Below are 56,466 nucleotides of genomic sequence, written 5' to 3' on the forward strand. Positions count from 1 at the left end.
CGCGAGCCCCAGGCGCGCCACCTCCCGCTGCGGCAGGCCGGCGATGTCGTGCTCCAGAAAGCGCACCTGCCCGGCCGTCATCGGCAGCGTGCAGGTCAGCAGATTGAACATGGTCGACTTGCCCGCGCCGTTGGGCCCGATCAGCCCGACGATCTCGCCCGCCTTCACGTCGAAGCTCACGTCGTTGACCGCCACCAGGCCGCCGAAGCGCTTGACCGCGCCGTTGACCGTCAGCACCTGCGCGCCGCGCTCGGGCAGCTGGCGGTGCGCGAGCGGCTCGACCGTTGGCGCGTCGTAGCGCGCCGGCTCGCGTGTGCTTGACCACCGGCGCGACCAGCCCCGCAGCAGCCCCATGAGACCGCCGCGCGCGAAGTGCAACAGCAGGATGAACAGCGTCGCAAAGGCCACCGCCTCGAGCTGGCCGGCGCGCTGGGTCAGCATCGGCAGCACGTCCTGCAGGCCGTTCTTGAGCACCAGCACCAGCGCCGCGCCCACCAATGCGCCCGACAGCTGGCCCAACCCACCCGCGACCGCCATCAGCAGGTATTCGATGCTGGCGCGCACGTCGAACGGCGACGGGCTGACGAAGCGGTTCATGTGCGCATAGAGCCATCCCGCCAGACCCGCCAGCAGCGCCGCCGTCACGAACAGCGTCAGGCGCACGCGGTAGGCGTCGGCACCCACGCTGGAGAGCAGCGTGGCGCCGCCGCGCAAGCCCCGGATGGCGCGCCCCGGCCGCGACTGGAGCAGGTTGTGGCTGAACAGGCAGGCCAGTCCCACCAGGGCCCAGATCAGGTAGTACATGGCGCGCGGATCGGCCAGCGACCAGCCTGCGATGTGCAGCGGCGGAATGTTGGAAAGCCCGGTGTGCCGCCCGAGCGCCTCGACGTTGCCGAACAGCATGGCGATCGACAGCCCCCAGGCAATCGTGCTGAGCGGCAGGAAGTGGCCGCCCAGACGCAGCGTCAGCATGCCGATGGCCAGCGCCGAGAGGCCGGTCAGCAGCAGCGCGAACAAAAGCCCGATCCACGGCGAGTAGCCCTGCGCCGTGGTGAGCCAGGCAGTCGCGTAGGCCGCGATGCCGACGAAGGCCGCCTGCCCGAAGGAAGTGGCCCCGCCTACGCCCGTGAGCAGCACCAGCCCGAGGGCCACCAGTGCCCCGATGCCAATGTCGTTGAGCAGCGAGACGGTGAAGTTGCCGGCCAGCGCCGGCACCAGGGCCAGCACCAGGACGACGGCGCCGGTCAGCAGCATGCGGTTGCGGCCGCGCTTGTGGGCGGGGTTCATTGGTCCACCTCTTCTTCTTCCTCTTCGACGTGCTTGACCAGAAACGATCTCAGCATCAGCACCGGGATCAGCAGACTGAAGACGATCACGTCCTTCAACGCACCGCTCCAGAAGGAGGCAAAGCTCTCGACCACGCCCACGGCGAGCGCGCCGACGGCCGTCAGCGGGTAGCTCACAAGCCCGCCGATGATCGCGGCCACGAAGGCCTTGAGGCCGATGATGAAACCGGAGTCGTAGTACATGGTGGTCACGGGTGCGATCAGCACGCCGATCAGTCCTGCCAGCAAGGATGCGCAGCCGTAGGCCAGCAGCGCCGTGCGCACCGGGCGGATGCCCACCAGGCGGGCGCCCACGCGGTTGACCGCCGTGGCGCGCAGCGCCTTGCCGGCCACGGTGCGCTCGAACACCAGGAAGAAGAGTCCGCTCAGGACGATGGCCGCACTCACCATGAGCACCACCTGCCCGCTCACCGTGAATCCGTCACCCAGCGCAAACGCGCTGTTGGTGAGCGCGGTGGTGCGCGAGCCCTCCGGCCCGAAGAACAGCAGGCCCAGCCCCGAGAGCAGGAAGTGCAGCGCGAGCGAAACGATCAACAGCACCAGCACCGACGCATCGGCGATCGGCTGGAACACCACGCGCGCAAGCAGCGGCGCAATCGGCACCACCAGCAGCACCGCCATGGCGATCTGCACCGCCACCGGCATGCCCGGGCGCGCCACCAGCCAGGCCAGTGCGCAGGGAATGGCCGGCAGCACGCCCCAGGTCAGCACGGCACGGGGGATGCGCCGTGCGTCGCCCCGGCGCAGCAGGCTGCCGATTTCGGTCAGCATCGCCAGCACCGCCAGCACCGCCACCAGGCCGATGGTGGGCGGCACGCGGCCGGTTTCGAACGCGGCGAGCGTGAGCGCGGCAAACGCCGCAATGTCGCCGAACGGCACGAACACCACGCGCGTGACGGAGAAGATCAGCACCAGGCCGAGCCCGGCCAGCAGGTACACGGCACCGTTGGCCAGCCCGTCGGTGAAAAGGATGAGTGCGACGTCCCAAGTCATCGGGCGTTCCTCCAGCCCACGGGAGCATTCGGGAGGTTCACGGGGCGAGCTTCCATTGGCCGTTGTCGAGCTTCACGATGACGCGCGCACGTTCATCCACGCCGTACAGGTTGCCGGGCTTGAAGCTGTAGACACCGTGCGTGCCGACCACCTCGGTGGTGCTGAAGATGGCATCGCGCAGCGCCACGCGAAACTCCGGCGTGCCGGGTTCGGCCTTCTTCATCGCGCGCGAAGCCGCGTCGGCGAACACCAGCCAGCCGTCGAAGGAATAGGCCGAGAAGGCATCGTTGGTGGGGGCGTTGTTCACGCGCTGGAATACGGCGCGAAAGTCCATGCCGATCTTCTTGGCGGGATGGTCGGCCGGCAATTGCTCGGCCACGATGACGGGTCCGGTGGGCATCAGCGCGCCCTGCGCAGAGGCGCCCGCCACGCGCACAAAATCGGGGTTGATGAGCCCGTGCTGGCCATACACGCCACCGCGGAAACCCCGCTCCGCCAGCGCCAGGAACGGCAGTGCGCCGGGCGTTCCGGCGCCGCCGGTCATGACCGCATCGGGCCGCAGCGCCACGATCTTCAGCACCTGCCCCGTCACCGATGCGTCGGCGCGCGCATAGCGCTCGTTGCTGACCACCTTGATGCCGGCCGCGGGCGCGGCCTTCATGAGCGCGTTATAGACCAGGTCGCCCCAGGCATCGGTGAAACCGATGTAGCCGACCGTCTTGACGCCATCGCGCTTCATGCGGTCGACCACCGCATCGATCATCAGTTGCGGTGGCTGGGCCACGGTCACCACCCAGGGGTTCTCGGCCGGATCGATCGAGAGGGGCGTGAGGCCGATCATCGGCGTCTTCGCGTCGCGTCCGACCTGCGCCATCGCGATCGCCGAGGGCGCGCCCGAGGTGCCCATGATCACGTCGACCTTGTCTTCCTCGATCAGCTTGCGCGCGTTGCGGCCTGCCGTGGTGGGGTCGGAGCCGTCGTCCAGCACGATGAGCTGGATCTTGCGCCCGTTGATCTCGGGCCGGTAGGCCAGCGCGGCCTGCATGCCCTTGGCATACGGAACGCCCAACGACGAATTCGGTCCCGATAGCGAAACACTCAGGCCGACCTTCAGGTCGGCCGCGAGTGAACCCGCGGCGCCGCCGACGATCAGGGCGGCAGCAGCCGCGTTGCGGGTCAGGGTCTGCATCAAGCTCTTCATGTCTTAGCTCCTGGTAGGTGGAAGGGTGGAAAACGCTCAGATAAACAACTGGATGGCCGGCAGCGCGCGTCCGGCCTGGAGAAGGTCGACGCGCTTTTGCCGGATTGCCCAGCCCGTCGGCGTGTGCGCGAGCAGATGGCGGCAGGTGCCGGTGAGCAGCACCTGCGCGTCGCCGCGTGCCTCCACATAGAAAAACGGCGTGCGCAGCGCGACCGTGTCGCCGGCAGCACCGTCGCTTTCCAGAACAGGCTGCTGCAGCACGTGCTGACAGTGGCTCGCCGGGTGCTGCGAATGGGCGCGCGGGTTCTTGAGACGCTCCACGCGCAGCGTCAGCAGCAGTCGGTCTTCATAGGCGATGGAGTTGTGCGAATGCGGGTCGGCCTGCGCCGCCCCGAGCAGCGGCACCCAGTAGTGGCCGTCTTCGGCGAACAGCGCCAGCCATTCGTCGAAACGGCCCGCGTCGAGCAATGCCGCCTCGGCGACGACGAATTCGCGCGGATCGGCGGTCATGCGGCCGCCTCCATGCCCAGCGCCATGAACCGGGCCCAGGCCCGGAACTGGTTGCGCATCAGGAGTTCGTTGGTGCCGTTGGTCGTGAGTGTGGATTGCGCCAGTTCGGCCGGGTCGAAATTCCGGTGCAGGCTGACCCAGTCGTTGCCATCGGCGCGCAGGCCCTGCTGAATGCTTTCGAACAGGTGCACGTCGTCGTGCGCCACCACCGACATGGGCGAGAACACCAGCCGGTTGTAGGTCATGGCCCTCTCGAGCAGCACATCGGGCGCACCCGCTGCGCGAAAGCTCCAGGCCTCGATCAGCGTGCGGTCGGCAGCCAGCGGCCGGATCACGCGGATGGCTTGCGGCGAGCCCTTGACCGACAGGCTCGGATAGAGAACGGAATTCTGCGGCGAGCGCTCCAGGATGTCCGCCGCACGTTCGACGCCGTGCGCGGCGCGCATCGCGGCTTCGTAGTCGGGCAGTTGGGCATAGCCGGAGTGGATGCTGAAGTTCACGCCCAGCACGCTGTGCCCGTTGGGGAAGATCCGCCCTCCCATCTTGTCGAAGAAGTCGTAGCCGGCACCGAACGGCAGGATCTGCTCCATCGCCATCGGCTTGGGGGCGTCGGGCGCATGCCCCTGCCACAGTGCTTCTGCCGCCTGCGTGGCCGATTCGTGGGTCGACATCGGGTGCACCGTGTCGTTGATGTTCTCCAGGTACATCTTCCAGTTGCAATGGACGATGTTGCGCAGCACGCCGCCGGCCACCGTGAGGCGGCCTTCGGGCGAGCGGTCGACCATGTTGTCGATGGCTGCGAGCACCTCGCCGAAATAGTCCTCGAACGCGGGGCCAGTGTCGGACAGGCGCACGAAGACGAAGTCGCGATACACCGCCACGTGCTTCACCGCCACCATGCCCTGCCCCGATTCGCACGCCTTCAGGCTCGTGCCTTCGTAGCCGCTCTTCAGCGGAATCGCGAGCGGGGCGCCGTCGAGCTTGTAGGTCCAGGCGTGGTACGGGCAGCGAAAGAACCGGCCGGTGTTGCCGCTCTCGTCGGTGACCAGCCGCGTGCCCTTGTGGGCGCAGCGGTTGTAGAGCACACGCACGGCACCGTCGGCCTGGCGCACCAGCAGCAATGGCCGCCCGGCAATGTCGAGGGAGACGAAATCGCCGGCGTTGGGCACCTGGCTGGCGTGGCCGATGTAAGTCCAGGTCGTGGGGAAAAAGTGCGCCTGCTCCAGCGCGAAGAGCTCCTCGCTCAGGTAGAGGTCGCGGTGAATCCGGTCGGCCTGAACCAGCGCCGCGACAAGATCGGGGCGGTTGCGGTAGACAGTCATGGTGCGGCCTGAGCGGGGGATGGATGGGTGGGCGTGCCCGGGCCTAGGGCACCAGCTTCCACTGGCCCTTTTCCATCCGGACCACCACGATGCCGCGCTGGTCGGAGCCGTACCGGTCGTCGGGCTTGAAGGTGTAGATGCCGTGCGTGCCGACCAGCTCCTTGGTCGACACGATCGCCTCGCGCAGTGCGGCGCGGTACTGCGGCGTGCCCGGCTCACCCTTGGTGCGCGAGGCGGCATCGGCGAGCAGCAGGTAGGCGTCGTAGGTGTAGGACGAGAAGGCATCGGTGGGCACCGCGCCATGCGTCTTCTGGTAGGCCGCGCGAAACGCCATCGACACCTTGCGGATCGGGTTGCTCTCGGGCAGCTGGTCAGCCACCAGCACCGGGCCGCTGGGCACCTGCAGGCCCTCGATCGATGCGCCGCCCACGCGCACGAAGTCGGCGTTGATGAGCCCGTGCGTGCCGTAGATCTTTCCTTTGTAGCCGCGCTCGGCCAGCGCGAGGTACGGCAGCGCGCCGGGTGTGCCCGAGTTGCCCGCGAAAACCGCGTCGGGCCGGCTGCCGATGATCTTCAGCACCTGGCCCGCCACCGACGAGTCGCTGCGCGCATAGCGCTCGTTCGCGACCACCTTGATGCCGGCGGTGGCGGCGCTTTTCATCAGCGAGTCGTAGGCGAGATCACCGAGCGCATCGGAGAAGCCGATGAAGGCGACCGTCTTCACATCGGACTTCTTCATGCGCTCGACCACCGCAGCGACCATGAGCGGGAATGGCTGCGACACCGTCACCGTCCACGCGCCGTCCGCACCCGGAATGGTGACCGGCGTAGGCGAGATGAGCGGCGTATTGAGTTCGCGCGCGACCGCCGCGATGGCCATGGCACCCGGCACGCCCGAAGTGCCGATGAGCACGTCGACCTTGTCTTCCACCACCAGCTTGCGCGCGTTGCGCCCGGCGGTGGTGGGATCGGAGGCGTCGTCCAGCACGATCAGTTCGACCTTGCGGCCACCGATCTGCGGATGCTCGGCGAGCGCGGCGCGAATGCCTTTTTCATACGGCACGCCGAGCGCGGCCACCGGGCCCGAGAGCGAGCTGATGAAGCCGACCTTCAGATCGGCCGCCATGGCCTGCGCAGCCGCCAGAGCGAGTGCCGTGGCGCCAAGAATGCGGGGAATGGTGTTCATCACTTGTCCAGCTTCCACTGGCCCTTTTCGAGCTTGACGACGACGCGCGAGCGTTCGTCGGAGCCGTAGCGGTCGGTGGGTTTGAAGTTGTAGACGCTGTGCGTGCCCACCAGCTCCTTGGTGCTGACGATGGCATCGCGCAGCGCCAGGCGGAACTGCGGCGTGCCGGGCTCGGCCTTGGTGGCCGCGGCACGCTGCGCCGCGTCGAGGAACAGCAACCAGGCGTCGAAGGTGTAGGCCGAGAACGCATCGGTCGGCGGCGCGCCGTTGGCCTTCTGGTAGGCGGCACGGAAGTCCATCGAGACCTTGCGGATCGGGTTGTCGGCCGACAGCTGCTCGGCCACGATCACCGGGCCGGTCGGCGCGAGCAGGCCTTCGACCGCGGCGCCGCCCACGCGCACGAAGTCGGGGTTGATCAATGCATGCATGCCGTAGATCTGGCCCTTGTAGCCACGCTCGGCCAGCGCCAGGTAAGGCAGCGCGCCGGGTGTTCCCGAGGTGCCGGTAATGACCGCGTCGGGCCGCAGCGCGACGATCTTGAGCACCTGCCCGGTCACCGACGTATCGGCACGCGCATAGCGCTCGTTCGACACGACCTTGATGCCGGCCGGCTCGGCGCTCTTTTGCAGGGCGTCGTACACCAAGTCGCCCCACGCATCGGAGAAGCCGATGTAGCCGACGGTCTTCACGCCCGACTTCTTCATGCGCTCGACCACCGCGCTCACCATGAGCGGTGCCGGCTGCGGCAGCGTGACCATCCAGGCGCCGTCTTCGCCGGGCAGGTTGGCGTTGGCGATGGAGATCAGCGGCGTCTTCGTTTCGCGGGCAACGGCGGCGATGGCCAGCGCGCCCGGCGAGCCGGCGGTGCCGATGATCACGTCGACCTTGTCCTCGTCGATCATCTTTCGCGCATTGCGCGCTGCCGTCGACGGGTCGGACGCATCGTCCAGCTGAACCAGCTGGATCTTGCGGCCACCCAGCTCGGACTTGTAGGCGACAGCCGCCTTCATGCCCTTTTCGTACGGGATTCCGAGCGAGGACACCGGCCCCGACAGGGAGGTGATGAAACCGACCTTGAGATCGGCAGCCCATGCGCCTGCTGCGGACAGGGCGCCAAGACCGAGGGCAATGCCCGCGGATGCACAGATTCGGATCAGGACTTTCATGGCAATGCTCCAGAAGGTTTCACAGGACGACGGATGGATGCGCAGATGGTTGGTGCAATGCGAGCTTCGTGCCAACCTTATGATTTATGAAATGTTTAGGTGTAAAGCATATTAGCCACGCATCCGGGTGATGACAATAGAAACAACGCTGAGTAATTCGCGATTTCGGCGTGCCTGGCGCGCACCGCTACAGGGCGAGACTGCCCACGCTGGTGCCACCGCACACATAGAGCACCTGCCCCGTCACGAAGCTGTTGGCGGGTTCCGCAAAGAAGCGCACCGCGCGCGCCACGTCGGCCGACTCGCCAAGGCGCCGCACCGGCACCGACGCCGCCAGCGCGCGTTCCTTGTCGCTGCCGGCTTCCACCACGTCGTAGAACATGTCGGTGCGGATCGGGCCTGGTGCGACCACGTTCACCGTGATGCCGTCGGCCGCCAGTTCGAGCGCCCAGGTACGCGCCATGCCCAGCATCCCGGACTTGGTGGCGGAATAGGCGGTGCGCGTGGGCATGCCCACTGCAGCCCGCGAAGACAGCAGCACGATCCGCCCGAACTGCTGCGCCCGCATGCAGGGCAGCGCCGCCTGGACAAGCTGCACCGCGCAGCCCAGGTGCAACTCGACCAGCGCATCGAGGTCTTCGAGCTTCACGTCGGCGAGCAGCGCGGGGCGGATCACGCCGGCGTTGTGGACCACGGTCGTGACTTCGAAGCGCCGCACCAGATCGGCCGCAGCCTCGGCCGTGGCTGCGCGGTCGGCGAGATCGACTTCGATGCTGTGCAGCCGCGGGTGATCGCCCGCCGGCTTGCGCCGGGCGAGAGAGACCACGTCGTAGCCCTGCGCCAGCAGGTCTTCGCAGATGGCCTTGCCAATGCCGGCGCTGCCGCCGGTGACCGCAGCGACGCGGCGCTGCCCTGTGGAGCCGTTCGTCATGGTCGAATCACCCAGCCACCAGCGCGAGCACGCGCAACGGGCTGCCGCTGCCCTTCTCGATCTTGAGCGGCGGGCAGATCAGCACCGCGCCGGATGGCGGCAGCAGGTCGAGGTTGCTCAGGCACTGCAGGCCATAGCGCCCGGCGCCATGCATGTAGTAGTGGCACGGGTATGGCGGGCGCAGGTGGTAGCCCTGCCCGGCATCGGTGCCGATGGCCTCGGAGCCGAAGCCCAGCACGTCGCGCTGCTCCACCAGGAAGCGCACGGCATCGGTGCCCGGGCCCGGCGTGTGCTGGCCCGTTTCGTCGAAGTTCTGGTAGGCCTCCGGATCGGTGCGCTTGGACCAGTCGGTGCGCATCAGCACCCAGGCGCCCTTGGGAATTCGGCCGTGCTTCGCTTCATAGCGCTCGATGTCGGCCACGCTCAGCAGGTAGTCGTCGTCGGTTTGCACGGCGGCCGAACAATCGATCACGCAGGCCGGCGCCACGAAGTGCTGCACCGGGATCGTGTCGACCGAGTTGTTCGGCAGGTCGCGGCCCGAGATCCAGTGGATCGGCGCGTCGAAGTGCGTGCCCGTGTGCTCGCCGCACGAGAAATTGTTCCAGTACCAGCCCGGGCCGCGCTCGTCGTACTTCGACACTTCCTCGATCCGGAACGGCCAGCACTGGCCCATCTCGGGCGGCAGCGCGATCTGCGGGAACTCGGGCGTGAGCGTCTGCGTGAGGTCGATCACGCGGATGCGGCCACTGGCCATTGCGGTCACCAGGCCGCCAAGAATTTCGGCAGCGGACATCAGTTCGGTTGTCGTCGTCATTTCATTCTCCGATCTCTGTTCCAGGAACACCGCGGAACCGGCTTTGCCGGGCCGCTGGTGTTGCCCCCTGCAAGGGGGAAGGCGCGCGCGACACGAAGTGCGCGAAGCCTGGGGGTGTGCTTCATGTCCCGGCGGCCAATTCGCGCTCCAGCACCTTGGGGTTGTCGCGCCAGCGCTCCAGCCATTCCTGCGCCACGTCGCCCGGGTAGATGTCTTCCACGCCATCGCGCAGCGCCTTGACGATGGCGCTGGCCAGCGTGGCCGGCGCCAGCTTGGGCGGCGGCATGTGCTGGTTCCACTCGTCGTCGATCGGCCCGGGGAACACGTTGATCACCCGGATGCCGGCCGGCCGCATCTCGGCACGCAGGCACTGCGCGAGCGAATGCGCCGCCGCCTTCGATGCGCTGAAAGTGCCGTGCGGCGGAAAGTTGCTGAGCGCGTAGATCGACAGCAGGTTGACCCAGGCCGTGGCACCGGTCGCACCGTCGGCGGAGCGGCCCTTGAGCGCCGGCCCGAACTCCTGCGCCAGGCGCAGCAGGCCGAAGTAGTTGATGTCCATCTCGGCCTTGGCCACATCGGTGCCGCGCCGGGCGCCGATGCCGAAGGTGCGGTGCACCTCGGCGTTGTTGACGACGATGTCGACCTTGCCGCCGATCTCGCCAGCCAGCTCGACGACCGAGCGCCCGTTGGTCAGGTCGAGCGGCACCAGCGTGACCTGCGGCAGCGCCGAAATGTCGTCGAGCCCGTCACCCATCTTCTTCCAGGGCTCGGCATGGCCGACCCAGACGATGTCGGCACCGGCCTTGACCAGCGCGCGCACGATGGCCTGCCCGGTTTCGGTCTTGCCGTCGGTCACCAGCGCCTTGCGGAACTTGGGGTCGCTGGTCATTTCACGCAGCATCTTGTCGTCGGCCATATGGGCACTCCCTTCATTCGGAAAACCAATGAGAACGGCCTGTCCCGCGCGATCCAGCCGGGCACCGACACGGACGCGCGGAAGCGCGTCCCCATCGGAATTCCCGCGTTGCGGCGCGTCCTCCACTTCGCCGTGCAGGTGCACCATGAGCGTCGGGCCGGCGTCGAGGTGCACCAGGCCCAGCCGCCAGGGCAGCCGCTCGCGAAAGAACAGGTCGTTGCTGTGATGCAGCGTGGTGCTGGCGAGCAACACGCCCTCGCCGCCTTGCGCCCGCCAGTGCAGGTGCGGCGAAAGACACTTGTGGCAGGCCTCGCGCGGCGGGTATTGCACCGTGCCGCAGTCTTCGCAGGTCTGCAGCTCGAAGCGTCCTTCGGCCGCGGCGGCCGTGATGCCCAGCGCAACGCGTCCGCGCGCCCACGGCGGCAGATTCATCTGCCGGGTGCGCAGCACCGGGTTCTTGCGCGGGGGGCGCATCATGGGCATGGTCATGCGGATCTCCCGAGGATGACAGCGCCTGTGCACAGGCAGCGGTCGTAGGTCACCATGCCGAAGCCCGCAACCAGGCCCAGCTGCGCATCAGGCACCGTGCGCGGCCCGGCCTGACCGGTCAACTGGCGAACCGCCTCGACCATGCCGAGAAAGCCACCCGCTGCGCCGGCCTGCCCGGCCGACAGTTGCCCACCGCTGGTGTTGTTCGGAAAGCTGCCGTCGAAAGTCATGGTGTGCGACTGCACGAAAGCCGGGCCTTCACCCTTCTCGCAGAAACCGAGGTCTTCGAACTGCATCATCGCGATCACCGGGTAGTCGTCGTAGGTTTGCACGAAGTCGAGCGCTGCCGGCTGCACGCCGGCCTGTGCGTAGAGGTCGTCGCGATCCACGCGCCAGCCGCCCTGCACCATCACCGGGTCGTCGGCAAACGCGTTGTGCCGTTCGATGGCGCCGCGGATCACCACATGCGCCAGCCCCAGGTCGCGCGCGCGTTCCTCGCTCATGACGAGGAAGGCCTCGGCACCGGCGCAGGGCATGACGCAGTCGAACAGGTGAATGGGGTCGGAGATGGGCCGCGCCGCCATGTACTCGTCGAGCGTCAGCGGTTTCTTGAACATCGCATGGGGGTTGCCCAGCGCGTTGGTGCGCTGGTCGACTGCGATGCGGCCGAAATCCTCCCGCCGCGCGCCATAGGTGCGCATGTAGTTCGCGGTGATGAACGCGAAAATCGAGTTCGGTCCGCCGGAACCGTAGGGGTAGCTCGCGTCCCGCGCGAAATTGCTGAAGCTGCCAAGCGTCTGCCGGAAGGAGTCGACGTGGTTGGTGTCGGCGCCGACGCAGGCCACGAAGTCCGCGTCGCCTGCCTGCACGGCGCGCGCGGCACGGCGCAGGCACATCACGCCCGACGCGCCGCCGGTAGGCACATGGTCGAGCCAGCGCGGCGAGAGGCCCACGTGCTGAGTCACGCCCACGGCAGTGTCGGGCGCCAGCGAGAAGCTGCTGAGGCACAGCCCGTCGATCTGCGCCTTCGGCACGCCGCTGGCCTGCACCAGCGCCTCGAGCGCCTGCCCGATGAACCAGTGCGCCGTGCGCGTCGAGTAGCGCACGTAAGGCACGGTGACTGGCACGGCCACCGCCACGCCTTCGTAGGAAAGCCGCCGCTTTGTCATGTCTGCCTCTTTTTCATGGCGCGTGTGTCGATGCAGTGCGCCTGCCCGGGCAGTGCGTGCGCCAGTTCGCGCAGTTGGCCGCGCTGGATCTTCTGCGATGCGGTGAGCGGCAGCGCGTCGACGAAGGCGACGTAGCCCGGCGCCTTGTAGTAGGCGAGCTGCGCCAGCGCATGCGCGACGATGCTGGCCGCGACCTGCTCGCGCTGCGATGCGTCCGCATCCTCGCGCATCACGATGCAGGCCAGCACCTCGTCGCCGCGCACCGCGTCGGGCGTTGCGGCCACGGCCGAGGTCTTCACGGCCGGGTGCTGGTTGAGCACGCTTTCGACCTCGACCGCCGAAATGTTCTCGCCGCTGCGACGGATCACGTTCTTCTTGCGGTCGACGAAGAAGAAGTTGCCTTGCGCATCGCGCCGCACCAGGTCGCCGGTGTGGAACCAGCCGTCGGCCCAAGCCTCGCGCGTCGCCGCTTCGTCTTTCAGGTAACCCGAGAAGAAGTAGCGCTTGGGGTCGCTGCCGGCGGAGCGCACCAGCAGCTCGCCCGGCGCGTCGACGGCGACGTCGTTGCCGTCCTCGCCCACGAGGCGGATCTCGACGAAGTCTTCCTGCCGCCCGAAGCAACTGGTGCCGACGAGGCGCGGCTCCCGGTTGGCCATCACGCAGGCGGCAGCACCGGTCTCGGTCATGGCCCAGGCCTCGACCAGCGGAAAGTCGAAGCGCGCTTCGAAGGATGCATGGTGCTTGCGATCCACACCGGCGCCGAAGCCCCAGCGAATGGCATGCTCGCGATCGGCCGCCGATGCCGGCGCGGACAGCAACATGGCCGGCATCACGCCGAGGTAGTGCACGATGGTGGCGCGACTCTCGCGTGCGCTGGCCAGCCAGGTTTTCGGATGAAAGCGGTCGAGCTGCACCAGGCAGCCGCCCGCCACCAGCACCACCATCGTGGAGAACGCCATCGCGTTCATGTGGTTGAGCGGCAGCGGCGTGATGACGCGCTCGGTGTCGCGCCGGATGCCGCACACGCCGTCGAGCGTGGCATACCACTCGCCGGCGCGCAGGAAATAGGCATTGCCGAGGATGCAGCCCTTGGGCCGTCCGGTGGTGCCCGAGGTGTAGAGCAGGCTGCACTCGGTATCGAGGCCGATGGCCTCGCCGGCGCGCGGTGCCGCTGTCGCGGCATAGGGCACCTCGTCATCCGGCCCCATCGTTTCGAAAGCGACGCCGGCCTGCACTGCCGCGGCGCGCAGGTCGTCGGCGCGCCCGCGCAGCGTCACGGCCAGGCCGATCTCGCTGTGGCCGATCAGGTAGACCAGCTCGGCCGAACGCATCTCGGAATTGATCGGCACCACGCTCACGCCCAGTGCGTTGAGCGCGAACCAGTGGAACAGGAAAGCCGGCCGGTTCTCCAGCAACAGGCCGACGCGGTGGCCGTGCCCGTAGCCCGCCTGCGCATAGGCCGCGCGCAGGCGCTCGACCTGCGCCGCCGCCTCGCCCCATGGGATGGCGCCGGCAGCGATGCCATACGCCGCCGCCGTCACCGACTCGGTGAACAGGAACTCGGCCTCCGGCGTGCGCGCCGCGGTGGCCTTGAAAACGTCGTGGACGGTGGCGTGCTGCATCGCGTCCCTAGATGAAGAGTTGCACCGCTGGCAGCGCAGCGTCGCAGTTGAGGAGGTTGACGCGCTTGAGCGTCATGCGCAACGCACCCTCCTGCACCGAAAGGTGATGGAAGAAGGTGCCGACATAGAACTGAAGCTCATCGCCCTGCGACTCGGTGTAATGGAACCCCGTGCGCACCACATAGCGGTTGGCGGCCTCGTCGAAGGCTTCGACCACCGGCACCTGCAGCAGGTGGTGGCAGCGACTCGGCGGCTGCTGCGAAAAGGCGCGCGGGCTCTTGAGGCGCTCGATGCGCAGCTCGCGCAGCAGCTTGTCTTCATAGAGGTGCGAGGTGTGATTGAGGCCGTCTTCCTGGTCTGGCACCAATGGCACCCAGTAGAAGGCGTCGTCGGTGAAGAGCGCGTTCCATTCCTCGTAGCGGCGGGTGTCGAGCAGATGTGCTTCGTTCACGACAAAGTCGATCAAATCCTGGCGAACAATCTCGGTCATTCAGACGCCTCCTTCCAGGAACACCGCGGAACCGGCTCCGCCGGTCCGCCGGTGTTGCCCCCTGCAAGGGGGTTGGCGAAGCGACACGAAGTGCGCGAAGACTGGGGGTTCATCTCATGGTCTCTGTCATGCGTTCGGCCCAGCTGCGGTACTGGTTGCGCATGGGCAGCTCGCTGGTTCCGCCCGTCGTGATCTCGCCGCCCTTCAGCTCCGAAGGCTCGTAGTTGCGGTGCAGGCCGACCCACTCGTTGCCACTGGCATGCAGGCCGGCCTGCATGCCACGGTAGGCCTGCAGGTCGTCATGGCCCACCACTGAAAAAGGCGAGTTGATGAGCCGGTTGTACATGGCGGTGCGTTGCAGCAGTTCAGGCGGTGCCCCCTTGAGCCGGAACGTCCAGCTCTCGACCAGCGTCTTGTCGGCCGCTATCGGTTTCACCACGCGGATCGCCTGGATCGCACCCTTGATGGTGAGGTTGGGGTAGTACACCGTGTTGTGGCGCGCCATGCCGAGGATCTGCGCGGTGCGCTCCTCGCCGTAGCGTGCCTTCATCGCGTCGTCGTATTCGGGGATCGCCTTGTACTTGCTGTGGATGCTGAAGTGCACCCCGGTGAAGCTGTGGCCGTTGTCATACGTGCGGATGCCCATGTCCTCGAAGAATTTGTAGTCCGACATGAAGGGCACGAACTGCTCGACCGCCATCGGCTTGGGTTCGTCGGCCGGCTTGTCGGCCCACATGCGCTTGGCTGTGCCGGCGGAAGACTCGTGCGCCACCATCGGGTGCATGGTGTCGTTGAGGTTCTCGACGAACATCTTCCAGTTGCACTGGTGCACGAAGCGCAGGCAGCCGCCTGCGATCTCGAGTTCACCTTCGGGCGAGCGGTCGGCCATGTTGTCGATCGAGCTCAGCGAATCGCCGAAGTACTCGTCGAAGTCCGGGCCTGCATCGTTGATCTTGACGAAGATGAACCCGCGGTAGCTGCGCACGTGCTTCACCGTGGTCAGCCCCTTGGCCGATTCGCACTCGTGCAGGGCGGTGTTTTCATAGCCGGTTCTGAGCGGGATGGCGAGCAGCGCGCCGTCGGTCTTGAAAGTCCACGCGTGGTACGGGCAGCGAAAGAACTTTCCGGTGTTGCCGCACGGCCCGCTCACGAGCCGGGAGCCCTTGTGGGCGCAGCGGTTCATCATGGCCCGCACCGAGCCGTCGGTGTGGCGCACGATGATCAGCGGCCGGCCCGCGATGTCGTTGCTGAACCAGTCGCCGGACTTGGGAATCTGGCTTTCGTGGCCGACATAGTTCCAGGTGTTGGCAAAGAAGTGCTCCTGCTCGACCTCGAACAGCTCCTGGCTGATGTAGAGATCGCGGTGCACGCGGTCGTTCTGAACCAGCGCACGCACGGCATCGGGGTTGTTGCGGTAGGAAGTCATTTCGTCTCGCTCCTTCAGATGTCCAGCACCAGGCGCGGGCCCTTGACGCGCGAGATGCAGATCTGCATGACATTGCCCAGCGCTTTCTCGCGCGGGGTCAGCACGTAGTCGCGGTGGTCGATGTCGCCTTCGAGCACCGGCACCGCGCAAACGCCGCACTCGCCGCGCTTGCAATCGAACATCGGGTCGCAGCCGTGCTCGATCAGGCAGTCGAGAACGCTCTGGTCGGCCGGCACAGTAAAGCGCTGGCCCGACTGGGCAAGCTCCACCTCGAAGGGCTGGTCGCCCGCTTCCGCGACGGGCTCGGTGAAGAGTTCGAAGTGCACGCGGTCGTGCTCCCATCCGCGCGCCTGGGTGCGGGCGAACACGGCGTCGAGCATGACCTTGGGGCCGCAGACGTAGAGGCGATCGCCGGCGGGGCAGGCGTCGAGCAGCGTGTCGATGCCGAGTGGCGCGCCGGCTTCCGCGTCGGCGTGAATGCGGAGATCCTCGCCCAGCAGTGCCTGCAGCTCCGGCAGAAAGGCCATGAGGTCGCGGCTGCGGCCGGCGTAGTGCATGCGAACCGGAAGGCCCTCGGCTCGGCGGCGTGCCGCCATGCTGGCCAGCGGCGTGACACCGATGCCACCGGCCACCAACACGGTGCCGCCAGGGCCGGTGTGCAGCGGAAAGTCGTTCTTCGGCAGCTCGATCGTGAGCAGGTCGCCGGGGTTCACGCGCTCATGCATGAAGCACGAGCCGCCGCGGCCTTCGGCCTCCTTGCGCACCGCGATCACGTACTCGGTGGGCGCGTTGGTGGCATTGCGCGCGGTTGCGAAGTTGATGAGCGAATAGTGGCGCCAGTCGATGGCGCCGTCGGGCAGCTTCACCTGCACGCGAATGTGCGCTCCGGCGCTGAAACCGGGCAACGCGCCGCCATCTTCGGCGGCCAGGCGCAGCATGCGGATCGCCGGATTCAGTTGGCGCGCTTCGGCAACGCGCAGGGACAGGGTGGCGGGCTGGGTGGACATCGCTATTCCTGGAGTTTCTTCTTCAGGCCAGCGCATGCCGCGCCAGCGCGGCTTGAAGCTTCTGGCCATGTTCATCGGCAAGCGCGGCATCGCGCAGCTCGCGCAGCGTGGCGGGCGCGAGCGTGGCGCCGGCGCGCTGGAAAGCGCCGATGACCGTGTCGTAGTTGCGCAGGCCCCGCTCGCGGGTGTCGCTGTAGCCCTTGACCAGCCGCTGGCATTGCGCAAGCTCCACCGCGAGATCGGGGTTGCGCAGCGCGGTTTCGGCAATGCGCGCGAGCCACGCCTCGATGTGCTGGTTTTCCTCGGCGTAGCGGATGGTGGAACGGCGCCAGCGCTTCATGGCGGCCACGGTGCGCAGCATCAGGTAGCCGCGCAGCGAGCTGGTCTGGATCACTCGGCCGTGCTGCGTGAAGCGCTCCACCGTTTTCCGCGGCAGGCCCGAGTTCATCAGCCAGCGGCCAATGCCGCCCGGCAGCGTCTCGCAGATCTCCTGGATCCGCGGATGCATGTATTCGTTGATGGCAAGGATCTGCCCTTCCTTCACGCTCGCCTCGCCGCGCACGCGCTCGAAGCGAGTGGCACGGGTCTTGAGCGCGGCGACGCGGGCCGTGTCTTCGTAGGACATCCAGAGCGCGAGGTAGCGCGCGGTCTCGCGCAGCAGGCGGCCGTCGTCGTTCGCGGGCAGCTTGGCCATCGCAGCCATGCGATCGAGGTAGAGGCCCGCGTAGTCCGTGTCCTGGTAGTCGATCAGGCGACGCACACCTTCGAGCAGGAAGTAATGCGCCGGGGCCGGAAAGTCGCGCTGCGCGCGTTCGACCAGTGCGCGCACGGCCGGGTGCTTCGGCTGCGGCGCCGGCACGGCCGTTGCGACTGGCGACTCTTCCTCGGTCGCGCCTTGTGCCCGCAGAAAAGCAGCACCGAAGGCCTTGAGGCTGGGCTTCACGCCGACGCCGCCGCGCTCGATGGTGGCTTCAAACTGGGCCCGGGCGAAAGGCAGCACGCCTGAGCCCGCCAGCGCGCCGAAGAGCACCGCGCTGATCACGCTGCCTGAGGCCTCGGCGGCCTGCTGCATGTCGAAGCGGATGAAGCGCTTGGCGGCCTTGTTCGCATGCGCGAGCAGTTCGCTGCTGTCGACACGGCCGTCGCCGAGAGCGCTTTTCTCTGCGATCGAATAGACGCGGTGGGTCGACGCGACGAGCGTGGTGCGATCCGCCGTGACCAGGCCGCGCTGCACGGCGCGGCCAGCCTCCATGAGCTCCGAGGCCAGCACCACGTCGACATCGCCCGGCAGCGGCATCAGCGCGAGCACGGGCTGGCCGCCGTCGGCCGCTGCCTGTGCAGCCGGGTAGAGCTCGACGTAGTAGATGGTGGCGCCGGTGCGCTGGGCCACGCCCGGCACCGAGGTGGTCTGGGCGACATAGGCATTGGCTTCACCCATATCGACGATCCAGTCGGCCAGGACGCCACCGCCCTCGCCGCCCATGGCGAGGATTGCGATCTTTATGGGCTGCGCGCTGCTCATGTTCAGAACGCCCAGGCTGCGCGTCGCTTCGCTTCGCCGCGCTGCAGCCAGCCGATCACGCCGCTGCGCACGCGCTCACGCACGCGATCCCAGCGGTTCGGGTTGTTGACGATCTGCGCCTTGTAGAAAGAGGGGCACAGCACGGCGGCATGCGAAACCTCGCCGCACACGCCGCAGCCGACGCAGCTGTCGAGCACCGTGGCAACCGGATCGGTGCGCAGCGGATCGGGGTTGGGCTTGATCGACAGCGACGGGCAGCCCGACAGGCGGATGCAGGAATGGTCGCCGGTGCAGGTGTCGGCATCGACACCGAACTTCTCGCGCACCACGCGCTTGCCGCTGGCGATGGCCTTGCGCACCAGCGGCTTCTCGCGGCGCTGCTTGTTGAGCATGCACTCCGATTGCGCGATCAGGACCTTGGGGCCCTTCTGCTTGGTGGTCAGCGCGTCCCTGAGCGCATCGCGCATGCCGGCCACGTCGTAGGTGCGGCGCAAGGTCTTCACCCACTCGACGCCCACGCCACGCACCGCGCGTTCGATCTCGTGGCCGGTGCTGCGCGTGGCATTGACGGCGTGCGACGAAAGAATGTCCTGCCCGCCGGTGGCCGAGGTGTAGTTGTTGTCGACCACGATGGTCAGGTTGTCGCTCTTGTTGAAGACCGCATTCGCCACGCCGCTGGTCAGCCCGTTGTGCCAGAAACCGCCGTCGCCCATCACCGAGATCGCGCGCTTGCCGGCCGGCGCATTGAGTGCAGATGCACCGGCACCGCCAAGGCCGTAGCCCATGGTCGTGTTGCCGATGCTGAACGGCGGCAGGATCGAAAACAGGTGGCAGCCGATGTCGGCGCTGACGTGGTGCGCGCCGAGTTCGCGTTCGACCAGCTTCATCGCGCTGAAGATCGGCCGCTCGGGGCAGCCGGTGCAAAAGCCGGGTGGGCGCGCATGCACGCTGTCGCCCAGCGGCAAGGCCGGCTCGGGTGCGCCGTCGACGCCGATGGCAGCCACTTCCTTGAGCGGGATCACCTTGCGCACCGCCGCGGGCACGGGCAGCGGTGCAAGGCGCTCGTAGCGTTCGCAGAAGCTGCGCGCGCCTTTCAGCAGTTCGGCCGCGGTGTATTCGCCGGCAACCGGCAGCGTGTCCTTGCCGTGCAGCGCGGTGGTCGATCCGGCCTGGCGCAGGATGGTCGCGAGGTTCTGCTCGACGAAGTTGGGCTGGCCCTCTTCCACAATCAGCACCGCGCGCTTGCCCTCGCAGAAACGGATGACCTCGCTCTCGATGACTGGATAGGCCACGTTCATCACATAGAGCGGCACCTTCGTCTCGCCGTAGACATCGGCCAGGCCCAGGCGTTCGAGCGCGCGCAGCAGCGTGTTGTAGCTGCCGCCCTGCACGATGATGCCGATGTCGTCGGCGTCTTCGGAGAAGAACTCGTTGAGCTTTCTCTCCTCGATGAAGCGCACCGCAGCGGGCCAGCGATCTCGCACCTTTTCCTGCTCGTGCACGAAGCTGGCCGGCGGCAGCACGATGCGGCTGACGTCGCGCTGCGGGTTTTCGAGCGCGTCTTTCAGCGTGAATTTGGAGCGCCGGTTGTCGCCGGCAATGAAGTGGCCGTGGACATGGCAGGCGCGGATGCGCAGCTGCAGCATCACCGGCGTGTTGCTGGCTTCGGACAGATCGAACCCCTGTTTGACGGCATCGACGATGCTCGGCAGGTTGGGCCGTGGATCGAGCAGCCAGATCTGCGACTTCATCGCGAACGCGTGGCTGCGCTCCTGCATGATCGACGAGCCTTCGCCGTAGTCCTCGCCCACGATGATCAGCGCACCGCCCGTGACGCCGCCCGACGCCAGGTTGGCCAGCGCATCGGACGCGACATTGGTGCCCACTGTGGCCTTGAACGTCACGGCGCCGCGCAGCGGGTAGTTGACCGAGGCCGCGAGCGTCGCGGCGGCGGTGGCCTCGCTGGCGCTGTTTTCGAAGCGGATGCCGTGCTCGGCGAGGATGTCCTGCGCGTCGGCGAGCACGTCCATCAGGTGCGAGATGGGCGCCCCCTGGTAGCCGGCAACATAGGAAACCCCGGACTCCAGCAGCGCCTTGGTTACAGCCAGAATCCCTTCACCGCGAAACACCTCGCCGCCGGACAACCGCAGTTTCTTGACTTCTTCTACGAATGAACGCTCAGCCATGGTGGTCTTTCATCTCTTGGGGAACGGTGCGATGGGTGTCGCACCGTGCTTTCTATAATGTTGACAACTGAATGTATTCACAATCATGAATTACCCTAGACAAGCAAGCGGCATGCCCGAATCAGCCCTGGGAGACCTTCATGGCCGCACTGCCCGCTGAATCGCATCGCTTCGTCGACGACTACCTGCCGGCCTTGCTGGCGCAGGCCAGCCAGCTCATCTCGTCGGAGTTCCACGTGGTGGCGCGCCAGCACGGCTTTTCGGTATCGGAGTGGCGCGTGATGGCCTCGCTGGCGGGCAGCGAGCCGGTCAGCATCGGCGAGCTCGCGCAGGTGACCGTGACCAAGCAGCCCACGGTGACGCGCCTGCTCGACCGCATGGAGGCACGCGGCCAGATCGAGCGGCTGCCCCATGAGAGTGATCGCCGCATCACGCTGGTGCGCATCACGCGCAAGGGCACGAAGGCGGTGGAGCACCTGATGCAACTGGCCCGCGAGCACGAGCTGCGCGTGCTCGAACCCTTCGGCCTGCGCCGCGCCGAAGAGCTCAAGAACACGCTGCGCCAGATGATCGAGTTGCACGCGCACGCGCCGGCCGACGCGGACGCCGAAGACACCCACGAAGGCTGAGCCAGCATCGGGCGCATGGCGTTCAGGACGCCGACGGTTCCAGAAACGCCAGCACCGCGCGCGCAAAGGCTTCGGGCATCTGGTCGGGCAAGGGCACCATGCCGCCCTCGATGTCGACCACGCGCGCCTGCGGCAGATGCTGCAGCAGCTCGGCGACATGCGGCGCCGCAAACGCATCGTCGGTGGCGCGAATGATCAGGACGGACTGCACGACACGGCCGATGCGGTCTTCCATCCGGTATGCGGCGACCGCGCGGTGCCCTTCTTCAAGGCGGCGCCCGACCTTCAATGCATCGAGCACGAAGGCTTCGAGCAGTTCGGGTCGACCCGGCGGGTAGAAGCCCTGGCGCTTTTGCCACAGTGCGGCGAGGTGCTGGCCATCGTCGCTGGGCTCGACCTCGTCGATCGGCGGCCGCTCGGCGCGCGCGCGGCGAAAGGCGCCGTCGGTGAAGGGCGCGGACGACAGCACCAGGCTGCGCACGCGCCGGGGAAAGGCGGCAGCCAACTCCACCGCGATGACGCCGCCGGTGTGGTGGCCGACCACGTCGGCGCAATCGATGCCCAGTGCGTCAAGCAGCTCGCACGCCACGCGCGCCCAATGTTCGATGCTGGCGGGCGCCTCGCCGGCCGCGGAATCGCCGAAGCCGGCGGTGTCCATCGCAATTGCGCGCCGGTGTGCGCCGAGCAGCGGCAGCACCTCGCGGTATTCGGCCCAGCTGCGGGGCGACTGGTGCAGCAGCAGCACGGCGGGTGCCTGCGGCGGGCCGCACGCGGCATAGTGCACCTGCCCCACCGACAGGTCGGCAAAGGCGCGATGGATCGGGCTCATTCCAAGGTCTTGGTCGCCGGCGCGCGCCACAGGCCCGCGTGCCGGAGCGCCCCCAGCGTTCTGGACAGCACGTCGCGCCGGTAGGCGGCGATGTCGCGCCCTTCGTAGCCGTAGAACCCGCTGCCGCTCTTGAGGCCGAGGCGTCCCTCTTCCACCATGCGGTCTACGATGGCGGGCGCGGTGTAGCGCCCGCGGTCGATCGACACGGCCATCTCGCGGCTGGCGTGGTGCAGGATGTCGCAGCCGCCGAAGTCGATGAACTCCACCACCCCGAGCGCGGCAAAGCGCAGGCCCAGGCCGTAGCGCGTGGCCTTGTCGATCTCTTCTGCGGTGGCGGCGCCCTCCTCGATCATGCGTGCGGCCTCGTTCATCACCAGCGCCTGCAGCCGCGGCACGATGTAGCCCGGCGATGCGCCGCACACCACGGGCAGCTTGCCGATCGCCTCCATCAGCGCCTTGGCGCGGGCCAGCACGGCGGGGTCGGTGGCCGGATGGCAACTCAGTTCGACCACCGGAATCACATAGGCCGGGTTGAGCCAGTGCATGTTGAGAAAGCGGCCGGGGTTGCGAACCAGCGCGGCCAGCTGCGTCACGAGGATGCTGCTGGTGGTTGAGGTCAGGATCGCGTCGTCGCGGCAATGGCGGTTCAGCTGCGCGAAGGCATCGCGCTTGGCATCGAGCGTTTCGGGCACGCCTTCGAACACCAGCTCGGCCGCCTGCAGTGCGGCGGGCGCCTCGGCCGCATTCACGAGGTCGACGCGCGACGCGATGGCCTGAACCTGCGCCGCATCGATGACGCCGAGCTGTGCCAGGCCGTCCAGGCTGCTCTCGATCTCGGCCCGCGCCTCGCCTGCCAGCTTGTGCCAAGCGTCGTTGCTGCGCGAACGCAGGTCGATCAAGGAGATGCGGTGGCCCGCGTAGGCAAACGCGATCGCGATGCCGCGCCCCATGCGGCCTGCGCCGACGGCCGCGAAACGCGGCAGCGCTTCATTCGCCATCGTGCAGCCTCTGCGTGAGCTGCGCCGGAGTCAACTCGGCGAGCCCGAGCGCTTCGAAGGTGCGCTCGCCAAGCCGCAGGTCGCGCCCCAGAAAGCCGCCCACGATGGCCAGCAGGCCGTGGGCAATGGGTGCATCGACGCCGGCATGGCGCGCGGCCGATGCAAGGAAGGCCAGCCCGAGTTCGGTGTCTTCGGTGATGTAGCGGTGCGCGTAGAGGTCGATGTTCTCGCGCCAGTCGCCCGACTTGACGAGCTGCTTGTGCGCATCGCCGTACATCCACCGGTCGTTGTTGTAGTGGTCGGCCAGCGGATAGTGCGGCGCGCCCTGCCCGAAGGCTTCGCGCACCGCGATGCGCTCCTGGTCGAGCCGGTCTGTCACGTCGCGCACGGCGCGCTGCGTGCCTTCGTTGTGGATGTCCCAGCGCTCGAAATGCTGTAGCGGCGCCGCGTTCATGACCATCAGCGGCGGGTGGATCACCGGCCCGGCATTCATCAGGGCGCCCGACAGCGCGTCGCCGCAGCCATGCACGCTCGGGTAGGCCTTGCGGATCACCGCGATCGCCTCGGCCGCCTTGCGGGCCGGGTAGACCCCGGTGGGGAGGCGGACGGCGCGTATCGTCAGATTCACCTCGCGCTCGCCGTGCTTGCGCGCCAGGTAGGGCAAGGTGCCCGTTTCGGCCCAGGCCACGTCGGCGTGGCTGCCCGCCTGCGCCACCGTCCGCGCCATCACGAAGCTGCCGAAGGTACCCGGCGGCAGAAAGACGACCTGCCCGTCTGCCAGGTGCGGCGCCATCTCCAGGGCGATGTCGTGCTGGGCGATGGCCGGCGTGGGAACGACGATCAGTTCGGCGCCGCGCAAGGCGGCTGCGATGTCCGGCGTGGCGAGCGCGAGCGGTACTTCGCGTGTGCCGGCGGCATCTTTCAGCGTGATCGCGCCGGCGCGAACAACCGGCTCGAGCGCCGCGGCGTCTCGGCGCCACAGGCGCACCTCGTGGCCGGCTTCGGACAGATCGGCAGCGGCCGCGTAGGCGCCGTGCCCGCCGCCGAGAATTGCAATTTTCATGGTCGAAAGCGGAAGAACGGGAATCGATGAACCGGCGCCGGGCTGCGGAGCCGGAGAAGTAATGCGCCATTACATTACTTTTCATCAATTCATGTGTCAACCACATTTTCCATAGCGTGTTCATCGAGCGCTGTCGAGCAGGACGCCGCTCGCGCCCTTCGACGCCCAGCCAGTGCATACGGCGGGCTTGCATGGCGGAACTCCTTTGCAGCCGATCTGGGGCCGGCATGGGATGGGATGCGCGGGGGTGTTCGGGTGTTCTCTTCTCGGCTCAAGCTCCCGCGAATTCGATGACCACGCGCGATGCCACTTCGCCGCGCTCGAGCCGGTCGAGGACCCCGTTGATCGACGTCAGGGGCTGCAGCTCGATGTCGGCCTTGACCTTGCCCTCGGCGGCGAAGGAGAGCGCTTCGGCCATGTCCCTGCGCGTGCCGACGAACGAACCGCGCACGGTGATGCAGTTCGCCACCACATCGAAGAGCGGGACCGGGAACTCGCCTGGCGGCAGCCCGACCAGGACGCACGTGCCAAGCTTGCGGGTCATGGCAACGCCCTGCTTGAATGCGGCCAGCGAGGGCGCCGTGATCAGGACGCCATGCGCTCCGCCGCCGGTTTCCTTCTTCACGGCGGCCGCCGCGTCGCCGTTCCGGGCATTGATCACGACGTCGGCGCCGAGTTGTTTGGCGTGAGCGAGTTTGCCCTCGTCGATGTCGACCGCACAGACATGCAGACCCATGACCTTGGCATACTGGATCGCCAGATGCCCGAGTCCGCCGACGCCGGAGACGGCGATCCATTCGCCAGGCCTAGCCGCGGTCTCCTTGATCCCCTTGTAGGTGGTGATGCCGGCGCAGATGATGGGTGCCGCATCCCGGGCCGCCAAGCCGGCGGGCACGCGGGCGACGTAGTTCGGGTCGGCCAGGATGTACTCTGCAAAGCCACCGTTCTTGGTGTAGCCGCCGAACTGCGCCTGGGCGCACACCGTCTCCCAGGCCGTCAGGCAGTACTCGCAATGACCGCAGGCCGAGTAGAGCCAGGGCACCCCGACCCGGTCGCCCTCTTTCACGCTCGTCACGCCGGCTCCGACGGCCGCCACCCGTCCGATGCCCTCATGGCCGGGAATGAACGGCAGCGTAGGCTTCACGGGCCAGTCGCCATGCGCGGCATGGAGGTCGGTGTGGCAGACGCCGCAGGCCTCGGTCTTGACCAGGATCTGGCCGGCCCCTGGCGTGGGAATGTCCCATTCCTGAAGCACCAAGGGTTTTCCGAATTGCTCGACGACTGCAGCTTGCATCTTTTGTGTCATAGGTCACTCCTGTTGATGGTGAGGTCGTGCCCGCACGTCGATCGCTCGCCGAGCCTCGATGCGCATCCTGCACGGTGCGCGCAGCAGGACGAGCCGTCTGTGCGCTGGCCCACGCCCAGCAGGTGCGCTCAGGTGCCTCTATCAGTGTCGACTCAACAGCCCGACACGCATGCGCCGGCAGCGTCAAAACCCATGGCCACACCAGAGCGCGGGATGTGCACCGGAACCTTCACTGCCTTCACAAACGCTTCCGTCTTGCTGCCTGGGCGCACCTTGCCGTTGATCGTGCCGACCTCGTTCGCATGCGATGCGATCACCGAAGCTGGCTTGACCAACTCGTTGATGACGAAGGCAGATTCGGCAGGGCCAGTGCTGAAGCCGTCGCCCATGTTCATCACCACGAGTTTCGCCTTGTAGTAGTCGCGCACCACGCGTTCCTGATCGGCCACGATGCCGGTGTCGCCGGACAGATACGCGACGAGGCCGTTGCTGAAGCGCAGCACAAAGCCCGTCGCCAGGCCGACGTCTCCGGCGATGCCGACGTCCTTCATGGCCTTGCCCAGTTCTCCACCGATGTAGTCGGGATCCAAGCCATTGCTGTGCAGCGCGCTGACAGTGGCGATGCGCACGCCGCCAAGCGTCACGCTGCCGCCGAAGCGCGCGAGAACCGAATCTGCCGGGTTGCCGCCGTTCGCCTTCAGCTTGGCGGCAAAGAAGGGAGGCATTTCGCTGCCGGTCACGATCTTCGATTTCTTCGCGAGCGCGATGTTCACCGCGTTCGAGTTGGGCATGGCAGACACCGACATGTCCGGGTTCTCGCAGCTCCCCGAATTCGGAGCCTTGTTGTGGGCGTTGCCGACGTGGTCGCCATGCATGTGGCTCACGAGAATGATGTCGATCTTTCCGAGGCGTGGGTCGCTTGCACCTGCGACGGTGCGGCCGGGGTCGTACAGGATGCGTGTCCCGTTGGGATCTTCGAAGATCAGCGCGCGATCCTGAGGACAGAACTCGCCGTCGATACCGCCCAATGGCGTGACAGTGACGTTCTGCGCCAGCGCAGGGAGCGCGAATGTAGTGGCCAGCGCCGCCGCGGCGACGAATGCATGGAAGCTCTTCATGGACATCATCCTTTCGTGGTCAGAGGGTTCGTAGCGGCGCGACCGCGGCGCCTTGGATAGCGTGCCGCTTCAGGGCTTCGGCAACGAAGCCCGAGGCCTTCATTTCCTCGATATAGCTTTTGAGCCAGGCCTGTGCCGTGGTGCGGCCCTTGGGTACGCCCATGGCCTGCTCGATGACCATGAAGCGTCCGGGCAGCAGGCGGACTCCTCCAACGCGCGAGGCGTCGGACTGGAGTTGCTGTCGCACGCCGGCGGCTACGTCGAGGTTCTGCGCGAGAAACATGTCAGTCACTGCCGGCGAAGTCGGTGCCCGCACCAGGGTGGCCGACTTGATCTCGCGCGTGAGGAAGAGGTCGTACGCGCTGCCTCGGCCGACGACCACGCGGGTGCCGGGACGATCCACCTCGTCATTGCGCTGCAACGGGGAGCCGTTCTTCACCATGTAGGCGCCTTCGATGATGACGTAGGGCGCCGTGTATTCCATATCGGCGGCGCGCACAGGGTCGATCGCGACGAATGCAAGATCGACCTGCCGCGCCTTGACCGCCTCGACCACCGCGCCGGCGGAATCAAAGGTGACGAGTTCGACGGGCAAACCGAGCCGGCGCCCCGCTTCCCGCGCCAGGTCGACCGAAACGCCGCGCGGCTCCCCGGCCGAACCGCGGCTCGCGAGGATCGGGTTGCCGAAGTTGATCGCCGCGCGCAGCTTGCCCGTGTTGCCGAGTTGCGCGACAGCGTCTGCCGGTGGTCTTGCCGTTGGGCTTGCGCAGCCTGCGAGCAGCAATGCGCCCGCGGAGCAGAATCGACGGCGGCAGGCGCTTTCAGGATGATGGTGTGGAGTCATGGGGTCGCTCCTTGTGTTCATGGACGGGCCAGCGCACAAAGAGTGCCCACGTCCGCAGCCTCAGCCAAGGACCAGCAGGACGCAAGCAGATCGGAGCTTCGCTTCTCGCCCAGCATTGCATCCGACAGGCCGTGGAACTTGCGCGCGAGGTCGTCGTCGCTCATGGGTCGTTGCAGGGAGCCGATGGCGTGCTCGACGAACACATGCTCGCGCCGACCGTCGGCGAGCACCGCTGTCACGTCGGCACTGGCTTCGTTGATGCTGTCGTCGACCGTCGCCACGACCTTGCGGCGCAGCGCGACCACGTCGACGCGGTTGACGATGTCGTCGGCGAATTCTTCTTCGGCTGCGCGGCCAAACACCAGGCCCGCGGCGCAACCGTGATACACGCTGAACTTGCCCTGCAGGCCGTCTGCCGGCTCCTTCTTGCCGGTGAGCTCGAGCACCAGCGAGTGCACCTTGAGCTCGATGCGCTCGACCTGTTCGGGCTTGACACCGCGCTCGCGCAACTGCACGCAGGCGTCGATGCTCGGGTGGATCACGATGCCGCATGCAAAGGGCTTGTAGCTGTTGAAGGAAATCTCGAAACGTTCGCCCAACTCGTCGGTGACTTCATTCCACGCGTATTTGGTCGACACCACCTGCGCCCAGCCTCGCGGCGCTTCGATCGAGCGCGGGCTGGCGGTGTAGCCGTGCTTCGCCATCAACGCCGACATCAGCCCGGCGCGTGCGGCCCCGCCCGGATGAAAGGGCTTGGTCATGGTGCCGAACTGCTCGCGCAGGCCGACGGGTTGCGACGCTGCGATGCCCAATGCCATCGCAGTCAGGTCGGCATTCAGGCCCAGCAGGCGCGCACAGCCGGCCGCCGCGCCAAACATGCCGGTGGTGCCGGTGATATGCCAGCCACGATCGTAGTGCTCGGGGTAGACCGTGTTGCCCAGGCGGCAGGCGACGTCGATGCCCAGCACCAGCGCATCGAGCACCGCGCGGCCGCTCGCGCCGGTGTGCTCGGCCAGTGCGAGCACGGCCGAGGCCACGGGGCCGGCCGGATGGATGATGGTCTTCAGGTGCGTGTCGTCGAAGTCGAAGGTGTGCGAGGTGATGCCATTGAGCAGCGCCGCGCTGGCGATATCGACCTTCTCGCTGCGGCCGAGGATCGTCGCCTGGGGCGCTGGTTGCAGCGTCTGCACCGCGGCCAAAGCGGCCTCGACCGCCTCGTGCCGCGCCGCGCCGACGGCGCAGCCCAGCCAGTTGAGGAAGGTGCGGTGGGCTTCGCGGTCCACCGCATCGCTCCAGCCCCGCGAGGGATGGTTGGCGACGTACTCGGCCAGGATGCGGGTGATGGGTGGGGCGTTGTGATCCGCGGGAACCTGGGTGTTGCGTGCCATGGTGAAAGGTCAGTGGTGAGAAAGGAAGGACGGAGGGCGGGGGCGCGGACGTCAGTTGTCGAGTTCGATCTTGCGATCGCGTGCCAACCGAGTCCAGCGTGCGAGGTCTGCGCGAAGGTAGTCGCCAAACTGCTGCGGGCTCATCGGCATAGGCTCGACCGCCTCGACCGAAAGCTTCTCGCTGAGATCCGGCGCCTTGAGCACCGCATTGAGGGTGTCGTTGAGTTGCTTCACCACGTCGGCAGGCATGCCGGCGGGGCCGACCACGCCGTACCACTGCATCGCGTCGAAGCCCTTCAGGCCGAGCTCCTCGAGCGTGGGCACGTCCTTGAGTTGCGGATGTCGTGCCTTGCCGGTCACGGCCAGCGGCCGCGCACGGCCCGACTTGATGTGCGGCATGGCTGCTGCAAGCCCCGGGAACATGGCCTGCGTCTGGCCACCCATCAGGTCGGTGAAGGCCGGTGCGATGCCACGGTAGGGAACGTGGGTCAGCTGCGTCTCCGTCTGCTGCTTGAAGAGCTCCATCGTCAGATGCGTCAGCGAGCCGGCACCGGCCGAGCCGTAGCTGATCTTCCCGGGGTTGGCCTTGATGTACGCGACGAACTGCTGGAAGTCCTTGGCCGGCACGTCGACGTTGAGGACGAGCACGTTGGGCGTGCCGCCGATCATGCCGATCGGCGTGAAGTCCTTCACCGGGTCGTAGGGAAGCTTGCGCGTCGCCGGGCTGGTGCCGTGCGTGGCGACATAGCCCTGCATCAGCGTGTAGCCGTCGGCCGCCGCGCGCGCCGTGTTCTGCGAGGCGATCACGCCCCCTCCCCCGCTCTGGTTTTCCACAACGAAGGTCTGGTTGAGCAGCTTGCCCCAGCGCTCGGTGACCGTGCGGCCGACCATGTCGCTGCCGCCCCCGGCTGAGACCGGAACGATGTAGCGAATCGGCTTGCTGGGGAAGGGTTGGGCGAGTGCATGACCGTGCAGCCCCAACAGGGCGGACGGGAGCGCGAGGGCGAAAGTTCGGCGTTGCATGGCGGCTCTCCTGGGGGTGCGAGTGGACTGTTCTTAAGCTTGCATATGCTGATTCATTGTCTTTAGAAATGGCATAAGGGTTTGCGATCAGGCAAAAAGTGTTGACACTTTAGGGCTCGAACTCAAACAATCGAGCGATCCAAAACCATCGGATCCGCCTTCCGCATGCCTCACCTTCCGGCCTCGACTGCCCTGCAACGCTTCCGCGTGATCGATCTAACCCAGGTTCGCGCCGGCCCGACGGCCTGCCGCCAGCTCGCGGATTGGGGCGCCGACGTGATCCAGGTGCAGATGCCCGAGCACATGCGTGGCGACGACACGCTCGGCGGCCAGGACGGCTCCGACTACCAGTACACCCATCGCAACAAGCGCTCGATCACGCTCAACCTGAAGGAGCCCGAAGGCATCGAGACCTTGAAGCGCCTGGTAGGCGGCGCCGACGTGGTGGTCGAGAACTTCCGGCCCGACGTGAAATTCCGCCTGGGCATCGACTACGAGTCACTCGCAGTCGACAACCCGCGCCTGGTCTACGCGAGCATCTCCGGCTTCGGCCAGACCGGCCCGCTCGCGAAGCGCCCCGGCTTCGATCAGATCGCGCAGGGCCTGGGCGGGCTGATGTCGGTGACCGGATTGCCTGGCGATGGGCCCGTGCGTGTCGGCATCCCAATTGCTGACCTGTGCGCCGGCATCTTCGCGGCGCAGGGCATCCTGGTGGCGTTGCTCGAGCGCGAGGCCTCCGGCCGAGGCCAGTGGCTGCACACCTCGCTGCTCGAGTCGATGGTCTACATGATGGATTTCCAGACCTCGCGCTACCTGATCGACGGCGAGGTCGGCACGCAGGCCGGCAACTTCCACCCCACGAGCATCCCGACGGGCGTTTACAAGGCGCGCGACGGCTATATCAACATCGCGGTCTTTGGCTCGAAGATCTGGGAGCGCTTCTGCCACATCCTCGGCGCGCCGGAATGGATCACCGACGCGCGCTACCACGACAAGCCTTCGCGCTCGGTCAACCGCGATGCGCTCAACGCCGAAATCAACATGCGCCTCGCCGGACACGACCGCAGCCACTGGATCGCCCAGTTCAACGACGGCGGCGTGGCCTGCGGCCTGATCAGCGACATGCGCGAAGTCTTCGACGAGCCGCAGATCGCACACCTGGGCATGGTGCAAGAGGTGGTGTCGGCACGGCTCGGCCCGCAGCGCCTGGTCGGCCAGCCGATGCAGCTCGAGCGCACCCCCAGCACCATAGCGCGCGCCGCGCCGCGCCGTGGCGAACACACCGAAGAGGTGTTGCGCGAGCTGGGCATTGCCGCCGAGGATCTCACCCGAATGAAGTCCACCGGAGTCTATTGACGATGTCGAACCCCGCTTACGAATCGACCACCGGGCGCGTGCAGACCTGGCTCGACGCGAGCACGCTGCACATCCGCTTCAACAACCCCGCGCGCCACAACGCGCTGTCGGTTGACATGTGGGAAGCGGTACCGCCGTTGTTGCGTATCGCAGCCGCAGACGAGCGCGTTCGCCTGGTCGTGTTCTCCGGCGCGGGCGACAAGGCCTTCGTCTCGGGCGCGGACATCACGCAGTTCGAGGACATGCGCGCTGCGCGCGAGGCCGTGACGCGTTACGAAGCGATGGCCGAAGAGGCGCTGATGAGCATCCACGACTTCGCGAAGCCGACGCTCGCCTGCATCCGCGGCTACTGCATCGGCGGCGGCGTGAACGTCGCGATCAGCTGCGACATCCGCATCGCGTCGAGCAATTCGGTCTTCGCCATCCCGGCCGCGCGATTGGGCCTGGGCTATCGCTTCACGGCCATGAAAAACCTGGTCGATCTGATCGGCCCCGGTGCAGCCAAGGATCTGTTCTTCACTGCACGACGCATCGGTACGGACGAGGCCAAGGCGCTCGGGCTGATCTCGCGCATCGCTCCGCCCGAAGGGCTCGAGGCGCTGCTGTCCGAGTACACAGGCGCCGTGGCCGAAAACGCGCCGCTCACGATCGCCGCCGCCAAGGCGATCGTGCGCGAGATCCTGAAGCCCTCGCCCGAGCTGGACAGCGCGCTGTGCACCTCGCTGATCCGGGGTTGCTTCGACAGCGCCGACTACACCGAAGGCCGCACCGCCTTCATGCAGAAGCGCAAGCCGGTGTTCACCGGGCGCTGAACCTTCCGCCACCACTCCGGGAAACACCATGCAGGCTTACTGGATGCAGATGATCGATGCCGACACCGTGCTCGAGGTGCGCGATACGCCCGTGCCGGCGCCAGGTCCGCAGCAGATGCTCGTACGCATTGCAGCCGCGTCGCTCAACCGCGGCGAGTTCATCTCAGGCCACGGCCTGGCCGGCGCGCCCGGAAGCTGGAAGGCGATCGGCGGCGAGGGCTCCGGCGAGGTGGTCGCAGTCGGCGCCGAGGTCGCGCGCTTCAAACCCGGCGACCGTGTGTTCGGCCGCTGCTCCGGCGCTTTCGCCGAGTACGCGCTGGTGGAAAGCGCCGAGGCCATCGCGATGCCCGAAGGCCTGTCGTGGGAGGAAGGCGCGAGCATTGCCCTGACCTTCCTCGTCTCGTACGACATGCTCGTGCTCCAGGGCCGGGTGCAGCCGGGCGAGTGGGTGCTGATCAATGGCGTCTCTTCGGGTGTCGGCGTCGCGTCATTGCAGCTCGCCAAGGCACTGGGCGCCAAGGTCATCGGCACCTCGGGCTCGGCCGACAAGCTCGAACGGCTCAAGCCGCTCGGGCTCGACGTTGCCCTCGCCACGCGAGCGCCCGACTTCGCTGCAGGCGTCATGCAGGCCACCGACAAGCATGGAGCCGATCTCGTCATCAACACGGTCGGTGGCACCGTTTTCCCTGAGAACATCCGCGCGATGGCCTTCGAGGGTCGGCTCGCCACTGTCGGCTACGTCGACGGCGTGGTTCATGCCGATCTCGACTTGGCGGCATTGCATTCGAAACGCCTCACGCTCTTCGGCGTGTCGAACAAGCTGCGCAGCAAGGCGCAGCGCGCCGCCGCCGTGCCGGGCTTCGTGGCCGACGTGATGCCGCATGTCGCAGCGACCCGCATCAGGCCGCTGGTCGACCAGGTCTTCGACTTCGCGCAGTTGCCCGAGGCCAAGGCCCGCATGGAGGCAGGCCGCCATGTCGGAAAGATCGTCCTCCGTCCCCCTGCAAAGGCCTGAGCCACCGTTGACCAAAAAATGAGAAGGAGACACGCGAATGAACACCCACAAGAAGATCGCCCTGGTTCTCGGCCTGTGCACCTGGGCCGCCATGCCGGTCGCGGCACAGCCGGCTGACTACCCCAGCAAGCCCATCCGTCTGGTCATCGGCTTCGCGCCGGGCGGCGCTGCCGACTACGTCGCACGCGCGATGAGCAACGCCTTTGGCAAGGCACTCGGCCAGCCGGTGGTGGTAGACAACAAGCCGGGGAACGGATCGAGCATCGCCGCAGACCTCGTGGCCAAGGCGCCGGCAGACGGCTACACGCTGCTCATCGCGAGTCCTAGCAGCATCTCGGTCAACCCGGCGCTCAATCCCAAGCTGCCCTACACCGCACGCGACCTCGCCGCCGTGACCAAGATGACGACCTCGCCGCTCGTGCTGGCGGTCAACCCCGGCACCGGCATCAACTCAGTAGCGGATCTCGTGGCGGCAGCCAAGAAGGATCCGGGCAAGCTCAATTACTCCACCTCGGGCAATGGCTCCGCGCCTCACCTGGGCGCTGCGCTGTTCAGTCAGGTCACAGGCACGGAGATGACGCACATCCCTTTCCGCGGCGGCAGCCTGGCGATCCAGTCGGTGATGGCGGGCGACACCCAGCTGACTTTCGGCACCTCGCCTTCAGTACTGCCGATGGCCACTGGTGGCCGACTGCGCGCGCTGGCCGTGAGTACGCGCGAGCGCTCCCCGCTGGTGCCGAACTTGCCGGGCATGAAGGAGTCCGGTCTTCCCGAATACCACCTCGAGTTCTGGTACGGCATGTTCGCGCCAGCGAACACGCCGCCTGCGGTGCTGAAGAAGATCTACGATGCGACCCTCGCCGCGATGCAGCAGCCCTCGGTCAAGACATCGCTCGCGCGTGACGGCACCGAAGTGTCGGTATCGCAGTCACCCGAGCAGTTCAACACGTTCCTGGCAGAAGACGGCAAGTTCTGGGTCAAGCTGGTCAAGAGCGCCAACGTGAAGGTCGAGTGATGAGATCCTGGCCATTTCCGGGCAAAACGGGTTGGCACTGACGTTAGGATTTGCCCATGCCGACTCTCTCCCCCAGCCCCCGCAGCGCCGGACTCGCGCACTCGATCGCGAATGAGCTGAAGCAACTGATCTATTCGGGCGAGTTCCAACCTGGCGACCGCCTCAACGAGGCGGCGCTGGCTCTGCGCATGGGCACCAGCCGCGGGCCGATCCGCGAGGCCATCAAGGTGCTGGCAGGCTTGGGCCTCGTCACGGCCGTTATCAACCGTGGCGTCTTCGTGCGGCAACTGTCGCTGCGCGAGATGCTGGAAATTTACGAGCTCCGCGCGCTTGTCTTCGGCTACGCCGCGGATCGCGCCTGCGAGCACCTGACAGAAGACTACAGGAAGCAGCTCGAGTCGCTGCTGGCGGCCATGGACGCAGCCTGCGAAGCCGAGGATGGCACGCTCTACTACGAGCTCAATCTACAGTTCCATGCGCTGATTCTGATCATCTCCAACAATCAGCGCGCACATCAGGCCTACGACGACTACGTCAAGGAGCTCCACCTCGTGCGCCGCAAGTACTTCAACGTGCCGGGCAACATGCGCCGCTCGAACGTGGAGCACCGCGCCATCTTCGACGCCATCGTCGCGTCAAACCCCGCCCGTGCAAAGGCGGCTGCGGAACGTCATGTGCATGCAGGCCGCGCCCGGCTACTGTCGAATTTCGGGGAGGCGCTGCCAATTGAAAGCGCTCGCCGTCCGACTTGAGGGGGCGCCTTGTGGCATCACGAAGAGCGAAGCGCATACGAGTAGGATCCACCCATGGAGTCTGTTGATGCCACCACCTTCGATGAGTCGTACTACGCGCGCTACTATTTCGACAAGAAGACCAAGGTAGCCGACCGGCAGCATGTCGAACGGCTGGGTGCCTTTGTAAGTTCCTACCTAAAGTACCTGCGCGTCCCTGTGCATCGAGTGTTGGACGTCGGTTGTGGAGTAGGGCTGTGGCGCGACATCGTAGCCCGGCACTTTCCGCAGGCGAGGTATCAAGGCGTCGAAGTCAGCGAATACCTGTGCGGTCGCTACGGCTGGGAGCGTGGCTCGGTCGTGGACTACCAGGCTCAGGAGCCATTTGACTTCGTCATCTGCCAGGGCGTTCTGGCCTATTTGAGTCCAGTCGACCTGAAGCGTGCCCTACGCAACCTCGGGACCCTAAGCCATGGCGCGCTCTACGTGGAAGCAGTGACTCTCGAGGACTACGAGAATGACATCGTGGACGAAGACCTCACCGACCCTCTCCTCTTTCGGCACCGCGCAGACATGTACCGGCGAGGGCTGTCGAGGAAATTCAAGGACTTGGGCGGCGGCGTGTGGCTCAGCCGACGAGCCGATGTGCCACTCTTCTCGCTGGAATGCGCAGTGGAGTGATCAGTCGCTCGGTAGCGGCCGGCCGTCGTGGGCCAGGAATGGTCGCTCGTCGTCGCCTCGCAGCGATGCAGCTTCAACGGTGGCATGGCAAACCCATAGAGCGGCTCTAGTCGGCCAAAACAGGACTGCCGCATGGGCGAGGTTGCTCGTTCGAAACAGAGTTTCGAAATCTTTGGGTGCATGAAGTCAGCGTCGGCTGCGTAGCCGCGAACTGCCGACCATTCGCCAGAGCGACCGACCGGTTTTCTAGCCGTTCAGTACGAGGGACCCTTGCGGATATTGCTCGCACATGAATTCGACAAACGCCCGAACCTTCGGCGCAGGAAGTCGTCGCGATGTATGCAGGACCCAGAGCGCGACCTCCACGCCCGAAACCATGCCCCACTGAACCAGTTCTCCGCGCGTCAGTTGGTTCCACGCGATGGATTGCGGCATCAGGGCGGCGCCGGCGCCAGCGACTGCAGCGTCGCGAATCATCAGGAACGAGGAAAGTCTCAGCTTCGGGATCGGCTCCAGGACAAGGCGTCCGTCGTCGAGCGTCCAATTCGTGGGTTGAAAGCTTGTGGACACGATGCCGGGAACAGGGCTGACCTTGCCTGGGGTTGGCACAGGCACAGAGGGCGCGGCCACGACCACCAGCCGGTCCTTGGCGAAGCACCGGCCCACGAGGCTGCTGTCCGGGCTTGGATTGATCCGGATCGCAGCGTCGAACTGCTCCTCGACGAGGTCGACGAGGCGATCATCCGCCACCACCTCGCACGTGACCTCGGGGTAAGCCGCGCAGAACTCGGCGGAGATGCGACCCATCGCAAGCTGGGAGAACAGCACCGGGGAAGCGACGCGCAAGCGCCCGCGCGGTACCGACAAGCCCTCACGAGCGGAAGTCATGGCGTCAGCCACTTCGTGCATTGGCCCTTCGGTGCGATCCATCAGCATCTGGCCGGCTTCCGTGAGCTTGAGCCCGCGGGCGCTGCGCTCGATGAGTCGCACGCCGAGTTGCTCTTCCAGTTCCGCGATGCGCCGGGACAGTGTCGCCTTCGATCTCCCGCTCGCGCGGCTTGCCTTTCCGAGGCCTCCATTCGTTGCGACGAGCGCGAAGTCGGTCAATGCATTCAGGTCCATGTGTTCCGAATTTGAGACGAGGTGTCTTCATTTTCGCGTCTTCGTTTTGCCAATGCAACGACCTATCTTCTCCTCATCGCAACTTCGACATGAGGAAATTGAAATGACCACCACTCAACGCGCAGTCCTGATCCGAGCCTATGGCGGTGTTGCCGCCGCCGAGGTCGCCGAGATCGCGAGGCCGGCAGCCGGACAGGCCCAGGTTCTGGTTCGCGTTCGGGCGGCCGGCGTGAACGGCATCGACTGGAAAGTTCGTGAAGGCTTCGTCCAGAAGGCTTTCCCGCTTCAACTGCCCGCGGTGCTGGGTATCGAGCTTGCTGGTGTCGTCGAGGCAGTCGGCCCCGGCGCCTCGCGCTTTCGCGTGGGCGATCGCGTCATGGGGCCGCTTGGCGGGCTGGGTGCCTATGCCGATTTCGTGACAGTCGACGAGACGAAGCTGGTGCGCACGCCGCACGGCCTGGACGACGTCCATGCGGCCAGCGTCCCCGTGGCGGCCGTGGCGGCCGTGGCGGCCTAGCATAGCTTGCACCATGCGGGTCCGATCGCCGCAGGTCAGCGAATCCTGATCCACGGCGCAGCGGGAGGGCTGGGCGGCTATGCCGTGCAGTACGCCAAGCGGGCAGGCGCCGAAGTCTTCGCAACGGCGTCGACCGCGCACGTCGAGTACGTTCGCAGCCTGGGCGCGGACCACGTCATCGACTACCGGACCGAACGCTTCGAATTGGTCGCGCGGGACATCGACCTGATGCTCGATTACGTCGGAGGCGAAGTGCTCGATCACTCGTGGCAAGTGCTGACGAAGGACGGTGCGATCGTCGGCACGTCCTCGGCCGACATCCTTGCACGCACGCCCCCCGGCCGCCGCGGACTGTGGTTCGTGAACAAGCCGGACCCAGCCCTTCTGGACCAGCTGGCGACGGAAATCGCCCAAGGCACGCTGATCTCGAAGCTCGGCGAAGTCGTGGGCTTCGACGACATCCCCGCGGCCATTGAACGCAATCGCACCGGCCCTCGCGTCGGCAAGGTCGTCGCGGACTTCTCGCGCTGATCGATCCCCTACCCCCATACCCACCTAACCCGTTTCCCCTCAACCCTGGAGATTTCCATGAGCATTCTCGTCACAGGTGCCACCGGCACCATCGGTTCCCTCGTCGTGCAAGGCCTGGCCTCCGCCGGCGCACAAGTCAGCGCGTTCGTTCGCACACCCGGAAAGCAAAGCTTTCCGGCCGGCGTCAAGGAGGTAGTCGGCGACCTGACCGACGTGCCCTCATTGCGCGCGGCACTCTCGTCGGTGCGCACGCTGTTTCTCCTGAACGCCGTCACGCCCGACGAGGTGACGCAAGCCCTCGTCGCGCTGAACCTGGCGCGCGAGGCTGGCATCGAGCGCGTCGTCTACCTGTCGGTCATTCATGCGGACAAGTTCACCAATGTGCCGCACTTCACCGGCAAGCACACGGTCGAGCGAATGATCGAGAGCCTCGACATTCCAGCGACCATCCTTCGGCCGGCCTACTTCATGCAGAACGATCGTACGGCTCAGCAGGTGATCCAGGGTTACGGCGTCTACCCGATGCCGATCGGCTCGGCGGGCGTCGCGATGATCGATGCGCGAGACATCGCGGACGCCGCCGTCGCCGAACTCCTGCGCCGCGATCGCGCGCCCGCACCGTCACCGCGCACGACGCTGGAGCTGGTCGGGCCCGAGCTGATGACTGGCGAGTTGGTGGCCAAGATCTGGAGTGCTGCGCTCGGTCGCGAAGTGACCTACGGCGGGGACGACGTGGCGGCCTTCGAAGCACAGATGGCCACATTGGGGCCATCCTGGCTTGCCTACGACATGCGCCTGATGATGGCCGGGATCCAGAAGTTCGGCATGCACGGTGCGGACGGCGCAGCGGATCGCCTGCAGGCCATCCTTGGCCGCCCTCTGCGCAAGTACACCGACTTTGTCAAAGAGGCCATTGCCGCGTCGTAGGCGGCGCGCTTCGCGTACGCCAGCCGGGACCGCAGGTCACAAGCAATGCTGATTCGTGCACACGGACGGGTATCCAGGAAATCATCACTAGTTGCGCTCTCGGTACCTGATATCCGTTCCGTGGTGTAGCGGTTCCCGGCATTCAGCGGCGAAGCGCGAATGGGTACTATCGGCAATGATCGGACATTCATACACGCACCAGGAATGACATGGTCAGTTTCGAACTAGACAACGGAGAAGCGATGCATGCGGCTGCACCCGCGACGTTTTATCTTCCTCCGCTCGAAGCCAGGACTTGCTTGGTACCTGGTGACATCGTGAAGCTTGTCTTCCGAATCGAGCATGACGGCGAAGTTGACGTTGAGCGAATGTGGGTCATCGTGCAGTCCGCCGATCCATCAGGCTACGTCGGCGCGCTCGACAACCAGCCATACTGCACCGAGGAGCTTGAACTAGGGACGCTGGTTCGTTTTGGTTCGGAGCATGTGATTCAAATCCACCTGTCCAGCTGACCAACCGCAGGATGCGGCCACAAGCTGCCTTTCATTCTCTCGGCCCAATTTGAACCCGCGCGCATGAAATTTCTTACTTCCCGCTCGATGATCGCTTTGGCTGCGATCGTCATCGTTGGGGTGGCGGGCCTCATCAAAGGCTACAGCTTGGGCTGGATTGGCTCGCGGATTGAAAATCAGTGCCAAGAGTTTTGCGCGGCCCGGGGAAAGCCTGGCCAGATGTTGCCGGTCTTTCCCAAATCCGTTACTGGCGGTCGCGACGGGCCTACTGAATGTGTTTGCCGATAGGTCGTCTTGCGGGCCATAAGCAGACCATCATCCTCGACCGTCCCAAGGAGCTCTACGTGACGCAATCGGTTCCCGCCAAGTACCTGCTCATGCGCGATGGTGGGCATGGTCCAGAGGATGTTTATCGAGTCGCCTTTGCAGATGGCTTCAAGCGGTCCGAATGCTTGCTTTTGATGGGGGGCTCTATGACCTTCGACTGGATAAAGCGCGAGAGATCGCCCACAGGGTCTATCGCAGCGAGGGTCCGCAAGTTGACCTGCAATGACCGTTTTTGAGCGCGATGTACAGCCGCTTTGGGCCCCGTACCGGCTGTACAGACTTCTCCAAAGCGGCCGCTCGCATCACCGGAACCTCACGTCAGAACTTCCGCAACAGACGCGGAACCGATGTCAGCGCAGCGACGCCAAGTGCGCGGCCAACGACTCGATCTCGGCGTTGGTGAGGTCGGCAAGCAGCGGATCCGGCTTCGCGGAGGATCCGTGTGACCGCGTGCCGCTCCGCATTAACTGCAACGACCAAGTGGTGTAACGCACTTTTTGCCCTGCGAGCCGTGCCGCGCCGGACTTCGTCCCCTGCAACGCCGAACCGTGGCAGCTGGCACATCGCAAGCGATCCACCAGTGCGCGGCCGGCTGCGCTGCCGGACGATTGCGCGGCGGGAGCGGGCACCAGTGCCGCATAGTGGTCGGCGAGGTCGTCGACATCCTGCTCGCTCAACTCCGCGGCAAGGTTCGCCATCACGGGGGCAGTACGTTTTCGCTCGCGGAAGGCACGCCATTGCGCAATGAAGTAGGCCTTCGGCTGCCCTTCGAGCAGCGGCACTGAGGAGTGGATCGTTTCGGTAGACGAGTGGCAAGATGCGCAGCGTGCCGCGGAGAGCCGTGCACCGGCCGCCACGTCGCCGGCCGCCCTACCGTGCGCGACCAGCAGGCAGCCCAACAGCGAAGCGGCTGCAGCTGCGTGCCGAGCACGAGCGGCGATCATGTCGCGTGCTCCCGGGCCAAGCACCGGATGGTCGGCGTTCGCATTTCAACGAAGAATTGGATGAATGGTCAGACTGTAGCCAGTACGAGAGCCCGCGCGTGTGCCCGACCAGTTCCTGCGCCGTGCGGATGGGGCCCTCACGCATCAAACAGATAGGCCTGCACTGTCCCGCCGACTCGTCGCACGAGTTCGGGTCGTTTGAGCCCGACGACTGGCGGTAACCGCAATACATAGCGGCACAGGGCCAGGCCAAGCACCTGCGTCGCAATCAGCCCAGCGCGTGCCGCGGCCGCGGCGCGCGGTTCGCCGGTCAAACGTGCGATCAACGGCGCCATCTGCGTTGCGAATATCGCCTGCATGCGCTCGGCGGCAGACTCGTTCGTGGTTGCGGCCCGCAGCAGCGCCATCAGCGTTTCGTCCCCTTCCCAGCGGTCCAGAAAGTGCTCCACGAGCCCGGCCCCCAGCGCCGCGCGGGGCACTTGGCTCAGGTCTGGCAACCGCAAGTCGAAGTCGGCCGCAGCCGCAAACAGCCCCTCCTTGTTGCCGAAGTAGCGCATGACCATGGCCGGATCGATGTCGGCCGCTGTGGCCACGGAGCGGATGGTGGTCGCCTGATAACCCAGTGCAGCGAATTGCGCGCGTGCCGCCGCCAGGATCGTCGCCTTGGTGGCGTCGGAACGCCGCACGGGAGGGGTGGTTTCATTCATGTCAACAAGTATAGGCCAACGCATGTTGACTTCGTCGGCGGAGCCGTCTATAGTTGCCAACACTTGTTGACCAACAGATGTTGACTTTAGGAGATCATCATGTCCCAGACCCCTGCAGTTCTTTCCTCACACTTCGATGCCGACGTCCTCGTCGTCGGAGCCGGCCCGAGCGGCCTGACGCTGGCGGCAGCGTTGGCGCAGCGCGGCGTGCGCGCCATCGTGATCGATCGCCAGGCCGAAGGCGCCAACACATCGCGGGCAGCGGTCGTCCACGCCCGCACGCTCGAAATGCTGGAGTCATTGGACGTGGCGCGGCGCCTCGTGGCGCGCGGCATCCAGGCACGCCGCTTCACGGTTCGGGATCGCGACCGCGTGCTGATGCCGATCGGCTTCGAGGATCTGCCCACCCGTTATCCCTACACCCTGATGGTGTCGCAGGCGGTGACTGAGAGCATCTTGCTGGAACGCTTCACCGAACTCGGCGGTCGTGTGATGCGCCCCCGCTCGCTGGTCGACCTGCATCAGGACGCAACAGGCGCCACTGCCACGCTGGACGACGGCCAGCAACTGCGCGCGCGTTACGCCGTCGGGGCCGACGGTATGCACAGCACGGTTCGGGAACGCGCCGGCATCGGCTTCACGGGCGACGCCTACGGCGAGTCGTTCGTTCTGGCCGATGTGCGCCTGACCGGCGGCGTGCCGAGCGACGAGGTGATCCTGTACTTCTCACCGGCGGGAATGGTGGTGGTGGCGCCTCTGCCCGACGGCGTGCATCGCATCGTCGCCACCGTCGACCACGCTCCCGAGCAGCCCGACATCGCCTATGTGCAGGCGCTGCTCGACACCCGCGGCCCGAAAGCCGAACGGGCTGTCGTGCACGAAGTGGTGTGGGGCTCGCGTTTTAGGGTTCACCATCGGCTGGCGGATGCCTATCGTTCGGGGCGCGTTCTGCTTGCTGGCGATGCCGCCCATGTGCACAGCCCGGCCGGTGGGCAGGGCATGAATGCGGGCATCCTCGACGCCGTAGCCTTGGCCGACGCGCTGACGGAGGCCCTGGCGGGCAACGACTCCGCGCTCGACGCTTACGGCGCCGTGCGCCGCCCGATCGCCCAGCAGATCGTGGCGCTCGCCGACCGTCTCACCCGAATGGCGGTGGTTCGCCCGGGCTGGCGCGTTCTGCGCAATCTGCTGCTGTCGGCGCTGTCGCGCCTGCCCGCGCTGCGGCGACAACTGGCGTGGCGGCTGTCGGGGCTCGTTTATCGGGCCAGCTAGGAAGATCTTGCTTGACTGCGGTCGACGCCTGATTCCATTGACTTGCCTTTTCTTGAACGAAAAGGTGTCAACCCAATTCAGGACGGGTCAATAGAAAACAAAAAAGCCACCCGAAGGTGGCTTTTTCATTGGAGACTGCTCCAGAACTTGGCGGAGTGGACGGGACACAGCGGACACATCGCCAGCATTAGCGATCACTCACCGCCGAACACCCGTCAAACCTAAACTTCAACCCCGAAGCACGTAAACGAGACCGACCGATGTGGGAAGGCTCGAAGGAACCATTGTGGGAAGACTTTGCCAACAGCGCAAGTGGCGATCACGGGCATGGCCCTCCACCGGGCGGCTACTATTGGCCATCACCCGCCAATCAACGTGGATGCCAGAAGCAGCCGCTCGCCGCCGCTCTCGACCCACAGCCGTCATACGCCTCACCAATTTGGGCACCGGATACCTGACGTTTACATCGTCAAGTTGCGCCCAGCGCTATCCGATTCGACCGGAGGCCAAATGGCGAAGCCTCGGCGACTACTCGGTAGGATAGCCGGCCAAGGGCAGCTCCGCGCCAAAGTGCCGTTCGCGTGAAATTGAGGACAAGATGGCGGCGAACACCCTGTCTGAGCGTCCCAGTAAACTGACTTCACCACAGTCGGGCTGGCAGCTGCCCCATCGTTTTGCAACATCGGTATCCAATGAGCCTAGTCACTGATCTTTCCAAAGCAATAACTGAAGAAGATGTTAAAGACGCCTACGTCAAGGCCCTAGGTCTCAAGAGTATCAAGAAGGGCCTGATTGATATTCGAACGGAAGAGATATGGTTTGAGGCGAAGTCCACTGCCGTCGCTCCCGTTCTTATGTTCACCCAGCTTCTCTTCTATGTGCGGGACGCGAGAAAGAAGGGCGAGCACATACCGCCATTCTTGGCAGTTATTGATCGAGAAAAAGCCGCCGTCATGGAAACGGTTAAAGCTCTGCCAATAATGATGGACAAGTCCATTAAGTGGCCGAAGTCCGCGTCACAGGTGGACAAGAAGGTGGCAGCCCAAGCCGCTCCGTACATCGAAACTCACTTCGTGGTCTACAAGATCGACAGCCACGAAAAGGAGTTCATCAACACCATCAAGACCGCGATCAAGGCGGGAAAGCTGATTCGCACACCGATCACACCTGCAAACTTGCGGCAGGTGTTCGATCGCTGGGTTGAAATGATCGGCAGGGAGATCGATGGAGTCAGCGAATCCGACTACGCGCTCCTGTTCTTTGCAGACATCATGCACGACGGTGTGAAGGCTGCGATGGCGAATTTGCCTGCTCGCCTGCTGCACGAGGACGACCGTCCAGTCTTTCTGTTGAACGGAAAGACGTTCGAGCTGTCGAGCGACCGTGGCTATCGGAAGTTTTGGGCGATCTACCATCGACCGCCCGAAGAAGAGTACCGCGGCTATCTCCTCGAACGCAGAGACAGCCTGCTCCCAATCGATGAGCGAAGCTTCAAGGGAGCCTTCTACACGCCGCTGCACATCGTTGACAGTGCCTATGACTTGTTGGCTCGGACATTGGGCGCAAGCTGGCAGAAGAATTACGTCGTCTGGGACATGTGCTGCGGCGTTGGCAATCTTGAAGTTAAGCATTCGAATCATCGCAACATCTTCATGAGCACGTTGGACAAAGCTGACATCGACGTGATGACCGCAAGTCATACGTGCGCCGCGGCGGTCAAGTTCCAATACGACTACTTGAATGACGACATCACGGATGATGGTGAGATCGACTATTCGTTGTCTAAGAAGCTGCCTCCCGCCCTCAAGCAAGCGATCGAGGATGCGAATGTGAAGAAGAAGGGTGCGAAGAAGATCCTCGTCTTGATCAATCCGCCGTATGGCGAGACGGGCTCAGGCATCGGCAAGGGTGACACGAACAAGGTGGGCATCGAGCAATCCAAGATCAACATTCAGATGGACTTCGGCTATGCAAGCAAGGAGCTGTTCGTGCAGTTCTTGACGCGCATACAGAAGGAGATTCCGAACGCCACGCTGGCGATGTTCAGCACGTTGAAATACGTCCTTGCTCCCAATTTCGAGTTGTTCCGAGCGCGGTGGCAGGCCGAATTCCTTGGCGGCTTCGCCGTTCACAGCAAGGCGTTCGACGGAATCAAAGGTGATTTCCCGATCGGCTTCCTGGTTTGGGACACTTCGAAGAAAGTGGCAATCACCAGCATTGAGACGGACACTCTCACCAAGACTGGCGAGCTCCTAGGAACGAAGGTGTTCGCGAATCGCCCTGCCAATACCTACCTGAACAAATGGATCACGCCGCCGAAGGCCAACAAAGAGTTGGCATTGCCTCTCTCGAATGCGTTCACGATCTCAACGAACCCTCGGCTGAAGCGGTCGTGCGACGATATGATTGGCTACTTGTACGCAAGCAACAACGACTTGCAGCACGCAGGGCAGGAGACGCTGATCACTTCGTCGATCTACACGGGAGGGAACGGCGGTGGCCTGTACATCAACGCTCAGAACATTGCGCAGGTTGCGGTTGTGTTCACCGTACGTATTCTGATTGGCCATACTTGGCTGAATCACAACGATCAGTTCTTGCAACCCTCGTTGCCGCTGTCTAGCGAGTTCGAGTCGGACTGCCTGATCTACATGCTGTTCTCAGGCAAGAACTTGAGCGCAGGATGTAAGGGTCTTGAATGGAACGACGACACGTGGACACTCGTAAACCACTTCATCCCCTATACAGAGGTTCAAGTCGGAGCGGCAAGTCGATTCGAGTCAAGCTTTATGAGCGACTACATCGCTACGCTTACGCTTTCGAGCGAGGCGAAGGTAGTGATGGCTGAAGGACGGAAGCTTTGGAAAAAGTACCACGGCACTCGCTTCGAGAAGCGAATCCGCGACGAGTACAAGCTGAATCGGCCCGACGTTGGTTGGTATCAGATTCGAAGGGCTTTGAGAGCCAACATTGAGAACGATGGAGTGGATTTCACGCCGCTGGAAACGGCTTACCAAGCGCTGACGCTGAAGCTGAGGCCCGACGTCTACGATCTAGGATTCTTGCTTTGAAGCTCGGGCCGCCTACCCAAAAGCCGGCGCCGATGCGCGACCGCTATGACCGTTCAGTAACTTTGACGAAGGTCAGCTTCTCTTGATGCCGAAGGACCGCACCGGGCCGAGGCTGTGTGAAAACGCAATGCGGTCGACATCGTTCCGAAAGTCGACCTCTCAGATTGACCCACGTTGCCTTTTTTCTGATGTGCCAAGGGGTCAAGTACCCCTGAAAACATGACTCAACGGAGTTTTCACACAGCCTCTGCCCATAGCGGACCTCGGCACGGTGCAGAGCGAGAACCCTGACCCGTCCGACTTGCGCCGTCGATTCTTCTGGTGCCCTTAACAGGGCAAGTCTCCAGCATCCATGCGGGTTGCAGGCCGATTTTTCTACCCTGAAGTGTTAATTCTTAACAGCGACCCTCGCGGCGCCCCCTACCGACGCCCTCCCGCCCGTCCGCGAGGAGCCGTGAAGGCCGCCCCGGACAGGCCCAGAATGGGGGCATTCAGGCCGCTCAGAGAAACGCATCGTCTGGGGCTCGCTCAACAGGGATGACCTTGTAGGGCTGGCGCTTGATGATGGCGTCATGGGCCTTCTTCATTATCGTGTCCAAGCCCTTGCGTCCCGTCGCACTCTGGATGCTTCGGCTCTGGGCGACGGCTTCGGCCAGTAACGTCTGAAACCGCTCCACGTCGCGCTGCTCCTCCGAGGGAGCATCCCTAGGCTCCAACATGTCGGGCGACCACTCGCCGCCACGGTTCTTCTCTAGGGCCTTGAACAAGGTCGGATGATCTTGCTCTACCCACTTCCTGATCGTTACGTGACTGGGATCGCCGCCGAAGGCAACCGCCATCTCCCGGTACGACATCAGCTTGCCGCCGCGAGGCTTGTTCTGCTTGGTGCTGATGAACTTGCCGAACGCCCTGCGGCGCTCTGGCTTCTTGTACGACTCGCCATGCGCAAGGTTCGCCTTCGCTGCTCGCCACTCGGCCTCGCTCGCGGTCATCTTCAAGATGGTGGCCTCGAAGTGCGTCCATCCGAGTTCTGTTTGGGCCTCGCAACGATGCCAGCCGTCAACCAGATAGAGCGTGCCCTTGATGTCCGCCAGTTCGATGGGCGGCATCGTCGCACCAAGCTTGTAGACGCTGCGGTAGTGCTTCACGCGGGTGGCGTTCAAGCTCTCCCGGACTTGCCACTCGGGCTTCTTCACGATGTCCGTGCGGGCAACCTTCACGATGTCTTGCTGGGTGTCGTTCATTCCATGTCCTTCAGCGCCGCGACCAAGCGCAGCTTTTCGTTGTCCTTCTTCTTGCGGTCTCGCTCATCGAGGCCCGCGAGTTGGATGCCTGCAACCCCGAAGGCGTCCTTCAGGGGCGCCGCAAGGCGCTCCAGCGTCCCCGGCAGGATGTCCCGGTAGACCCTCTTAACCTTGCCAGTCTCGGCGTCGTAGTACGTCCCGGCGTTGGCGTCCGTCAAAGCACGAACCCGCCGCGCAAGCTGGAAGTCGAACGCCCGGTCAGATCGGAACCGCTGGGGCCGCGTCTCGCGCATCACGAACATCGCGAGGGACGTGTCGATGATGTCCTGGGGTGGCACTTGGGCTGCGAGCTTGCGGATGTGATCCGCCGCCAGCACGTCATAGCGCGACCCAGCACGTCCCGCCGCGTGGCCCCTCAAGGTCTTCTCGGCGTGCCCCCGAACGGTGTCCCAACGTTGCTCCAGAAGCTCCCATGCGGGGTTGCTGGGGTTTTTCGCTCGGCGGGCCGCAACGCGGTCGCGGTAGACCTTCAACTCGGGCACGGTGATCCCGGTCTGGTCGATGGCCCCGTGGCGGCGGAGGGCTCGCTTGTGGCGGTCACAGTAGTTGCTGAAGCCGCTGGTGTGGTCGGCGCAGTTGGATGCTGCGCATGGTTTCGTCATCGATGAAAGTTCACTTCAAGAAAGTTGTCCCCGCCCCTTGAGAGGGACAGGAAGGAAAGCATGCAGGAGGGCCGTCAGAGGCGTCCCGAGGAAGCCGCACCGTGACCCCTATCGAGGCGCAGGGCGAGCTCCTACGGGCGCGTAGAGGCGTCTGTGACGTTCGGTGCTGCCGGGTCAGGAGGTGGCCGTATCGCGGACCCGCATGATGGTCTGACGGCTGGTGGAGAACTCTCGGGCCACCGCCGCAACGGCCTCTCCCGCCGCGAGCCGCCGACGCACATCCGACGCCTGCTCGTCCGTCAGGCTGTGGGGACGACCGAGCACCTTGCCGTCGCTCTTGGCCCTTGCGAGCCCCGCTTGGGTACGCTCGATGAGGAGGTCTCGCTCGAACTCGGCAACCGCTGCGAGGACGCCCATCGTCATCTTGCCGGCCGCGCTGGTGAGGTCTACGCCACCGAGGGCGAGGCAGTGAACCCGAACGCCCAGCCCCGTGAGCGCCTCTACGGTGCCCCGCACGTCCATCGCGTTGCGCCCGAGGCGGTCCAACTTGGTGACGACGAGCACGTCGCCTTCCTCCAGCTTCTCCGTCAGCCTGCCGAAGCCGGGGCGTTCAGAAGCCGCTACGGACCCCGAGATGGTCTCCGTGATGGTGCGCTGGGGGGTGACGCTGAAGCCCGCCGTAGCGATCTCCTGCACTTGGTTGTCGGTGGTTTGCTCGGCGGTGGAGACACGGCAGTAGGCGAAGACGCGGGACACGGATCGGGGCTCCTTGGGGTGTTCGATAAGGGAGTCCGTATCTTCGGGGTGTCCGCAACCCCCGTCAAGCTAAGTTTTGGACAGGTCTGTGAACTATGTCCGCATACGGTCGAATTCGGACGCGATCAACCCGATACGATGCGGGCATGGCAACTGACCACCCGCTCTTCATCTACCGGAACATGGAGCGTGCTGCCCCGAGAGGCGACAGTCCGCGCTTCCGCATCCGCCTCAGCGCGGCATTTCCTGTCCTCGACGGACCGAGGGCTGAAGTGAGACAACGGTTGCGGTTGGAAGCTGGGATCGTGGTGCCAATCAGTCAGTGGGGTCCGCGATGGGATGAGTTCTACACGGGCGGTCCAATGGAGGAAGTACTCACCGCAATCACCATCACCTTCGATGTCTTGCGAAGACAGGTTGGTGCGCGGCCGGCCGAGATCTACCGCACGTTGGTTGAGCGTGCACTTGCGGAAGAGCACATCGGTTTTCGCATCGACCAAGGCGGCGTCATCCACTATGCAGTTGATGAGGTATTCGAGGGAACAAGGGCCGCCACCTTAGCCTCGCTGGACGACCCGGTACTCGCAGTAGCTCGGACTTGCTACGAGGCAGTGTTTCAGCACCTCGATCGTCATCCACCGGACACGAAGACAGCCGTGCGATCCATGTTCGAGGCTCTTGAGGTCGTCGCCCGACAGTTGAATCCAACGGCACGCAACCTTCACGAGAATCTGTGTCGGAATCAACTGAAAGACCAGTACCTCGCTGGCAGCGGCGGAGACGCGGTTGAGCGGCGAGTGTGGGAGGGCATGTTCGAGGGGATGGCTCGCTGGGTAAACGCCATGCAGGAGTACAGGCACGGGCAAGTGGATAACCTCGCGCCGCCAACAGAGGAGTTCGCCGTCTACGTGTTGAGTTCAGGTTCGGCCTATCTGCGGCTTCTGGCCGGACTCGCGTTACGTGTGGGTGTTCAGCCTGCGCCAGCGGTGGCCTGATGTTTGCAGAAGACTTCAATCCGGCCGCAACCCTCGCGGCAACGTCGTGCCCTCGCTGCGGGACCTTGGGGCTTGCTCCGTCAGGCCACGATGCACACCACGCGGCGCCTGAGGCGGACCGTCATCAGGCACACGTCATCATTTGTCCATCGGTCTACTGCCGATGCACGACATGTCGCCTGGAGGCCGTGTGGCCTGCTTGCGTGAGCGACTGAGGGGGTTCCCTACCGAGCGAGAAGCCAGGGGGTATAGGGGGAAACTTCCACGGGCGTTTCCTTCGAGGCTGTCTCCGATTTTTCTACTAAAAGCAAACTGAAGGTTCTTGCTGCGCACGGTGGATGGCAGTGCCGGACCTGTGGCGCTGCAGCCTTCGACCCGCAGTAAGCTGCGTGGGGCAGACAATAGGAGCACGGATGAAGTTCAAGCAGCGAAGTCTCATGCAGGTTGCGGACCTGATCTGCGGGAATCAAGAGGGACCCGCGTCGCGATTCAATTACCGCAGCAGCAGCCGCTTGACGGAGTTCTTTGCGGATAGCGACACCGACTATGTGCACGACGGCTCAACCCGAAACTACTGGGTCGCAGCAACGCTTGCAGCGATCTTGGATGAACCTCACAAGGACGCAACGACCCCACCGGAGGCCTTTGGGAGAGTCATCCGGGTACTCATGGATCAAGGGGACGCCGTCAATGAGGGTGCTGAGCGAACAGATGCCTTGGGCCTGCTTAACAAAGCCCTGAACCGTGAGGGCTTCGAGGCTTTTTATGGGCCCGACAAACAGTGCTACCTGCGTCACGTCGCGACGAACACGATCAGCGGCCTCTCCGCAAATCCTCACCGACCCTTCTCGCACGCTGAACAGGAGCGCCGTGCCGCGCTCGCGAAGTTCTTGGATCGATGTTCGGAAGACGACCTGATCGGCGACGTACTACTTCCACTGTATCGACAGTTGGGATACCACCGGATCAGTTCAGCGGGCCATCAAGACAAGGCGCTCGAATACGGAAAAGACGTCTGGATGAAGTTCACGCTGCCGACGCAGCACGTTCTGTACTTCGGGCTTCAAGCGAAAAAGGGGAAGCTGGATTCATCTGGAGTTACGAAGGGCTCCAACGCGAACGTCGCCGAAATCTACAACCAAGTCTTGATGATGCTCGGGCACGAGATTTTCGATCCCGAGATTGGAAAACGGGTCTTGGTTGACCACGCGTTTATCGTTGCGGGCGGCGACATCACGAAGGCGGCGCGGAACTGGTTGGGGAACAAGTTAGACGCGACCAAGCGCAGCCAGATTCTCTTCATGGACCGCGAGGACATCTTGAATCTCTTCGTGGTGACCAACCTTCCACTACCCGCAGCCGCGCTGCCGCGCCTACAGGACATGGATGACGACATTCCGTTTTGACGCAAAGCGGGCGAGCCTGGAGGTGTGACGCAGTAACCGCAGGTGCGCTGCAGGGACCTCAACGGCTCGCGGCGCCGTTCAAATTCAACTGCCGTGCGCCACTGCGGTTGGATACACGCGTGGCAGCGCCAGCCCCGGATAAGAGATGCGCTCGACATAGGGCCGCAAACGCTCTGCGTGGCGCCGAATCGTCGCTGCGTAGGTCTTCTCGTGGACGGTGGTGCCTTCGTGCCCCGTGATCGCGTGTCGAATGGCCTCCTCGACGCCAGCGAAGATCAACTCGGAGATCACGGTGTGACGGAAGCTATGAAACGTCTTCTGGGAGGTGTCGAACCCCTTGCCCCGCTTGTAATCGCCGAACCATTGCCCGAACTGGCCGCCTGCGCCGTTCTGGCCTTCGCGGGGTACATGAGGAAAGAGGCGCTCATGCCCAGCGACTTTCATGGCCCGCCAGTAGTCGCCAAACCCGAGGCGCATCAACTCGCTGTGCACCGGCACCGCTCGCCACGAGCCCTTGTTCTTCAGGCGCTGTCCGCGCTTCGCACTTGACCGAAATTCCACAACCAGCGAACCGTCCTGCTCCGACAAGTCGTCCACCCAGAGTTGGCACAGTTCGCCCGCCCGTGCCCCGGTGTACGCGGCCATCAGCGGCACCCAGTAGGCCGCATCGCGGCCCCCTTTGGTGGCGATAGAGTGGCCTTCGGGAAGCTCGTAGGCGCGGAACAAAGGGGAGTCAAGAAGCACGACGACCTCCTCCACCGTCCAAGGCTCACGCCCTTCACTCTCCTTGCCGCCCTGTGTCACGTCCATACGCTCGAAAGGTGCGGCATCGAGCCACTCTTTGTCGCGGGCCACGTTGGTCATCGCTCGGACGGAGGCAAGTACATTGTTCGCCGTCTCACGGGTCTTGCCTTCCTTGACGGCCCACTCCTGAACGAGGTCGCGGAAACGCAATCCATCACTGCGCGTAAGTGAAGCGAGCGGCGGGTCGCCCATCATTGTTGCGAACATTGCGGCGTGACGTGCAAAGGTCCCTGCAGTCTTCTCGGAGCGGGCGCCCGCGCCCTTCCAAGCCTCCAGAGCGTGGGACATGCGCTTGGTCTGCCCAAGAAGGACGGGGGGCGGGGTCTCGACAGGCAGGCCACGGATGCGCAGCTGGATGGCCTCCATCCCCTTGGCGTGCTCGGTGGCCCAAGCTCTGACAAGGCGGCGGCGCTCGCCGCGATCCTCGGGCACTGCAAGCCCGCCTGCCGCAAGCTCGCGCCGGAACTGTTCAATGACCTCGCTTACGTCGCCATCAGCCAGGACACGCCGAAGGCTTTGATCTGTGGCGAACATGGAGTCGGCCCACCACTCACCCCCAACGGTGTCCATCCCGCCCAGCCTGACCTCCTCATCGTCTGCAATCCGCTGACGGGCAGACGCACGGGCGATGACCCGCACATCCTCATCGATGGCGATGCGAAGCTTGTCCGCAGGCCCTGTGCCAGCCTGTAGAGGGGCATTCGGCACGTGGCCAGTCTGGTAAAGCTCTCGCTGGAACTTGTCGTCGTACTGCGCCGTGTATTTGCGGGCCAAGCTGTTGGCTTGTGAAAGCGAGACATCACCGAGCGCGATGCTCACCTCGGTCTTGCCATAGGTCACGAGCAACGGCTTCGGAACCCGCATTCGGAAGTAGAAACGACCAGCCTTGTGGACCAGATTTTGGGACTTTTTCGGCACCGAATTCACCCTTCGATTTTGCCTTCAGACCTACCTTGGAGAGGCCCGTGTGGGAGCAAATGTGGGAAGACTTCGGGGAAAAAGCCCAGAAACGACAAGGCCCCCAGAGGTTTCCCTCTGGAGGCCGAAGTTCTGGCGGAGTGGACGGGACTCGAACCCGCGACCCCCGGCGTGACAGGCCGGTATTCTAACCAACTGAACTACCACTCCTGGTAGACAACGTTCGCTCTTTTGGAGCCAAGTGCTGACGACTTGTGCCTTGTTGACCGAAGCCAATTTGGCGACCCTACGGGGATTCGAACCCCGGTAGCCACCGTGAAAGGGTGGTGTCCTAGGCCTCTAGACGATAGGGTCAAAACCTTGGAACAAACTTCCGACTCGACTCGATGGTGGAGGTAAACGGGATCGAACCGATGACCTCTTGCATGCCATGCAAGCGCTCTCCCAGCTGAGCTATACCCCCATTGCGCTGAGCCTGATTTTACCCAGTGCCCTACGCGTCGAGCCTCGAATTATAGCCCGAAATTCAGAGCGTTCTCAAGCGCGCCAATACAGTTTCGCGAGAAAACAGCGCGAGCACCGCATCGAGCGACGGCGTCTGCGGCGTGCCGAGCACCAGCACGCGCACCGGCATTGCGAGCACGGGCATCTTGATGCCCTGCGCCGCCAGCACTTCCTTGATGCCGGCGGCAATCGCGGGCTTGTCCCATGCCACATCGGCCAGCTTGTCGGCCAGTGCGGCCACGGCGGGGCGCACGGCATCGGTGAGGTGCTGCGTGCGGTCTGCCTCGCTCGCCGTGACATCGGCGTAGAAGCCTGCGGCCCAACCGGCGAGCGCGACGGTGGTGTCGCAACGATCCTTGAACAGCGCGCAGATCTCGGCCAGCCGCGCATCGGCCGCGATGCCGCGCTTTTGCAACTGAACCGCCACCAGTTCGGCCAGCGCCGAGTTGTCCATCTGCTTGATGTAGTGGGCGTTGACCCAGCTCAGCTTGGCTGCGTCCCACTGCGCCGGGCTCTTCGACAGGTGCGTGCCGTCGAACCACTGCACCAGTTGCTCGCGCGAGAACAGTTCCTCGTCGCCATGGCTCCAGCCAAGACGCGCAAGGTAGTTGAGCATGGCTTCGGGCAGGTAGCCGTTTTCCTCGTAGGCCGTGACGCTGACCGCGCCGCGGCGCTTCGACAGCTTCTGACCGTCGTCGCCCAGGATCACGGGCACATGTCCGAACGCAGGCAGCGGCGCGCCGAGCGCGCGGAAGATGTTGATCTGCCAGGGGGTGTTGTTGATGTGCTCGTCGCCACGGAAAACGTGCGTGATTGCCATGTCCCAGTCGTCGACCACCACGGCGAAGTTGTAGGTGGGCACACCGTCGGGCCGCTGGATGATCAGGTCGTCGATCTCGCGGTTGTTGATTGTGATCTCGCCCTTGACCAGATCGTCCCAGCGCACGTCGCCTTCGACCGGGTTGCAGAAGCGCACCACGGGCGGCACGCCCTCGGGCACGGGCGGCAGCGCCTTGCCGGGCTCGGGCCGCCAGCGCCGGTCGTACAGCGTTTTCTCGCCGCGCTCGCGCTGCGCTTCGCGCATCGCTTCGAGCTCGGCCGGCGTGCAGTAGCAGTGGTAGGCCGTGCCGGCCGCGAGCATCTGCGCGATAACTTCCTGGTAGCGCGCAAGGCGCTGCATCTGGTAGACCGGGCCTTCGTCGTAGTCGAGCCCGAGCCAGTGCATCGAGGCGAGGATCTGGTCGGTCGATTCCTGCGTGGAACGGGCCACGTCGGTGTCTTCGATGCGCAGCACGAACTCGCCACCGTGATGGCGCGCGTAGGCCCACGAATAGAGCGCGGTGCGGGCCGTGCCGAGGTGCAGAAAACCGGTGGGCGATGGCGCGATTCGCGTGCGTACTTTGGATGTCATGAAATAAGGGTGCTCAGGCCGCGCAGCAGGTCGGCCTGGATGTCTTGAACGTGGTCGAGCCCGACCGCGAGGCGGATCAGCCCCTGGCCGATGCCGGCGGCCTGGCGCTGGGCTTCGCTCAGGCGCCCGTGAGATGTGGTGCCCGGGTGGGTGATGATGGTCTTGGTGTCGCCGAGGTTGGTCGCGATGCTGACCACGCGCGTGCTGTTGATCACATGGAACGCGTTGGCACGTGCTTCTTCGGGCGTGTCGCCTACCACGTCGAACGACACCACGGCGCCGCCCAGGCCCGACTGCTGGCGCATCGCGAGTTCGTGCTGCGGATGCGAAGCCAAGCCCGGGTAATAGACCCGTGCAATCCCGGCCTGCGATTCGAGCCATTGCGCCACGGCCAGTGCGTTGGCGCACTGCGCCTGCATGCGGATGCCCAGCGTCTCCAGCCCCTTGAGCACGACCCACGCGTTGAAAGGCGACAAGGCCATGCCGGCGGTACGCACCACCGGCCCGAACACGTCGACGATGAGCTTCGACGGCCCGCAGATCGCGCCGGCCATCACGCGGCCCTGGCCATCCAGGTACTTGGTGCCCGAATGGATCACGAGGTCGGCGCCCCACTCCACCGGCCGCTGCAGCGCCGGCGAGCAGAAGCAGTTGTCGACAGCCAGTAGCGCGCCGGCGCCATGGGCCAGGTCGGCCAGGGCCTGGATATCGCACACCTCGGTCAACGGGTTGGTCGGCGTCTCGGCGAACAGGAGCCTGGTGTTGGGTTTGAGCGCGCCGCGCCATTCGGCGACGTCGGTCTGCGAGACGAAGGTGGTCTCGACACCGAACTTGGCAAACTCTTTTGCGAACAGGTTCAGCGTCGAGCCGAACACCGAGCGCGAGCAGATGACGTGGTCGCCGGCTTTCAGCAGGCCCATGCACATCATGAGGATCGCGCCCATGCCGGTGGAAGCACCGATGGCGGCTTCGGTGCCTTCCATTGCGGCCAGCCGCTGCTCGAAGCTGGTCACCGTGGGATTCGACGTGCGCGAGTAGGTAAAGCCTTCCTCGGTGCCGGCAAAGCGGCGCATCGAGGTTTCGGCGTCGGGCTGGACGAAACCGCTGGTGAGGTAGAGCGCCTCGGAATGCTCGCCGTGCTGGCTGCGTTCCAGCCCGGTGCGCACGGCCAGCGTGTCGCGGTGCAGACCCGCGGGCAGGGATCGATCGGTCACGGCGGCTTTCAGCGGAGGTTGGGCAGTGCCAGGCGCGAGGCGTCTTCTTCGGTTTCTTCGACGCGCGGGCGGTTGCCGTTCATGCGGTTGATCGCCTCTGTATCGATGTCGCCGGTCACGTACACGCCATCGAAGCACGAGGCCTCGAAGCCGGCGAACTTGGAGGGCGCACCGCCTGCGGGCACTGGGGCGGCCTTCATCACGGCGCGCTTCATCGCGTCCACGTCCTGGTAGATCAGCGCGTCGCAGCCGATCAGCGCGCGGATCTCTTCGATCGTGCGGTCGTGCGCCACGAGTTCGCCCTTGGTCGGCATGTCGATGCCGTAGACGTTGGGGTAGCGCACCGGCGGCGCCGCACTGGCCAGGTAAACCTTGCGCGCCCCGGCGTCGCGCGCCATCTGCACGATCTCGCGGCTGGTGGTGCCGCGCACGATCGAGTCGTCCACCAGCAGCACGTTGCGGCCCTTGAATTCGCTGGGGATCGCGTTGAGCTTCTGGCGCACCGATTTCTTGCGCTCGCCCTGCCCCGGCATGATGAAGGTGCGGCCTACATAGCGGTTCTTGACGAAGCCCTCGCGGTACGGAATGCCGAGCAGATGCGCGAGTTGCGTGGCGCTCGGCCGGCTTGATTCGGGAATCGGGATGATCACGTCGATGTCGCTCGGCGGCACCGTCGACACCACGCGCTTGGCCAGCGTCTCGCCCAGGTTCAGGCGGGCCTGGTAGACCGAGATGCCGTCCATCGTCGAATCGGGCCGGGCCAGGTAGACGAACTCGAAGATGCAGGGGTTGAGCGTGGGCGCTTCGGCGCACTGGTGCGCATGCACCTGACCCTGCAGGTCGATGAACAGCGCTTCGCCCGGTGCGATGTCGCGTTCGAACTTGAAGCCCAGGCCTTCCAGCGCGACCGATTCGCTCGCGACCATCACGGTACCTTCGGCATTGCGGCCCAGACAGAGCGGCCGGATGCCATACGGATCGCGGAAGGCCAGCAGGCCGTGGCCCGAGATCATCGACACCACGGCGTACGAGCCGCGCAGCCGCTTGTGCATGCTCTTGACGGCGGCGAACACTTCTTCGGCACGCAGCGGCACGCCGCGCGTCGAGCGCTCGAGCTCGTGCGCGAGCACGTTGAGCAGCACCTCGGAGTCGCTCTCGGTGTTGGTGTGGCGGTGGTCGGTCGAAAACAGCTCGGCGCGCAGCGCATGCGCGTTGGTGAGGTTGCCGTTGTGCACCAGCACGATGCCGAACGGCGCGTTCACGTAGAACGGCTGGGCTTCTTCTTCGCTGTAGGCATTGCCGGCGGTCGGGTAGCGCACCTGGCCAAGCCCGACGTTGCCGGGCAGCGCGCGCATGTTGCGCGTGCGAAACACGTCCTTCACCATGCCCTTGGCCTTGTGCATGAAGAACTTGCGCTCCAGCAGCGTGACGATGCCGGCCGCATCCTGGCCGCGGTGCTGCAGCAGCAGCAGCGCGTCGTAAAGCAACTGGTTGACGGGCGCGTTGCTGACAACGCCG

At 65.2% G+C, this 56,466-nt stretch carries 48 protein-coding genes, 3 tRNA genes and 1 pseudogene (2 of these 52 cut by a window edge); 14 read left to right on the forward strand and 38 right to left on the reverse strand.

What is annotated here, in order from left to right:
* The 17 genes from ACSFA8_RS24265 to ACSFA8_RS24345 all read right to left on the reverse strand — a co-directional run.
* Positions 1-1,287 carry the 5' portion of a branched-chain amino acid ABC transporter ATP-binding protein/permease gene (locus ACSFA8_RS24265; protein WP_435482032.1) on the reverse strand. The gene continues 513 nt to the left of window position 1, outside the view, so the window shows 1,287 of its 1,800 coding nt (coding positions 1-1,287); it begins with the start codon at positions 1,285-1,287; the stop codon falls past the left edge of the window.
* Entirely contained in the window at positions 1,284-2,339 is a 1,056-nt protein-coding gene (locus ACSFA8_RS24270; RefSeq protein ID WP_286542864.1) for a branched-chain amino acid ABC transporter permease, read from the reverse strand. Before ACSFA8_RS24270 ends, ACSFA8_RS24265 begins: the two co-directional genes overlap by 4 nt.
* Before the next feature lie 37 nt (positions 2,340-2,376).
* Positions 2,377-3,540, reverse strand: a complete 1,164-nt coding sequence (locus ACSFA8_RS24275) for an ABC transporter substrate-binding protein (protein WP_435482033.1) — start codon at positions 3,538-3,540, stop codon at positions 2,377-2,379.
* A 36-nt stretch (positions 3,541-3,576) separates the two neighbouring features.
* Positions 3,577-4,050: an aromatic-ring-hydroxylating dioxygenase subunit beta gene (locus ACSFA8_RS24280; protein ID WP_435482034.1), complete on the reverse strand. Its 474-nt coding sequence runs from the start codon at positions 4,048-4,050 to the stop codon at positions 3,577-3,579.
* Positions 4,047-5,372, reverse strand: a complete 1,326-nt coding sequence (locus tag ACSFA8_RS24285) for an aromatic ring-hydroxylating dioxygenase subunit alpha (protein WP_435482035.1) — start codon at positions 5,370-5,372, stop codon at positions 4,047-4,049. Before ACSFA8_RS24285 ends, ACSFA8_RS24280 begins: the two co-directional genes overlap by 4 nt.
* 43 nt (positions 5,373-5,415) lie before the next feature.
* Positions 5,416-6,558 carry an ABC transporter substrate-binding protein gene (locus tag ACSFA8_RS24290; RefSeq protein ID WP_435482036.1) on the reverse strand — a complete coding sequence of 381 codons (1,143 nt, stop codon included), beginning with the start codon at positions 6,556-6,558 and terminating at the stop codon, positions 5,416-5,418.
* A complete protein-coding gene (locus ACSFA8_RS24295) occupies positions 6,558-7,724 on the reverse strand; it encodes an ABC transporter substrate-binding protein (RefSeq protein WP_435482037.1) in 1,167 nt (388 codons plus the stop codon). Before ACSFA8_RS24295 ends, ACSFA8_RS24290 begins: the two co-directional genes overlap by 1 nt.
* A 187-nt stretch (positions 7,725-7,911) precedes the next feature.
* The gene (locus ACSFA8_RS24300) at positions 7,912-8,655 is read right to left on the reverse strand and encodes an SDR family NAD(P)-dependent oxidoreductase (RefSeq protein WP_435482038.1); all 744 of its coding nucleotides are present in this window, start codon (positions 8,653-8,655) and stop codon (positions 7,912-7,914) included.
* 7 nt (positions 8,656-8,662) lie between these two features.
* Positions 8,663-9,469 (reverse strand): cyclase family protein, encoded by an 807-nt coding sequence (locus ACSFA8_RS24305; RefSeq protein WP_435482039.1) that lies wholly within the window; start codon positions 9,467-9,469, stop codon positions 8,663-8,665.
* A gap of 121 nt (positions 9,470-9,590) precedes the next feature.
* Positions 9,591-10,874, reverse strand: coding sequence for an SDR family NAD(P)-dependent oxidoreductase (locus tag ACSFA8_RS24310; protein ID WP_435482040.1), 1,284 nt, complete (start codon positions 10,872-10,874; stop codon positions 9,591-9,593).
* Positions 10,871-12,043, reverse strand: a complete 1,173-nt coding sequence (locus ACSFA8_RS24315) for a thiolase family protein (protein ID WP_435482041.1) — start codon at positions 12,041-12,043, stop codon at positions 10,871-10,873. The genes ACSFA8_RS24310 and ACSFA8_RS24315 overlap by 4 nt, the downstream gene beginning before the upstream one ends.
* Entirely contained in the window at positions 12,040-13,665 is a 1,626-nt protein-coding gene (locus tag ACSFA8_RS24320; RefSeq protein ID WP_435482042.1) for an AMP-binding protein, read from the reverse strand. Before ACSFA8_RS24320 ends, ACSFA8_RS24315 begins: the two co-directional genes overlap by 4 nt.
* A 7-nt stretch (positions 13,666-13,672) precedes the next feature.
* On the reverse strand, positions 13,673-14,155 hold the full coding sequence (locus ACSFA8_RS24325; protein ID WP_435482043.1) for an aromatic-ring-hydroxylating dioxygenase subunit beta: 483 nt from the start codon (positions 14,153-14,155) through the stop codon (positions 13,673-13,675).
* A gap of 109 nt (positions 14,156-14,264) precedes the next feature.
* A complete protein-coding gene (locus tag ACSFA8_RS24330; RefSeq protein ID WP_435482044.1) occupies positions 14,265-15,581 on the reverse strand; it encodes an aromatic ring-hydroxylating oxygenase subunit alpha in 1,317 nt (438 codons plus the stop codon).
* 14 nt (positions 15,582-15,595) lie between these two features.
* Positions 15,596-16,588, reverse strand: a complete 993-nt coding sequence (locus tag ACSFA8_RS24335) for a PDR/VanB family oxidoreductase (protein ID WP_435482045.1) — start codon at positions 16,586-16,588, stop codon at positions 15,596-15,598.
* A 22-nt stretch (positions 16,589-16,610) separates the two neighbouring features.
* The gene (locus ACSFA8_RS24340) at positions 16,611-18,110 is read right to left on the reverse strand and encodes an indolepyruvate oxidoreductase subunit beta family protein (RefSeq protein WP_435482046.1); all 1,500 of its coding nucleotides are present in this window, start codon (positions 18,108-18,110) and stop codon (positions 16,611-16,613) included.
* Between the two features lie 2 nt (positions 18,111-18,112).
* Entirely contained in the window at positions 18,113-20,296 is a 2,184-nt protein-coding gene (locus ACSFA8_RS24345) for a thiamine pyrophosphate-dependent enzyme (RefSeq protein ID WP_435482047.1), read from the reverse strand.
* Positions 20,297-20,436: 140 nt separating this feature from the next.
* On the opposite strand from ACSFA8_RS24345, the gene ACSFA8_RS24350 reads away from it, so the two are divergent.
* Positions 20,437-20,925, forward strand: a complete 489-nt coding sequence (locus tag ACSFA8_RS24350; protein ID WP_435482048.1) for a MarR family winged helix-turn-helix transcriptional regulator — start codon at positions 20,437-20,439, stop codon at positions 20,923-20,925.
* Between the two features lie 22 nt (positions 20,926-20,947).
* Here the strand turns inward: ACSFA8_RS24350 and ACSFA8_RS24355 are convergent, their stop codons facing one another.
* The 8 genes from ACSFA8_RS24355 to ACSFA8_RS24390 form a co-directional block, all read right to left on the reverse strand.
* The gene (locus ACSFA8_RS24355) at positions 20,948-21,754 is read right to left on the reverse strand and encodes an alpha/beta fold hydrolase (RefSeq protein ID WP_435482049.1); all 807 of its coding nucleotides are present in this window, start codon (positions 21,752-21,754) and stop codon (positions 20,948-20,950) included.
* Positions 21,751-22,752: a 3-hydroxybutyryl-CoA dehydrogenase gene (locus ACSFA8_RS24360; protein ID WP_435482050.1), complete on the reverse strand. Its 1,002-nt coding sequence runs from the start codon at positions 22,750-22,752 to the stop codon at positions 21,751-21,753. Before ACSFA8_RS24360 ends, ACSFA8_RS24355 begins: the two co-directional genes overlap by 4 nt.
* A complete protein-coding gene (locus ACSFA8_RS24365; protein WP_435482051.1) occupies positions 22,742-23,815 on the reverse strand; it encodes an NAD/NADP octopine/nopaline dehydrogenase family protein in 1,074 nt (357 codons plus the stop codon). Before ACSFA8_RS24365 ends, ACSFA8_RS24360 begins: the two co-directional genes overlap by 11 nt.
* Before the next feature lie 271 nt (positions 23,816-24,086).
* Positions 24,087-25,121: an alcohol dehydrogenase AdhP gene (adhP, locus tag ACSFA8_RS24370; protein ID WP_435482052.1), complete on the reverse strand. Its 1,035-nt coding sequence runs from the start codon at positions 25,119-25,121 to the stop codon at positions 24,087-24,089.
* 152 nt (positions 25,122-25,273) lie between these two features.
* Entirely contained in the window at positions 25,274-26,239 is a 966-nt protein-coding gene (locus ACSFA8_RS24375) for an MBL fold metallo-hydrolase (RefSeq protein ID WP_435482053.1), read from the reverse strand.
* Between the two features lie 19 nt (positions 26,240-26,258).
* Positions 26,259-27,083, reverse strand: a complete 825-nt coding sequence (locus tag ACSFA8_RS24380) for an ABC transporter substrate-binding protein (RefSeq protein ID WP_435482054.1) — start codon at positions 27,081-27,083, stop codon at positions 26,259-26,261.
* A gap of 17 nt (positions 27,084-27,100) precedes the next feature.
* Positions 27,101-28,471, reverse strand: a complete 1,371-nt coding sequence (locus ACSFA8_RS24385) for an MmgE/PrpD family protein (protein ID WP_435482055.1) — start codon at positions 28,469-28,471, stop codon at positions 27,101-27,103.
* A 51-nt stretch (positions 28,472-28,522) separates the two neighbouring features.
* Positions 28,523-29,494, reverse strand: coding sequence for a Bug family tripartite tricarboxylate transporter substrate binding protein (locus ACSFA8_RS24390; protein ID WP_435482056.1), 972 nt, complete (start codon positions 29,492-29,494; stop codon positions 28,523-28,525).
* 165 nt (positions 29,495-29,659) lie between these two features.
* Between ACSFA8_RS24390 and ACSFA8_RS24395 the strand changes: the two genes are divergently transcribed.
* From ACSFA8_RS24395 to ACSFA8_RS24420, 6 genes are read left to right on the forward strand one after another with little or no spacing between them, the layout of a single operon-like run.
* Positions 29,660-30,850, forward strand: coding sequence for a CaiB/BaiF CoA transferase family protein (locus ACSFA8_RS24395; protein ID WP_435482057.1), 1,191 nt, complete (start codon positions 29,660-29,662; stop codon positions 30,848-30,850).
* 2 nt (positions 30,851-30,852) lie between these two features.
* Entirely contained in the window at positions 30,853-31,662 is an 810-nt protein-coding gene (locus ACSFA8_RS24400) for an enoyl-CoA hydratase (RefSeq protein ID WP_435482058.1), read from the forward strand.
* A gap of 28 nt (positions 31,663-31,690) precedes the next feature.
* Positions 31,691-32,677, forward strand: coding sequence for a quinone oxidoreductase family protein (locus ACSFA8_RS24405; RefSeq protein WP_435482059.1), 987 nt, complete (start codon positions 31,691-31,693; stop codon positions 32,675-32,677).
* A 37-nt stretch (positions 32,678-32,714) separates the two neighbouring features.
* Positions 32,715-33,692: a Bug family tripartite tricarboxylate transporter substrate binding protein gene (locus tag ACSFA8_RS24410; RefSeq protein WP_435482060.1), complete on the forward strand. Its 978-nt coding sequence runs from the start codon at positions 32,715-32,717 to the stop codon at positions 33,690-33,692.
* A 56-nt stretch (positions 33,693-33,748) separates the two neighbouring features.
* On the forward strand, positions 33,749-34,444 hold the full coding sequence (locus tag ACSFA8_RS24415) for a GntR family transcriptional regulator (RefSeq protein ID WP_435482061.1): 696 nt from the start codon (positions 33,749-33,751) through the stop codon (positions 34,442-34,444).
* A 54-nt stretch (positions 34,445-34,498) separates the two neighbouring features.
* Complete coding sequence (locus tag ACSFA8_RS24420; protein WP_435482062.1) at positions 34,499-35,104, forward strand: class I SAM-dependent methyltransferase; 606 nt, start codon at positions 34,499-34,501, stop codon at positions 35,102-35,104.
* Positions 35,105-35,350: 246 nt separating this feature from the next.
* On the opposite strand, the gene ACSFA8_RS24425 is transcribed toward ACSFA8_RS24420, so the two are convergent.
* Complete coding sequence (locus tag ACSFA8_RS24425; protein WP_435482063.1) at positions 35,351-36,226, reverse strand: LysR family transcriptional regulator; 876 nt, start codon at positions 36,224-36,226, stop codon at positions 35,351-35,353.
* A 103-nt stretch (positions 36,227-36,329) separates the two neighbouring features.
* Here ACSFA8_RS24425 and ACSFA8_RS24430 point away from each other — a divergent pair.
* From ACSFA8_RS24430 to ACSFA8_RS24440, 3 genes and pseudogenes are all read left to right on the forward strand, one after another.
* Positions 36,330-37,274, forward strand: a pseudogene (locus tag ACSFA8_RS24430) (NADP-dependent oxidoreductase).
* A gap of 57 nt (positions 37,275-37,331) precedes the next feature.
* Positions 37,332-38,201: an NmrA/HSCARG family protein gene (locus ACSFA8_RS24435; RefSeq protein WP_435482064.1), complete on the forward strand. Its 870-nt coding sequence runs from the start codon at positions 37,332-37,334 to the stop codon at positions 38,199-38,201.
* Positions 38,202-38,410: 209 nt separating this feature from the next.
* Positions 38,411-38,713, forward strand: a complete 303-nt coding sequence (locus tag ACSFA8_RS24440) for a DUF2314 domain-containing protein (RefSeq protein WP_435482065.1) — start codon at positions 38,411-38,413, stop codon at positions 38,711-38,713.
* A 677-nt stretch (positions 38,714-39,390) separates the two neighbouring features.
* On the opposite strand, the gene ACSFA8_RS24445 is transcribed toward ACSFA8_RS24440, so the two are convergent.
* Together ACSFA8_RS24445 and ACSFA8_RS24450 are read right to left on the reverse strand one after the other, a co-directional pair.
* Entirely contained in the window at positions 39,391-39,984 is a 594-nt protein-coding gene (locus tag ACSFA8_RS24445) for a c-type cytochrome (protein WP_435482066.1), read from the reverse strand.
* A gap of 137 nt (positions 39,985-40,121) precedes the next feature.
* Positions 40,122-40,691: a TetR/AcrR family transcriptional regulator gene (locus ACSFA8_RS24450; protein ID WP_435482067.1), complete on the reverse strand. Its 570-nt coding sequence runs from the start codon at positions 40,689-40,691 to the stop codon at positions 40,122-40,124.
* A 99-nt stretch (positions 40,692-40,790) separates the two neighbouring features.
* On the opposite strand from ACSFA8_RS24450, the gene ACSFA8_RS24455 reads away from it, so the two are divergent.
* Both ACSFA8_RS24455 and ACSFA8_RS24460 read left to right on the forward strand, forming a co-directional pair.
* Positions 40,791-41,963, forward strand: coding sequence for an FAD-dependent oxidoreductase (locus ACSFA8_RS24455; protein WP_435482068.1), 1,173 nt, complete (start codon positions 40,791-40,793; stop codon positions 41,961-41,963).
* A gap of 692 nt (positions 41,964-42,655) precedes the next feature.
* Entirely contained in the window at positions 42,656-45,034 is a 2,379-nt protein-coding gene (locus ACSFA8_RS24460; protein WP_435482069.1) for a hypothetical protein, read from the forward strand.
* A gap of 500 nt (positions 45,035-45,534) precedes the next feature.
* Here ACSFA8_RS24460 and ACSFA8_RS24465 read toward each other — a convergent pair whose 3' ends face one another.
* The 3 genes from ACSFA8_RS24465 to ACSFA8_RS24475 form a co-directional block, all read right to left on the reverse strand.
* Positions 45,535-46,278 carry a ParB N-terminal domain-containing protein gene (locus tag ACSFA8_RS24465; RefSeq protein ID WP_435482070.1) on the reverse strand — a complete coding sequence of 248 codons (744 nt, stop codon included), beginning with the start codon at positions 46,276-46,278 and terminating at the stop codon, positions 45,535-45,537.
* Positions 46,275-46,940: a hypothetical protein gene (locus ACSFA8_RS24470; RefSeq protein ID WP_435482071.1), complete on the reverse strand. Its 666-nt coding sequence runs from the start codon at positions 46,938-46,940 to the stop codon at positions 46,275-46,277. Before ACSFA8_RS24470 ends, ACSFA8_RS24465 begins: the two co-directional genes overlap by 4 nt.
* Positions 46,941-47,114: 174 nt before the next feature.
* Positions 47,115-47,696: a recombinase family protein gene (locus tag ACSFA8_RS24475; protein ID WP_435482072.1), complete on the reverse strand. Its 582-nt coding sequence runs from the start codon at positions 47,694-47,696 to the stop codon at positions 47,115-47,117.
* Positions 47,697-47,842: 146 nt separating this feature from the next.
* Between ACSFA8_RS24475 and ACSFA8_RS24480 the strand changes: the two genes are divergently transcribed.
* Together ACSFA8_RS24480 and ACSFA8_RS24485 are read left to right on the forward strand one after the other, a co-directional pair.
* The gene (locus tag ACSFA8_RS24480) at positions 47,843-48,691 is read left to right on the forward strand and encodes a hypothetical protein (RefSeq protein WP_435482073.1); all 849 of its coding nucleotides are present in this window, start codon (positions 47,843-47,845) and stop codon (positions 48,689-48,691) included.
* Positions 48,692-49,104: 413 nt separating this feature from the next.
* On the forward strand, positions 49,105-50,097 hold the full coding sequence (locus ACSFA8_RS24485) for a hypothetical protein (RefSeq protein ID WP_435482074.1): 993 nt from the start codon (positions 49,105-49,107) through the stop codon (positions 50,095-50,097).
* 84 nt (positions 50,098-50,181) lie between these two features.
* On the opposite strand, the gene ACSFA8_RS24490 is transcribed toward ACSFA8_RS24485, so the two are convergent.
* From ACSFA8_RS24490 to purF, 7 genes are all read right to left on the reverse strand, one after another.
* Entirely contained in the window at positions 50,182-51,828 is a 1,647-nt protein-coding gene (locus tag ACSFA8_RS24490; protein ID WP_435482075.1) for a tyrosine-type recombinase/integrase, read from the reverse strand.
* A gap of 124 nt (positions 51,829-51,952) precedes the next feature.
* Positions 51,953-52,029, reverse strand: a tRNA-Asp gene (locus ACSFA8_RS24495).
* Positions 52,030-52,097: 68 nt separating this feature from the next.
* A tRNA-Glu gene (locus ACSFA8_RS24500) sits at positions 52,098-52,173 on the reverse strand.
* A gap of 33 nt (positions 52,174-52,206) precedes the next feature.
* A tRNA-Ala gene (locus ACSFA8_RS24505) sits at positions 52,207-52,282 on the reverse strand.
* A gap of 63 nt (positions 52,283-52,345) precedes the next feature.
* The gene (gene gltX / locus ACSFA8_RS24510; protein ID WP_435482076.1) at positions 52,346-53,734 is read right to left on the reverse strand and encodes a glutamate--tRNA ligase; all 1,389 of its coding nucleotides are present in this window, start codon (positions 53,732-53,734) and stop codon (positions 52,346-52,348) included.
* A complete protein-coding gene (locus ACSFA8_RS24515; RefSeq protein WP_435482077.1) occupies positions 53,731-54,948 on the reverse strand; it encodes an O-succinylhomoserine sulfhydrylase in 1,218 nt (405 codons plus the stop codon). The genes gltX and ACSFA8_RS24515 overlap by 4 nt, the downstream gene beginning before the upstream one ends.
* Before the next feature lie 8 nt (positions 54,949-54,956).
* Positions 54,957-56,466, reverse strand: partial view of an amidophosphoribosyltransferase gene (purF, locus tag ACSFA8_RS24520; RefSeq protein WP_435482078.1) — the 3' portion only. It continues 14 nt past the right edge of the window; the window shows 1,510 of its 1,524 coding nt (coding positions 15-1,524); the start codon falls outside the window, past its right edge — the gene reads right to left on this strand; it ends in the stop codon at positions 54,957-54,959.

Origin of the sequence: Variovorax nitratireducens, assembly GCF_051216545.1 — a bacterium.
Taxonomy (GTDB): Bacteria; Pseudomonadota; Gammaproteobacteria; order Burkholderiales; family Burkholderiaceae_C; genus Variovorax.

Coding starts and splice junctions, on each gene's coding strand:
- ACSFA8_RS24360 (WP_435482050.1), bottom strand. CDS start 22,752: ATGGCGAATGAAGCGCTGCCGCGTTTCGCGGCCGTCGGCGCAGGCCGC.
- ACSFA8_RS24320 (WP_435482042.1), bottom strand. CDS start 13,665: ATGCAGCACGCCACCGTCCACGACGTTTTCAAGGCCACCGCGGCGCGC.
- ACSFA8_RS24485 (WP_435482074.1), top strand. CDS start 49,105: ATGAAGTTCAAGCAGCGAAGTCTCATGCAGGTTGCGGACCTGATCTGC.
- ACSFA8_RS24345 (WP_435482047.1), bottom strand. CDS start 20,296: ATGGCTGAGCGTTCATTCGTAGAAGAAGTCAAGAAACTGCGGTTGTCC.
- ACSFA8_RS24440 (WP_435482065.1), top strand. CDS start 38,411: ATGGTCAGTTTCGAACTAGACAACGGAGAAGCGATGCATGCGGCTGCA.
- ACSFA8_RS24305 (WP_435482039.1), bottom strand. CDS start 9,469: ATGACGACGACAACCGAACTGATGTCCGCTGCCGAAATTCTTGGCGGC.
- ACSFA8_RS24465 (WP_435482070.1), bottom strand. CDS start 46,278: ATGAACGACACCCAGCAAGACATCGTGAAGGTTGCCCGCACGGACATC.
- ACSFA8_RS24315 (WP_435482041.1), bottom strand. CDS start 12,043: ATGACAAAGCGGCGGCTTTCCTACGAAGGCGTGGCGGTGGCCGTGCCA.
- ACSFA8_RS24300 (WP_435482038.1), bottom strand. CDS start 8,655: ATGACGAACGGCTCCACAGGGCAGCGCCGCGTCGCTGCGGTCACCGGC.
- ACSFA8_RS24290 (WP_435482036.1), bottom strand. CDS start 6,558: ATGAACACCATTCCCCGCATTCTTGGCGCCACGGCACTCGCTCTGGCG.
- ACSFA8_RS24445 (WP_435482066.1), bottom strand. CDS start 39,984: ATGATCGCCGCTCGTGCTCGGCACGCAGCTGCAGCCGCTTCGCTGTTG.
- ACSFA8_RS24455 (WP_435482068.1), top strand. CDS start 40,791: ATGTCCCAGACCCCTGCAGTTCTTTCCTCACACTTCGATGCCGACGTC.
- ACSFA8_RS24310 (WP_435482040.1), bottom strand. CDS start 10,874: ATGACCATGCCCATGATGCGCCCCCCGCGCAAGAACCCGGTGCTGCGC.
- ACSFA8_RS24415 (WP_435482061.1), top strand. CDS start 33,749: ATGCCGACTCTCTCCCCCAGCCCCCGCAGCGCCGGACTCGCGCACTCG.
- ACSFA8_RS24280 (WP_435482034.1), bottom strand. CDS start 4,050: ATGACCGCCGATCCGCGCGAATTCGTCGTCGCCGAGGCGGCATTGCTC.
- ACSFA8_RS24420 (WP_435482062.1), top strand. CDS start 34,499: ATGGAGTCTGTTGATGCCACCACCTTCGATGAGTCGTACTACGCGCGC.
- ACSFA8_RS24425 (WP_435482063.1), bottom strand. CDS start 36,226: ATGGACCTGAATGCATTGACCGACTTCGCGCTCGTCGCAACGAATGGA.
- ACSFA8_RS24340 (WP_435482046.1), bottom strand. CDS start 18,110: ATGAGCAGCGCGCAGCCCATAAAGATCGCAATCCTCGCCATGGGCGGC.
- ACSFA8_RS24450 (WP_435482067.1), bottom strand. CDS start 40,691: ATGAATGAAACCACCCCTCCCGTGCGGCGTTCCGACGCCACCAAGGCG.
- ACSFA8_RS24335 (WP_435482045.1), bottom strand. CDS start 16,588: ATGTCCACCCAGCCCGCCACCCTGTCCCTGCGCGTTGCCGAAGCGCGC.
- ACSFA8_RS24350 (WP_435482048.1), top strand. CDS start 20,437: ATGGCCGCACTGCCCGCTGAATCGCATCGCTTCGTCGACGACTACCTG.
- ACSFA8_RS24365 (WP_435482051.1), bottom strand. CDS start 23,815: ATGAAAATTGCAATTCTCGGCGGCGGGCACGGCGCCTACGCGGCCGCT.
- ACSFA8_RS24410 (WP_435482060.1), top strand. CDS start 32,715: ATGAACACCCACAAGAAGATCGCCCTGGTTCTCGGCCTGTGCACCTGG.
- ACSFA8_RS24470 (WP_435482071.1), bottom strand. CDS start 46,940: ATGACGAAACCATGCGCAGCATCCAACTGCGCCGACCACACCAGCGGC.
- ACSFA8_RS24480 (WP_435482073.1), top strand. CDS start 47,843: ATGGCAACTGACCACCCGCTCTTCATCTACCGGAACATGGAGCGTGCT.
- gltX (WP_435482076.1), bottom strand. CDS start 53,734: ATGACATCCAAAGTACGCACGCGAATCGCGCCATCGCCCACCGGTTTT.
- ACSFA8_RS24275 (WP_435482033.1), bottom strand. CDS start 3,540: ATGAAGAGCTTGATGCAGACCCTGACCCGCAACGCGGCTGCTGCCGCC.
- ACSFA8_RS24330 (WP_435482044.1), bottom strand. CDS start 15,581: ATGACTTCCTACCGCAACAACCCCGATGCCGTGCGTGCGCTGGTTCAG.
- ACSFA8_RS24285 (WP_435482035.1), bottom strand. CDS start 5,372: ATGACTGTCTACCGCAACCGCCCCGATCTTGTCGCGGCGCTGGTTCAG.
- adhP (WP_435482052.1), bottom strand. CDS start 25,121: ATGACACAAAAGATGCAAGCTGCAGTCGTCGAGCAATTCGGAAAACCC.
- ACSFA8_RS24390 (WP_435482056.1), bottom strand. CDS start 29,494: ATGCAACGCCGAACTTTCGCCCTCGCGCTCCCGTCCGCCCTGTTGGGG.
- ACSFA8_RS24270 (WP_286542864.1), bottom strand. CDS start 2,339: ATGACTTGGGACGTCGCACTCATCCTTTTCACCGACGGGCTGGCCAAC.
- ACSFA8_RS24395 (WP_435482057.1), top strand. CDS start 29,660: ATGCCTCACCTTCCGGCCTCGACTGCCCTGCAACGCTTCCGCGTGATC.
- ACSFA8_RS24380 (WP_435482054.1), bottom strand. CDS start 27,083: ATGACTCCACACCATCATCCTGAAAGCGCCTGCCGCCGTCGATTCTGC.
- ACSFA8_RS24400 (WP_435482058.1), top strand. CDS start 30,853: ATGTCGAACCCCGCTTACGAATCGACCACCGGGCGCGTGCAGACCTGG.
- ACSFA8_RS24460 (WP_435482069.1), top strand. CDS start 42,656: ATGAGCCTAGTCACTGATCTTTCCAAAGCAATAACTGAAGAAGATGTT.
- ACSFA8_RS24325 (WP_435482043.1), bottom strand. CDS start 14,155: ATGACCGAGATTGTTCGCCAGGATTTGATCGACTTTGTCGTGAACGAA.
- ACSFA8_RS24375 (WP_435482053.1), bottom strand. CDS start 26,239: ATGAAGAGCTTCCATGCATTCGTCGCCGCGGCGGCGCTGGCCACTACA.
- ACSFA8_RS24385 (WP_435482055.1), bottom strand. CDS start 28,471: ATGGCACGCAACACCCAGGTTCCCGCGGATCACAACGCCCCACCCATC.
- ACSFA8_RS24295 (WP_435482037.1), bottom strand. CDS start 7,724: ATGAAAGTCCTGATCCGAATCTGTGCATCCGCGGGCATTGCCCTCGGT.
- ACSFA8_RS24405 (WP_435482059.1), top strand. CDS start 31,691: ATGCAGGCTTACTGGATGCAGATGATCGATGCCGACACCGTGCTCGAG.
- ACSFA8_RS24355 (WP_435482049.1), bottom strand. CDS start 21,754: ATGAGCCCGATCCATCGCGCCTTTGCCGACCTGTCGGTGGGGCAGGTG.
- ACSFA8_RS24435 (WP_435482064.1), top strand. CDS start 37,332: ATGAGCATTCTCGTCACAGGTGCCACCGGCACCATCGGTTCCCTCGTC.